This window comes from Candidatus Harpocratesius sp. (genome assembly GCF_054039255.1).
On record NZ_JBPLBG010000049.1, the window covers coordinates 1 to 57,671 of the forward strand.

At 32.2% G+C, this 57,671-nt stretch carries 53 protein-coding genes, 3 tRNA genes and 1 pseudogene (1 of these 57 running past the window's edge); 26 read left to right on the forward strand and 31 right to left on the reverse strand.

All coding sequences use genetic code 11. The features are described 5' to 3' along the window. Positions 1 to 395 precede the first annotated feature (395 nt). Positions 396 to 506, reverse strand: a tRNA-Ser gene (locus ACXLDF_RS11535). A gap of 118 nt (positions 507 to 624) precedes the next feature. Further along, the gene (locus tag ACXLDF_RS11540) at positions 625 to 4,329 is read right to left on the reverse strand and encodes a DNA polymerase II large subunit (RefSeq protein ID WP_457558684.1); all 3,705 of its coding nucleotides are present in this window, start codon (positions 4,327 to 4,329) and stop codon (positions 625 to 627) included. Between the two features lie 365 nt (positions 4,330 to 4,694). On the opposite strand from ACXLDF_RS11540, the gene ACXLDF_RS11545 reads away from it, so the two are divergent. Then, entirely contained in the window at positions 4,695 to 6,815 is a 2,121-nt protein-coding gene (locus tag ACXLDF_RS11545; RefSeq protein WP_457558685.1) for a metallophosphoesterase, read from the forward strand. A 7-nt stretch (positions 6,816 to 6,822) separates the two neighbouring features. Beyond that, the gene (locus tag ACXLDF_RS11550; RefSeq protein WP_457558686.1) at positions 6,823 to 7,548 is read left to right on the forward strand and encodes a hypothetical protein; all 726 of its coding nucleotides are present in this window, start codon (positions 6,823 to 6,825) and stop codon (positions 7,546 to 7,548) included. 56 nt (positions 7,549 to 7,604) lie between these two features. Here ACXLDF_RS11550 and ACXLDF_RS11555 read toward each other — a convergent pair whose 3' ends face one another. After that, positions 7,605 to 8,894: a Cdc6/Cdc18 family protein gene (locus ACXLDF_RS11555; protein ID WP_457558687.1), complete on the reverse strand. Its 1,290-nt coding sequence runs from the start codon at positions 8,892 to 8,894 to the stop codon at positions 7,605 to 7,607. A gap of 517 nt (positions 8,895 to 9,411) precedes the next feature. Between ACXLDF_RS11555 and ACXLDF_RS11560 the strand changes: the two genes are divergently transcribed. Next, positions 9,412 to 10,353 (forward strand): hypothetical protein, encoded by a 942-nt coding sequence (locus ACXLDF_RS11560; RefSeq protein WP_457558688.1) that lies wholly within the window; start codon positions 9,412 to 9,414, stop codon positions 10,351 to 10,353. Then, positions 10,350 to 11,474, forward strand: coding sequence for an SIS domain-containing protein (locus tag ACXLDF_RS11565; protein WP_457558689.1), 1,125 nt, complete (start codon positions 10,350 to 10,352; stop codon positions 11,472 to 11,474). Before ACXLDF_RS11560 ends, ACXLDF_RS11565 begins: the two co-directional genes overlap by 4 nt. 51 nt (positions 11,475 to 11,525) lie before the next feature. On the opposite strand, the gene ACXLDF_RS11570 is transcribed toward ACXLDF_RS11565, so the two are convergent. Both ACXLDF_RS11570 and ACXLDF_RS11575 read right to left on the reverse strand, forming a co-directional pair. After that, positions 11,526 to 12,482: a GTP-binding protein gene (locus tag ACXLDF_RS11570; RefSeq protein WP_457558690.1), complete on the reverse strand. Its 957-nt coding sequence runs from the start codon at positions 12,480 to 12,482 to the stop codon at positions 11,526 to 11,528. 171 nt (positions 12,483 to 12,653) lie between these two features. Continuing rightward, a complete protein-coding gene (locus ACXLDF_RS11575) occupies positions 12,654 to 14,120 on the reverse strand; it encodes an RtcB family protein (RefSeq protein ID WP_457558691.1) in 1,467 nt (488 codons plus the stop codon). A 325-nt stretch (positions 14,121 to 14,445) separates the two neighbouring features. Between ACXLDF_RS11575 and ACXLDF_RS11580 the strand changes: the two genes are divergently transcribed. After that, the gene (locus ACXLDF_RS11580) at positions 14,446 to 15,915 is read left to right on the forward strand and encodes an aminopeptidase (protein ID WP_457558692.1); all 1,470 of its coding nucleotides are present in this window, start codon (positions 14,446 to 14,448) and stop codon (positions 15,913 to 15,915) included. Between the two features lie 197 nt (positions 15,916 to 16,112). Here the strand turns inward: ACXLDF_RS11580 and ACXLDF_RS11585 are convergent. Together ACXLDF_RS11585 and ACXLDF_RS11590 are read right to left on the reverse strand one after the other, a co-directional pair. Next, a tRNA-Thr gene (locus ACXLDF_RS11585) sits at positions 16,113 to 16,211 on the reverse strand. A gap of 201 nt (positions 16,212 to 16,412) precedes the next feature. Then, the gene (locus tag ACXLDF_RS11590) at positions 16,413 to 16,727 is read right to left on the reverse strand and encodes an ArsR/SmtB family transcription factor (RefSeq protein WP_457558693.1); all 315 of its coding nucleotides are present in this window, start codon (positions 16,725 to 16,727) and stop codon (positions 16,413 to 16,415) included. 646 nt (positions 16,728 to 17,373) lie between these two features. On the opposite strand from ACXLDF_RS11590, the gene ACXLDF_RS11595 reads away from it, so the two are divergent. The 3 genes from ACXLDF_RS11595 (at position 17,374) to ACXLDF_RS11605 (ending at position 21,777) form a co-directional block, all read left to right on the forward strand. Then, complete coding sequence (locus ACXLDF_RS11595) at positions 17,374 to 19,440, forward strand: TIM-barrel domain-containing protein (RefSeq protein WP_457558694.1); 2,067 nt, start codon at positions 17,374 to 17,376, stop codon at positions 19,438 to 19,440. Between the two features lie 183 nt (positions 19,441 to 19,623). Further along, the gene (locus ACXLDF_RS11600) at positions 19,624 to 20,907 is read left to right on the forward strand and encodes a PAS domain S-box protein (RefSeq protein ID WP_457558695.1); all 1,284 of its coding nucleotides are present in this window, start codon (positions 19,624 to 19,626) and stop codon (positions 20,905 to 20,907) included. A gap of 69 nt (positions 20,908 to 20,976) precedes the next feature. Beyond that, positions 20,977 to 21,777 carry an RNA methyltransferase gene (locus tag ACXLDF_RS11605; protein WP_457558696.1) on the forward strand — a complete coding sequence of 267 codons (801 nt, stop codon included), beginning with the start codon at positions 20,977 to 20,979 and terminating at the stop codon, positions 21,775 to 21,777. Positions 21,778 to 21,861: 84 nt separating this feature from the next. On the opposite strand, the gene ACXLDF_RS11610 is transcribed toward ACXLDF_RS11605, so the two are convergent. The 3 genes from ACXLDF_RS11610 to ACXLDF_RS11620 form a co-directional block, all read right to left on the reverse strand. Beyond that, positions 21,862 to 22,299 (reverse strand): hypothetical protein, encoded by a 438-nt coding sequence (locus ACXLDF_RS11610; RefSeq protein ID WP_457558697.1) that lies wholly within the window; start codon positions 22,297 to 22,299, stop codon positions 21,862 to 21,864. Between the two features lie 228 nt (positions 22,300 to 22,527). Next, positions 22,528 to 22,785, reverse strand: coding sequence for a hypothetical protein (locus tag ACXLDF_RS11615; RefSeq protein WP_457558698.1), 258 nt, complete (start codon positions 22,783 to 22,785; stop codon positions 22,528 to 22,530). A 90-nt stretch (positions 22,786 to 22,875) separates the two neighbouring features. After that, positions 22,876 to 23,460: a Rab family GTPase gene (locus tag ACXLDF_RS11620; protein WP_457558814.1), complete on the reverse strand. Its 585-nt coding sequence runs from the start codon at positions 23,458 to 23,460 to the stop codon at positions 22,876 to 22,878. Positions 23,461 to 23,573: 113 nt separating this feature from the next. Between ACXLDF_RS11620 and ACXLDF_RS11625 the strand changes: the two genes are divergently transcribed. Then, positions 23,574 to 24,032, forward strand: coding sequence for a hypothetical protein (locus ACXLDF_RS11625; RefSeq protein ID WP_457558699.1), 459 nt, complete (start codon positions 23,574 to 23,576; stop codon positions 24,030 to 24,032). A gap of 59 nt (positions 24,033 to 24,091) precedes the next feature. On the opposite strand, the gene ACXLDF_RS11630 is transcribed toward ACXLDF_RS11625, so the two are convergent. Together ACXLDF_RS11630 and ACXLDF_RS11635 are read right to left on the reverse strand one after the other, a co-directional pair. After that, entirely contained in the window at positions 24,092 to 24,982 is an 891-nt protein-coding gene (locus ACXLDF_RS11630) for a hypothetical protein (protein ID WP_457558700.1), read from the reverse strand. 179 nt (positions 24,983 to 25,161) lie between these two features. Further along, complete coding sequence (locus tag ACXLDF_RS11635) at positions 25,162 to 25,962, reverse strand: hypothetical protein (protein ID WP_457558701.1); 801 nt, start codon at positions 25,960 to 25,962, stop codon at positions 25,162 to 25,164. A 531-nt stretch (positions 25,963 to 26,493) separates the two neighbouring features. On the opposite strand from ACXLDF_RS11635, the gene ACXLDF_RS11640 reads away from it, so the two are divergent. Together ACXLDF_RS11640 and ACXLDF_RS11645 are read left to right on the forward strand one after the other, a co-directional pair. Beyond that, positions 26,494 to 27,441, forward strand: a complete 948-nt coding sequence (locus ACXLDF_RS11640; protein ID WP_457558702.1) for an MBL fold metallo-hydrolase — start codon at positions 26,494 to 26,496, stop codon at positions 27,439 to 27,441. A 232-nt stretch (positions 27,442 to 27,673) separates the two neighbouring features. After that, positions 27,674 to 28,423 (forward strand): ArsR family transcriptional regulator, encoded by a 750-nt coding sequence (locus ACXLDF_RS11645; RefSeq protein WP_457558703.1) that lies wholly within the window; start codon positions 27,674 to 27,676, stop codon positions 28,421 to 28,423. Between the two features lie 81 nt (positions 28,424 to 28,504). On the opposite strand, the gene ACXLDF_RS11650 is transcribed toward ACXLDF_RS11645, so the two are convergent. Then, a complete protein-coding gene (locus ACXLDF_RS11650) occupies positions 28,505 to 28,651 on the reverse strand; it encodes a hypothetical protein (RefSeq protein WP_457558704.1) in 147 nt (48 codons plus the stop codon). Here ACXLDF_RS11650 and ACXLDF_RS11655 point away from each other — a divergent pair. The 5 genes and pseudogenes from ACXLDF_RS11655 to ACXLDF_RS11675 form a co-directional block, all read left to right on the forward strand. Then, a pseudogene (locus ACXLDF_RS11655) lies at positions 28,623 to 28,817 on the forward strand (transcription factor E); the annotation flags it as partial. The gene ACXLDF_RS11650 and the pseudogene ACXLDF_RS11655 sit on opposite strands and share 29 nt — an antisense overlap. A gap of 18 nt (positions 28,818 to 28,835) precedes the next feature. Then, positions 28,836 to 29,051 carry a hypothetical protein gene (locus tag ACXLDF_RS11660; RefSeq protein ID WP_457558705.1) on the forward strand — a complete coding sequence of 72 codons (216 nt, stop codon included), beginning with the start codon at positions 28,836 to 28,838 and terminating at the stop codon, positions 29,049 to 29,051. A 214-nt stretch (positions 29,052 to 29,265) separates the two neighbouring features. Continuing rightward, positions 29,266 to 29,580, forward strand: a complete 315-nt coding sequence (locus tag ACXLDF_RS11665; protein WP_457558706.1) for a hypothetical protein — start codon at positions 29,266 to 29,268, stop codon at positions 29,578 to 29,580. Positions 29,581 to 29,796: 216 nt separating this feature from the next. Continuing rightward, positions 29,797 to 30,237: a peptidylprolyl isomerase gene (locus ACXLDF_RS11670; RefSeq protein WP_457558707.1), complete on the forward strand. Its 441-nt coding sequence runs from the start codon at positions 29,797 to 29,799 to the stop codon at positions 30,235 to 30,237. Positions 30,238 to 30,300: 63 nt separating this feature from the next. Then, positions 30,301 to 31,194 carry an RIO1 family regulatory kinase/ATPase domain-containing protein gene (locus ACXLDF_RS11675; RefSeq protein WP_457558708.1) on the forward strand — a complete coding sequence of 298 codons (894 nt, stop codon included), beginning with the start codon at positions 30,301 to 30,303 and terminating at the stop codon, positions 31,192 to 31,194. 29 nt (positions 31,195 to 31,223) lie between these two features. On the opposite strand, the gene ACXLDF_RS11680 is transcribed toward ACXLDF_RS11675, so the two are convergent. Further along, the gene (locus tag ACXLDF_RS11680) at positions 31,224 to 31,898 is read right to left on the reverse strand and encodes a class I SAM-dependent methyltransferase (protein ID WP_457558709.1); all 675 of its coding nucleotides are present in this window, start codon (positions 31,896 to 31,898) and stop codon (positions 31,224 to 31,226) included. Positions 31,899 to 32,082: 184 nt separating this feature from the next. Between ACXLDF_RS11680 and ACXLDF_RS11685 the strand changes: the two genes are divergently transcribed. The 3 genes from ACXLDF_RS11685 (at position 32,083) to ACXLDF_RS11695 (ending at position 34,942) form a co-directional block, all read left to right on the forward strand. Beyond that, complete coding sequence (locus tag ACXLDF_RS11685; protein ID WP_457558710.1) at positions 32,083 to 32,325, forward strand: LSM domain-containing protein; 243 nt, start codon at positions 32,083 to 32,085, stop codon at positions 32,323 to 32,325. Positions 32,326 to 32,881: 556 nt separating this feature from the next. Continuing rightward, complete coding sequence (locus ACXLDF_RS11690; RefSeq protein ID WP_457558711.1) at positions 32,882 to 33,529, forward strand: class II aldolase/adducin family protein; 648 nt, start codon at positions 32,882 to 32,884, stop codon at positions 33,527 to 33,529. Between the two features lie 138 nt (positions 33,530 to 33,667). Next, positions 33,668 to 34,942 (forward strand): lactate racemase domain-containing protein, encoded by a 1,275-nt coding sequence (locus ACXLDF_RS11695; protein WP_457558712.1) that lies wholly within the window; start codon positions 33,668 to 33,670, stop codon positions 34,940 to 34,942. Positions 34,943 to 35,054: 112 nt separating this feature from the next. On the opposite strand, the gene ACXLDF_RS11700 is transcribed toward ACXLDF_RS11695, so the two are convergent. Then, complete coding sequence (locus ACXLDF_RS11700; RefSeq protein ID WP_457558713.1) at positions 35,055 to 35,573, reverse strand: P-loop NTPase family protein; 519 nt, start codon at positions 35,571 to 35,573, stop codon at positions 35,055 to 35,057. A 127-nt stretch (positions 35,574 to 35,700) separates the two neighbouring features. After that, positions 35,701 to 35,774 (reverse strand) — tRNA-Pro (locus ACXLDF_RS11705). A gap of 223 nt (positions 35,775 to 35,997) precedes the next feature. Here ACXLDF_RS11705 and ACXLDF_RS11710 point away from each other — a divergent pair. Both ACXLDF_RS11710 and ACXLDF_RS11715 read left to right on the forward strand, forming a co-directional pair. Then, the gene (locus tag ACXLDF_RS11710; RefSeq protein ID WP_457558714.1) at positions 35,998 to 36,321 is read left to right on the forward strand and encodes a hypothetical protein; all 324 of its coding nucleotides are present in this window, start codon (positions 35,998 to 36,000) and stop codon (positions 36,319 to 36,321) included. A gap of 57 nt (positions 36,322 to 36,378) precedes the next feature. After that, positions 36,379 to 36,891 (forward strand): transposase, encoded by a 513-nt coding sequence (locus ACXLDF_RS11715; protein ID WP_457558715.1) that lies wholly within the window; start codon positions 36,379 to 36,381, stop codon positions 36,889 to 36,891. Positions 36,892 to 37,346: 455 nt separating this feature from the next. Here ACXLDF_RS11715 and ACXLDF_RS11720 read toward each other — a convergent pair whose 3' ends face one another. The 7 genes from ACXLDF_RS11720 to ACXLDF_RS11750 all read right to left on the reverse strand — a co-directional run bounded on the left by ACXLDF_RS11720 (position 37,347) and on the right by ACXLDF_RS11750 (position 45,914). Further along, a complete protein-coding gene (locus ACXLDF_RS11720) occupies positions 37,347 to 40,736 on the reverse strand; it encodes a DNA-directed RNA polymerase subunit B (RefSeq protein ID WP_457558716.1) in 3,390 nt (1,129 codons plus the stop codon). A gap of 208 nt (positions 40,737 to 40,944) precedes the next feature. Further along, positions 40,945 to 41,202, reverse strand: a complete 258-nt coding sequence (locus ACXLDF_RS11725) for a DNA-directed RNA polymerase subunit H (RefSeq protein ID WP_457558717.1) — start codon at positions 41,200 to 41,202, stop codon at positions 40,945 to 40,947. 364 nt (positions 41,203 to 41,566) lie between these two features. Further along, positions 41,567 to 42,310, reverse strand: coding sequence for a class I SAM-dependent methyltransferase (locus ACXLDF_RS11730; protein ID WP_457558718.1), 744 nt, complete (start codon positions 42,308 to 42,310; stop codon positions 41,567 to 41,569). 115 nt (positions 42,311 to 42,425) lie between these two features. Then, positions 42,426 to 43,448 (reverse strand): RNA-guided pseudouridylation complex pseudouridine synthase subunit Cbf5, encoded by a 1,023-nt coding sequence (locus ACXLDF_RS11735; protein ID WP_457558719.1) that lies wholly within the window; start codon positions 43,446 to 43,448, stop codon positions 42,426 to 42,428. A 325-nt stretch (positions 43,449 to 43,773) separates the two neighbouring features. After that, positions 43,774 to 44,142, reverse strand: coding sequence for a hypothetical protein (locus ACXLDF_RS11740; protein ID WP_457558720.1), 369 nt, complete (start codon positions 44,140 to 44,142; stop codon positions 43,774 to 43,776). A gap of 33 nt (positions 44,143 to 44,175) precedes the next feature. Next, positions 44,176 to 45,171 carry a GTP-binding protein gene (locus ACXLDF_RS11745; protein ID WP_457558721.1) on the reverse strand — a complete coding sequence of 332 codons (996 nt, stop codon included), beginning with the start codon at positions 45,169 to 45,171 and terminating at the stop codon, positions 44,176 to 44,178. A gap of 152 nt (positions 45,172 to 45,323) precedes the next feature. Continuing rightward, on the reverse strand, positions 45,324 to 45,914 hold the full coding sequence (locus tag ACXLDF_RS11750; protein WP_457558722.1) for a hypothetical protein: 591 nt from the start codon (positions 45,912 to 45,914) through the stop codon (positions 45,324 to 45,326). A gap of 802 nt (positions 45,915 to 46,716) precedes the next feature. On the opposite strand from ACXLDF_RS11750, the gene ACXLDF_RS11755 reads away from it, so the two are divergent. The 4 genes from ACXLDF_RS11755 to ACXLDF_RS11770 are packed head-to-tail and all read left to right on the forward strand — an operon-like array spanning position 46,717 to position 50,332. Beyond that, entirely contained in the window at positions 46,717 to 47,301 is a 585-nt protein-coding gene (locus tag ACXLDF_RS11755) for a phosphoribosyltransferase (RefSeq protein WP_457558723.1), read from the forward strand. A 55-nt stretch (positions 47,302 to 47,356) separates the two neighbouring features. Further along, a complete protein-coding gene (cgi121, locus tag ACXLDF_RS11760) occupies positions 47,357 to 48,169 on the forward strand; it encodes a KEOPS complex subunit Cgi121 (RefSeq protein ID WP_457558724.1) in 813 nt (270 codons plus the stop codon). Positions 48,170 to 48,204: 35 nt separating this feature from the next. Continuing rightward, positions 48,205 to 49,287 (forward strand): mRNA surveillance protein pelota, encoded by a 1,083-nt coding sequence (locus tag ACXLDF_RS11765; protein ID WP_457558725.1) that lies wholly within the window; start codon positions 48,205 to 48,207, stop codon positions 49,285 to 49,287. Between the two features lie 19 nt (positions 49,288 to 49,306). Next, positions 49,307 to 50,332, forward strand: a complete 1,026-nt coding sequence (locus tag ACXLDF_RS11770; RefSeq protein WP_457558726.1) for a radical SAM protein — start codon at positions 49,307 to 49,309, stop codon at positions 50,330 to 50,332. 42 nt (positions 50,333 to 50,374) lie between these two features. Here ACXLDF_RS11770 and ACXLDF_RS11775 read toward each other — a convergent pair whose 3' ends face one another. The 6 genes from ACXLDF_RS11775 to ACXLDF_RS11800 all read right to left on the reverse strand — a co-directional run bounded on the left by ACXLDF_RS11775 (position 50,375) and on the right by ACXLDF_RS11800 (position 55,481). Continuing rightward, a complete protein-coding gene (locus ACXLDF_RS11775; RefSeq protein ID WP_457558727.1) occupies positions 50,375 to 51,574 on the reverse strand; it encodes a radical SAM protein in 1,200 nt (399 codons plus the stop codon). Positions 51,575 to 51,640: 66 nt separating this feature from the next. Then, positions 51,641 to 52,357 (reverse strand): nucleotidyltransferase domain-containing protein, encoded by a 717-nt coding sequence (locus ACXLDF_RS11780; RefSeq protein WP_457558728.1) that lies wholly within the window; start codon positions 52,355 to 52,357, stop codon positions 51,641 to 51,643. Positions 52,358 to 52,417: 60 nt separating this feature from the next. After that, positions 52,418 to 53,344, reverse strand: a complete 927-nt coding sequence (locus tag ACXLDF_RS11785; protein WP_457558729.1) for a hypothetical protein — start codon at positions 53,342 to 53,344, stop codon at positions 52,418 to 52,420. An 11-nt stretch (positions 53,345 to 53,355) separates the two neighbouring features. Continuing rightward, a complete protein-coding gene (locus tag ACXLDF_RS11790) occupies positions 53,356 to 53,865 on the reverse strand; it encodes a GNAT family N-acetyltransferase (protein ID WP_457558730.1) in 510 nt (169 codons plus the stop codon). A 150-nt stretch (positions 53,866 to 54,015) separates the two neighbouring features. After that, on the reverse strand, positions 54,016 to 54,948 hold the full coding sequence (locus ACXLDF_RS11795; RefSeq protein ID WP_457558731.1) for a transcription initiation factor IIB: 933 nt from the start codon (positions 54,946 to 54,948) through the stop codon (positions 54,016 to 54,018). A gap of 131 nt (positions 54,949 to 55,079) precedes the next feature. Beyond that, a complete protein-coding gene (locus tag ACXLDF_RS11800) occupies positions 55,080 to 55,481 on the reverse strand; it encodes a DsrE family protein (protein WP_457558732.1) in 402 nt (133 codons plus the stop codon). Positions 55,482 to 55,531: 50 nt separating this feature from the next. On the opposite strand from ACXLDF_RS11800, the gene ACXLDF_RS11805 reads away from it, so the two are divergent. Further along, positions 55,532 to 56,392: an ADP-ribosylglycohydrolase family protein gene (locus tag ACXLDF_RS11805; protein WP_457558733.1), complete on the forward strand. Its 861-nt coding sequence runs from the start codon at positions 55,532 to 55,534 to the stop codon at positions 56,390 to 56,392. Positions 56,393 to 56,460: 68 nt separating this feature from the next. Here ACXLDF_RS11805 and ACXLDF_RS11810 read toward each other — a convergent pair whose 3' ends face one another. Together ACXLDF_RS11810 and ACXLDF_RS11815 are read right to left on the reverse strand one after the other, a co-directional pair. Further along, the gene (locus ACXLDF_RS11810; protein WP_457558734.1) at positions 56,461 to 56,907 is read right to left on the reverse strand and encodes an FKBP-type peptidyl-prolyl cis-trans isomerase; all 447 of its coding nucleotides are present in this window, start codon (positions 56,905 to 56,907) and stop codon (positions 56,461 to 56,463) included. Between the two features lie 121 nt (positions 56,908 to 57,028). After that, on the reverse strand, positions 57,029 to 57,671 hold the 3' portion of the coding sequence (locus ACXLDF_RS11815; protein ID WP_457558735.1) for a transcription initiation factor IIB. Its footprint extends 272 nt past the window's final position; only the last 643 of its 915 coding nucleotides appear in the window; its start codon lies beyond the right edge, outside the window — the gene reads right to left on this strand; it ends in the stop codon at positions 57,029 to 57,031.

Sequence of the window (57,671 nt, forward strand, 5' to 3'; positions counted from 1 at the left end):
TCTCTGCAACCAAAAATGACGAGATTTTGCTTTAGGATTTGAGAAATCAAAAAACTTATTCGCACAATCAACTTTCTTTTGTTAATTGAGCATTTGTTAAATTATCTTTGGAAGGATTCGACATTTCAATCTATATTATCTTTTTCATCTGTATTACTATATTATCCAATTGAATCTTATGGAATAATATGGAAACAAATAGAAGAATAGGATTTTTTAGATACTTGATTAATGAATGAATTTGAATGAATAAAATATAGAATTACGTTGAAAATGATTTTCATACTCTTTTAAAAATAGTTTTACATCAAATAATATTAAATTACAAGATTGAACATACCTTAGATTATAATAAAACGAAAATTTGGGCCAAAATATTCAAGAAAAAACGAAATTGGCGCACGCGATGGTATTCGAAACCATGAAGGCGGATGCCTACTGGATCTCAAGTCCAGCGCCGTTTTGGTGGAAAGTATGTGTTTCCTCGACCACTTGGCTACGCGTGCTCGAAAATTTTGAAAAAATTATAAATCCTTAAAGTAAACTGCAAATTAATAAATATTGTACTTCTAAAAAATTTTTCGTATTTTATAAAAATAAAAAAGAGGAGATTTGATTGAAACATTACTTAAAAAAGGAAACTATTGATTTTTGTTTTACTCGTGGGTTATCGGTTAAATCTTTCACATTTCGTTCAATTAACTTCCATCTTTGCTCCGTATAATCACCTAATGCAAAATCTGTAATGAATGATTGAGCTTTAGAGAGATACTTTGTGATTCCTCCCGGATGAACCGTCATTAACAAATCATTGCCACATTTGGCACAACGACCAATAAGAGGAATACGTCGATATTTACTTCCACATTTTGGGCAACGAAATCCTTGAGTTGAAAATGCACGCAAATTACCAAGGATATCAGGTGCAAAATGGGATGATATTACTTTACGAGCAACATCTTGAACTTGAACAGCTTGAATTGTTTTAGCCAAGTATAGTTGTGAATCTATTTTTTCTTCCATTGTTCCTAATACGGAGTACATGGATTTTCGGGGACCGATGTTTATTGATTGAGTTGGGTGTGTGAACATGCTACCTTCAAATTGAGCTTCTGTGCCAAGATAATCTGCAAACAGTTTCATGTACTTCAATTTTGGTTTACAATAGGTTTGAGCATCAAGATAGAATTGAAGGGGATAACGTGCCATGTAATCAACATTATGACTTTCTCCATCAACTTCTCTAGGATCTAATAGCAATGAAATAACCAATGGAGCATCCATTTTTCCACCTAAAGAGGATGGGAGATAATAAAGCGAAAAATTAAGGAGGCATTCGAGTAAAAGCATAATTCCATCTTCATCACCGTCACAATTGCGCCGTTTTGCTGCATGCCAATAGGGATGTGCATATCCTGATTCAGCATGTGTGAATCCTATCAAGCGGCCAATGATACCGGCTGATGTATGTGGGGCTAATCCAACCATGTAGTGCCCGACCAAATCATATTTAGTTTGGATATTATAAAAACGGGGTTGATGATATAAGTATTCTAATTCATCATCAACAAAATTAGCGACATTGACGAAATAATCCCCTAAATGATGAGTGAGCAGAACGTCTTGAACCTTTATCTCAATAATCTGATTTTCATCTGTAATTGGTTTTCCGTATATATCAACATCATATCCTAATTCAAGGATTTTTTCAACTGGTGTATTAATTTCTCTACAAGTAAAATGGGTAAGTGGAATATCAGTAGCATCTGCCCGAATGGTACCATCTTTATACACATAAACATTGTTGATGGCGCGCAGTATCCCTTTCTCGATAGGTTCAGGTATTTTATATTCTGAAGACATTCCCTTGACACCTTTAATAGTAGGGATGGTTTTAGGTATTTTTGCTGCAGCCATTTCAAAATACTTTTTCAAGGAAAAGGTTTTTGTAGAAGTTGATGCAAGATGACTTCCACAAGATTGACATTCTCCCACAGATATATCGTACATTTTATTGCATCGTGGGCAAATTTTTTGCAGTACTGTTGGCACTTGACATTTTGGGCATAAGTTAAAAAAAGTGATAGAATGGCACTGGGGGCAAATTTTTTGGCAGATTTCAACTTCAATTTTGGGGGCTCCAATGGCATTTTGAAAGCTGCGTTGAAGTTTCGAATCATGTCCGATTGGAAATAGAGAATGGACTGGTGGTTTCATCTTTCGTTCTTTAGCTTTTTCTGGTCTTCCCATTCGGCTACCCATGTAGTATGGCGCTTTATCAGGAACTTTTAAAGTAGTTAAATGGGAGAAGAGTTCTAGTGCAGTTAATGAACGAGAGAGTCGTGTAAACTTGGGAATATTAGAAAGGTTGGAGTATTTATCTTTTTCTGAGATTTTACTTGATTGGCCAAACCCTAAGATTTCGTAGAAGATGAATGCACGATTTGGGTCTATCCAAATGCCTTGTGGATGAACTTTATGCACTACAAAGGCATGTTCTAATGCATTTTTTACCTCTGGAATGTTGGGGATATGTAACCCATTTTCAAAGATTTTTTCTAAATTATCATAAGAAATTTCAGATAATGGTTGATTTTTATTTTCTTTCAAAAGATTAATTAAACTTATTCTTAATGCTTCATGAATTTGCAGTAATTCAGTTCCGTTTACATTTCCCCAATGATCCAAGTATCGAGGATGGATTCCAACTTGATATTGTGCTGCAAATTCAACGGCTTGCCTACCAGTGGGGATTTTAGAGAAGGGATCTTTGATAAATTTAAGAAAATCAGTCGCAGAAACATCTTTTATACCAGTTTTTTTTGCTTTCGTTGATAATAGATCTATTTTAGCTTTTGCGTTTTCTTCTAATTCAACGGCCCACCATTCTTCTACGTAGCCAGATGGTAAAATAATATGGTTATTTTCTACAAATTCACCATATCCAAAAAGCATGTCTCCTAAAAACAGTATTTTTGCAGCTAGACGTTCTTTTTGAATTTTAGCTGCTTCACGTGGGTCCCAAAGTTGTTTTACTTCACCATCTTTCATTAATACTATAGGAGGTTCAATTGAAGTGACAGGCATAGTTGACCCGCTTTTTCCAGGTCGTTCTATTCGGATTTGTGTTCCAATTGCCATAAATTGATCGAGCAAGATCATTTGAGAAGGATGAGTTCCGCAAGCAGCTAATCCTGTATTACGAGAACGACCATACCTAATTCGGTGACCCCCAATTTGAGAAGGATATGCAAAAACTGGTCTACCCGCTATAATATCGGCAATATATTTATTTAATGGTGGATTCTTTTTTGTCAATTTTTGACGTCGTTTAATTACTGGTGTAATTTCATCTACATATTGATTTGAATTCTGTTTAGATGTATTAGTTTCTTCTTCATCACGCTGTTTTTTGCCTTTGTAAGTATCGCCGCCGTAATCTTTTGCCTTGTCTTTTCCTTCATCTTCAATTTTCGCTTTATTGTCCGCATGTGCTAATTTTTTTAGTTTTAAAAGCCATTCCCAACCTGGAATTTTACGTTTGTCGATAATTCGCAAAATTTTCTTGGATTTGAGCAATACTCCATCATTTAAAACTAAGCAAGGACCTCCACGTACAAAATTTGTCTCAATTCTTGGTAAGTTTCGATGGGCAGAAACTTCACGTTGTTCGGTTGGATCACCATTAAGTTCAACAGTCAGGTGTTTCACTGCAAAAGCCAATTCTTCATTGGTGGAAGGATATTGCAAATTCATAATACGGTCATATAATTTGACTTCTTCCACAAACCGACCTACTTCATCATCTGTTGCAATCCATTTGGCAATTCCCATTTTTTGTCGCACATGTTCAGCACATAAAACCGCAAATGCCTGTACTGTTCCACCTGCAGCGCGGATTGGTCCAGCAAAGTAAAGCGATAAATAAGGTTCTCCTCCAATATTATTATCTCGTATAACAACTTTGGCAATTCCCTCTAAAGGAGCGGAAACAACACCTTCAGTTTTTATGGCCAAAGCAAGACGGATGGATCGATCCACTTTTTCTTCTTGAGAAAAATCACCTAATTTTCCGTCGATAAGCCAATCCATAGAGCGAAAACAAAGTTCGTCTTGATCTGCGCCTTCTTCCTTCCATCGTCGGAGGAGATCGGCAATTCCTGGCGGGCCAACTAATTTTTCTACCCGACCTGCCATATCTCGAGCGCGTGGTGATTCTACTTTAGGAACAGGATCCACTCCAATTTTTCGGGCTTCTTGTGCTACATGATATATTTTTTCAACATCACGCTCAATTTGATCAAAATATTTGCGGTATTTATCACTCATTACGACAGGCATGGGTATCAAATCAGAAAATTATTTTTGCAGATGCAAAATATCAGCGTTATTATAAAAATAAATAGGCACCCGCATGATTTATGTAGTATTAATGAATGGTTAATATCAGCATAAAAAAGGAATCACAGTGAATATTAACTAAAGTAGTAAAGATCTATCACTTTATATGGATAGGTGATTAATCTTCTTTAATTAAGTGATTAATCTTTTTTTTAACTGGAAAATCTAGCGTGTATATGGAATACAGTGATTTGCAACCTAAAAAATCCGTAAAGTGCTTAATTTATAAAAAATAAATATTTCTGAATAATAGAAAGGATATCTTTAGCACCTTAAAATATAGGGGAAATAAAATGACACTATCAGAACAACCAATGGATCTCGCACTAATGCATGTATTAAATGTAGTTTTACATTCTGGAATGAATATTGATCCTCAAGCATTATGGTTTTTTGCTCAATTAGGTGTATCTGATAAGGAAATCGAAGAATTTTTATCAAAGATTGCTTTCTTGCCGAGTTTTAGTTCTTATTTATCTGAGGATGTTCTTCAAACCGAATGGAGGAAATTTAAAGGAATTATTGATAACAACGTTCCTAGAAATGCCAATAAAGATGTAGAAAAAAGTATTATCAAAACCAATATTAATACAAAAAAGGATAATACAATTATTGGAAAGGAAATTAATGAAGAAAAGGAAACAAAAAAAAAAAATATAAAAAAACAGGAAAAAGAAGAAAAAGAGAAAGAAAAACGAATAAAAAAAAAGGATCAAAATAGCTTTTCACCTAATGATAATTCTTCTTTAGATCTTGATCCAGAATTTGATTTTGATATTCCCGAAATGGATGATATTATCGGGGAAGCTTTCTCTTCAATTGAAGTTTCACTTGATAATAATAAAGAAAAACCTGTAAAACAAGCAATATTAGCGCCTAATCCTAAAGTTCCAGTTGAAGAAAATCCTATTTTGCATCCTCCTAATGATGATACTGATAAAACTAAAGAAATTTCAGAATCAATTTACTCAGTAAAAAACAATATAACTTCTATAAAAAATAATCAAGAAAATGCTTCGGAATCGTCCATCTCACCAAAAATTTCTTCAGATGATCTTGAACTGCAAAAAATACGGATTCAAAAGCGTAAAGAATGGGAAACTCTGGAATTTCATTCAGGGACTTCAACTTTCAAGCCAATAGCTTCAGAATATGATGCAGAAGTGAAAATTTTAAAAGATCCAACTGGAAAACTTCATACAGAAGGAAAAATCGCAGAATTTCTTAGTGTTCAGAGAGATAAATTTGAAAAACTTTCTCAAATTCTCCAACGTCGACCAGAATCAGGTGGACTTCTCCCAATTAATATGATTAATCGCTTGGAAAATTCAACAGAAGTTAAATTTATTGGAATGGTTATCGATAAGAGGCAAACAGGATCTCGAAATTATCTGATTGAAATGGAGGATACGACTGGACAGTGCATGACCTTGGTTCAACAAAAACATTCTGAAGTTTATCAGCTAGTAGATTATCTATTGCCTGATCATGTGGTTATTATCGATGGTTATCTCAGCGTAAATGAAAAAACTAACTCACGTATTATTTTAGTTAATGATATTATTTTTCCAGATTCTCCCAATACCCATAAAGTGCAGTGTCCTGAAGAAGATATTGCTATGTGCTTGATATCTGATACTCATTTTGGTAGTGTTGAGTGGTTGGAAAAGATTTGGTATCGCTTTGTTGATTATTTAAATTGCAAGGTAGGAAACGATCGTCAAAGAACACAAGCAGGAAAAATAAAATATTTATGCATTGCAGGAGACATTGTAGATGGGATTGGAGTTTATCCCAACCAAGAAAAACATCTGCGAATTAAAGATATTTATAAACAATACGAAGCGTGTGCTGAGTATTTAGCTGAAATACCTGAATATATCGAGATAATTCTAACACCAGGAGATCATGATGCTGTTCGGAAAGCGGTACCCGCACCGGCTCTGTCTAAAGATTTTGCCAAACCTTTATATGATAAAGAGTATAAACTTTTAGGAAATCCTGCTATGGTAAGTTTACACGGAATAAAAACGCAGCTTTTTCATGGTACTTCATTAATTGATTTGAATATGGCCATTCCGGGAATGACAAATGAAGATCCATATAATACTATGAAAGAATATATCCGGGCGCGCGATCTTGTTCCAACTTATGGGAAAAAGACTGAAATTGCTCCTGTAGAAAAAAATTGGTTTGTATTAGATGAATTACCTGATATTCTACATACTGGACATCTTCACAAAAACGGATTTGGTAAATATCACGGTATTTTATTAGTTAATTCTGGCTGTTTTCAAGATCAGACAGAATTTATGGATAGTCTTGGAATTCTACCAGATTACGGCAAACCTACAGTAATAAATATGAAAGATAAGTTACAAGCCAAGGTTATTGATTTGGCTGGTAATAGGTGAAAAGAAAATGGTGATGAAACCTCCCAGCGAATTGAATCAACTTTTATTGTATTGGTGGAAAATAATTGATCGAACTGAGATAAATAGAGATGAATTACAAAACTTTATCGCTTTTGAATTATTTACTTTTTCTTTGCAGAAAACAAAAGCAACTATTCAAGAAGCTATTGATAAGAAACTTTTAGTCTATGATCCAATCACAGATTTAGTTCGTTTAAATTCAACTTTACAAACTAAGTATAATGAATGGTTGAAAGGAGGAATTACAAAAACTAAAAAAATGCTTCAAGTTTTGCGTAAACGTTGGCGTAAACCTCTTCAATTTAGTAAGGAAGACATTTTTTCAGTTTATTATCAAGATTTGGTTGATCCATTAGTTCATAATAGAGCATCAAGAATCCTTAGTTCGAGAGTGAAAATTGATAAAAGTAATCTAGAAGATATTAGGAATTCGGGAGATTTGGATAATACAAATAATTCAGATGAGTTAAAACTGTTTATTTCTGGGAAAATTAAAGATTATCCCTTTCAGATTGATTCATCCAGCAAGATTATACAGCATGTATGTCCTGAATTTAAGCAATATCGAGCAAAAGAGAAATCTTTTTGTCCTCATCTGGCTCGTTTAATTTTGAAAATAAACCTCAAATATCCAGAAATTACACTTAGACTACTTAAAAGAATTGCTCAAACAAAGGAATCTTGGATATTTTCTGCAGAAATTAATATATAAAAAAGAAGCTATTTTTTCTACTTTAGCTTTACTTATTTTACTTATTCTACAAATATTTACATTAACTTTCTGAATTTTTTACCGCCAAATCGAGCAAATTTATTCCGAATGCATGATGGTGGTATATTCATCAAATCTGCAATTCTTGATTCATTTTGTAAGTAATCTTGTAAATCTCTTAAAGGTACATTAGATTTTATAAATTTTGTTCGTCCATATCTTCCTGTAGATTTTACCCTTGCATTAATCATACCAGAGAGATCTAACTCACGAATCAATTCTGAAACACGGCGCTGGGTCAATTTATTTAATCCTGGAATTAATTCAACCATTTCACAGTATGTATTGTAAATATCGCCGGTGATAATTGTTTCTTGATTTAAATGTTTTTCCAGTTGATAGATGCTGAGAAGGATCATTTTACTTTGTAGGGGAAGTGCTTCACAATATTCTTTCATTTTATCTTTTTCCATATTATCTTGAGCAAAATACACATGGTCGATAGTAACCTGCTTTGCATTTCGACGTTCTGCAAATTCACCTGCTTTTCGGAGTAAATCTAATGCTTTTCGTGCATCACCATGTTCTTTGGCGGCTAAAGCTGCACAAAGCGGAATTACACTTGGATCGAGTACATCAGGATAAAATGCTCTTTCAGCGCGCTGTTCCAAAATGTCTTTAATTTCCAAAGCATTGTATGCAGGAAAAACAATTTCTTCTTCACCCAAGCTGCTTAAAACTCGAGGATCTAAAGCGCTTTTAAAATTAAGGACATTTGAAATACCTATTATATTTACTTTAGTAGATTTCAAATGAGAGTTGATTCGAACCAGATTATATAATACATCTTGAGATTTTCGAGCCTTTTTAACAAGTACATCAATTTCATCAAGTATAATGAAGCAATTTCCTTGAAGGTTTGTATTGATTTTTTCAATAAGAGTATCAAAAACCACATCAATCGGCCAACCGGCTATTGGAACGGGATTATTAGGATCAATTTCATCGCAAATTTTAGCTAATACGCGATATCCTGTATTCACTTCTTGACAATTTAAAAAGATCCATTTACTTTCAGGAATATTTGCTTTACGACATTGCTGATTTAAATGCTTACTGACATAATTTATTACTGCTGTTTTCCCTGTTCCAGTCTTACCAAAAATAAAAATATTGGAGGGCATGGAATTTTTTAGACTGCATGCTACAATTTCAGCAATTTTCTGAATTTGATGATTGCGATGAGGTAATAATGATGGTACAAATTCAGGGCGTAACACATCACGTTCATGGAATATCTCTTCTTTCGACATAAAATCTTTGAAATAATTATCAATGTCAAACATTATCACACACATCTCTTTTATTTCATTCTTCCTTACCAAAAAGGAAAGAATTAAATCATACTTTCTTTTTTGTCGAGATGCTATTTAAGTGCGGTTGTTAATGGATAAGTTATTATCTGGAAAATAAAGAAGATATCACTGATTAATCGTTTAAAATTTTAATGTTCTCGTTAATATCTTTATGAATTTTATGGAAAAAACCTTAAAAGTGATGGGATCTTCTATGAAAAAAAACAAAAATGTTTGTTTAAGAATAATTTCATTTAGATAAGAGCATTATTAAAGATCTTTATTAACCAAATATTTTTAATTTTAGAAGAGATTACGTATAATATTTAAATGCCTTCAATATAATGGATAATTGATCAAAATTCTTTTCCATGACGCATTAGAATCATTTTTAAACATTCCGCCCACCCTACTACGATGTCTCCGCTATTATATTTCTCCCGAAGGGAAACAAATTTTAAAATCATTTCGAAATTTCTGCAATACTGATAATATTCACCGGTTGATTTTGATTGGACACAGTTATAATTATTTTGCTTCCTTAATACCCTATTATTATATTAATTCTTCTATTGAAGTTTCTATATTACAAGCAAAACAAGTGAAATCCAGAGAATGTATTCTTATTGAACCAGATGAATTTGTTACATATTGTCACCCTCATAAATATGCTAAAGATGCAGTTTTTATGTTTGTTACACGCACAGGTTCCACACAAGTATATCAAAGTATTGAAAAACTTCATAAATTTGAGATTGATCATCAAAAAATTGGGGTTGTGTCTAATAACCCTAAATTAAAATCCAATTGTAATTTTTATTTTCCTCTTCTCTGTGGTGATGAAAAAGTTATTGGTTCTAATTCTTTCCCTGCAGATATTTTGGTGTTGTATTTTCTCACAAGAGCTTTTATGAATCAAGATCCAATTCCAAAATCAATAGAAGATGAAATTCGACAAATGATATTTGAAATTAAATTTTATCAACAAGATTGGGAATATCATGTATCGAGTTTAAATGATTTTTTGGGGGTGGATTACAATTTTCTGTATTTCATCTCAAAAGGTACAAGTTTATCTGTTGCATATCAAGGGGCTTTGAATAGCAAGGCATATTTACGACTTTTTGGAGAAGGAATTTCTATTGGATTATTTCTTCATGGACCTTTTCAAATAATCAACAACTCCTTTCGTTGCATCTTATTGGTCAGTGATGAAACCAGTATTGAAGATACAGTAAATTTAATAAATATTGCAAGTAAAAAACTTGGATCAGGTCGAATTATTTTAATTAATAATAGTCGTGCTCTATCTTCATTAGGTCGGGCTAATCGAAATGTCTGGGTATTTGAACATACCACTCAAAATCCCTTTTTGGCTCCAATATTTGAAATGGTTGTTTTAAATTACCTATTCCTTGATCAAGCGCTTCGTCGGGGGGTGATTGAGTGACATCAAAAAAGAATGAATCATTTAATTGGCCATATTCATTTCAACAAATTCGAGACGATTTTTTTAATGAAATTGAAAGTTTACAGAACTGCGTAGATCATTATTTCAGTGGTAAATTTTCTTCACTTTTTAAAAAATTGAAGAAAATTCTCGTGGATTATGAAATTTCTAAAGTTTTTTTCATTGGGAATACATACAGTTATTTTGCCAGCCAAATCGCTTCTCAAATGATGATGGTTAATCAGAATGATATTTCATTTTCTCTTTACTGTGTAGAATTAAGTGAATTTTTCGATTATATGCTCCCTCAAGAGCCTGAAAAAGCTCTTTATATTTTTATATCTAAATCAGGAAAATCACGATTTCTACAAGAATGTGTAGATCATTTACGTTTATCAAAAATTTCACCAGAAACTGTTTGGCTAATTACAAATAACCCAAATACGCCTTTGGCTTCATTTATTTCAAATCGGTTTTCAATGTTTGTTTCCAGTGAGATAGTGTTAGGGACAAAATCCTTTATTAATACATTATTCATAGTTTATTTAATTACACGGATTTTATTAGGAAAAGAGGCTGTAAATTCATCCATCCAAAGAAAAATTCGCACATTCTTGTCTGATTTAATTACCTATCGTGAAAATTGGGAAAAGCCCACTGAATATATTGAATCATTTTTAGGTGATTTTGATGATTTATATATTATTTCGAGAGATCCTGCTTCTATGGCAGCAGCATCATTAAGCGCACTACATGCAAAGAGTTTTACTCGACTTCTTACTGAAGGTATTTATATTTCTCATTTTTTCCATGGACCATTTCAAATTTTAGAAAAAAAGATTTATCCAAGGGAAATTAGGATTCTTTTGTTTGTTGGTGATCGAACGACAAATGAAGCCACAATATATCGATTGGTCAAATTAATATTAGAACGAGCAGGGAAGGTGCTGGTTTTAAGTAACAACCCTGCTGTTTCTGAAACTCTTAGAAAAAATAAGAGAATTTCGTTGGTTGATTTCACTTCAAAAATTCCAGAATTATCGCCTATATTCGAGTTATTTATTTTACAGTTTGTACTATTGAAAATTGCAGAAAAAAAAGGATTACTTAAACAAAAATAATTGAATGATCACTAGTGCGAATAAGTTCATTAAAAAGTATGAATTTGATAGTTAAGAAAGATTCTCCTCTCGTTTATAGATTTCAATTGCCAACTCTTGTAATGCTTTTTCAACTTTTTCCCCAGTTTTTGCTGATACTTCAATAAATCCTGTTAAATCATGATCTTTGATATACTGTATGGCATCTTCTCGAGGTACTTTCCTTTCTAAATCTATTTTATTACCAACCAAAAGTGTAGGGATCTGACCAACATTTTCCTCTAATTCTTCTAACCATTTATCCAAATTTTGAAAAGAAACTGGATTATTCACATCATAACATAATAAAGCACCTTTAGCGTCTCGATAATATATTCCTCGAATTTTATCATAATGTGATTGACCTGCAGCATCCCACAGATTGATTTTAGCTCGAAATCGATAAGTTCCTGAATATAAGGTGTCATTTGGTGTATAAGTACAAATTATTTCTTTACTTCCAAAATCGACTCCTAATGTAGTTTTCAAATCTTGTTTAAAGTAATCATCAGTAAATCGCACTTTAATGGCGGTTTTTCCTGTAGCTGAATCTCCAATTTCAATAATTTTAAATGAATATTCATTTTTTAACAGCGATCTTACTTCATGATTTGCCCAAGTTTCAATATCTGCACCAGTAATCAAATCTTCTTGTACCTCTTCAATAGTTTCAAATTCAAGAATATATCCAAGAGAGTATGTATCACTTTCCATATCTTGAAGGGCGTTTCGATTTACATTTTTAATTTTTCCTGTGCAAGGAGAATTTAATGTAGTAATTCCATTTGCAGTTGTGATCACTGCAAAAGGTTCCCCTATTTTTACTGAATTTTCAGAGAGAATTGCTAATTCTGTTGGTTTTTTCAAGAATGCATAACCTATCTGATCCAATCCAACAATTTTTTTGACCCGATCGACATAAACATGTTGCGTTTTCGAGTACAAGAGATGTTCGGGAAGAGAATATCTTCCATCTGCAATTATAACCAATGTTGAGCGACTCCTAACAGTATATTGATCTTTGCATTGAAATCCCTTATAAATTTTTGCTCACTGCTTTTACAGATGCTGAGAATTTCTTTCCATCTGAAAAATCATTAAAAAAAGATAAGAAAAATCAAAAAACTATATTAAATTTAAAAATTGGATAAAATTGATAATTTATCCTTTTGTAACCCCGATCGGAACTAATCTAGCAACCTTTTTAATAATACCCAAATCATGACTCACGTTGACTACTTGATCGATATTTTTATAAGCCAAGGGTGCCTCTTCTGCTAATACTTTTAATGAAGCTGCTTTGACAGCAATTCCTTTTTGATTTAATTCCTGTTGAATATTTTTTCCATAGAATTTACGTTTGGCTTTAGAACGACTCATTTCACGTCCTCCGCCGTGGGCTGTGCTGGCAAAACTTAATTCCATTGCTTTTTCTTGACCGACACATAAATATGAAGCTGTTCCCATACTTCCTGGAATTAAAACTGGTTGTCCTATGGATCTGTATTTTTCTGGCAAATCAGGATGATTTGGAGGAAAGGCACGAGTGGCACCCTTTCGATGAACGTTAACCATCTCACGTTTTCCGCTGCCTACATCATGTTCTTCAATTTTTAAAATATTATGAGCAACATCATAAACCAATTCCATTTGTTCGGGTGATATATGTAAGACTTCGTTAAATGCTTCTCGTGTCCAATGCATTATTATATGTCTGTTTGTATAGGCAAAGTTTGCAGCAGCCCGCATTTGCGCCAAATACCGGGCCGCTTCTTTTGTTCCTGAAATAACATAACTCAGTTCTCTGTCCGGTGGAACTATATTTTCTCGATGCATCATATGATCAATTTCTTGAAGAGAATCTGTGCAAATTTGGTGACCCATTGCACGAGAACCAGTATGAATCATAACAGTTACTTGGTTTTCTACTATACCCATGACTTTTGCAGCTTCTTCATCAAATATTTTTTCGACTCTTTGAATTTCAATAAAATGATTTCCAGATCCTAATGACCCTAATTGTCGAAGACCTCGTGCTTTCGCCTTGTTTGAAACCAGACTAGAGTCGGCTCCCACAGTTCGACCTTGATCCTCGCAGAAATATCGATCTTTATCAAATCCATATCCATGCTTAATTGCCCAATCAATGCCTTCATCTAAAACATGATTTAAATCGCTTTCTGTAATATGCAGTTTTCCTTTTGATCCTAAACCACTAGGTATATGCCTGAATAAAGCTTCTGTTAATGCTGGAATTTGCGGTGCAATATCTGAATAATTCAATCCAGTTCGCAGCAAGCGCACTCCACAGTTGATGTCATAACCAACGCCTCCTGGACTTATGGCACCTCCATCAACACTTGTAGCTGCCACACCTCCAATACAAAAACCATATCCTTGATGGGCATCAGACATAGCGATTACATGTTTACGAATTCCTGGTAGGCAGGCAACATTTGTAATTTGATCGATACTTCGATCATTTTTAATATGTTGCATAAGATAGTCGTTAGCATACACTCGTGCTGGTACCTTCATTGTAAAATTGTATATTTTTTCATTATATTTTATTACCTTCATTTCTGGTTCTACTTGATAAATTCCTTCTGCTATTTTTTTTGGTATCATATAAATCACTATATTAATAAATTGATAGGATTGAATTTCTTCATATTCTTAACTGGAATTGCAAATTTACTACGGCTATTAAAGATCAGTTCTAATCTAAATTGTAATCTTGATCACTCCATTCATTCCCATCAATATTTCAATGATAATGATCAAAGGATTCCCTCAGCATAAAAAGTTAAGCTTTCAGAAATATAATGGTGTTTTAAATAATATCTTTGCATGTATTGAATCATTTTCTTTATATCAATCCCATATTTTTCCCCATTGGATTATTTGTTTAAATCACTAGATTAAAAAAAAACGTTTGCTTAATCTACCTATTATGCCATTCGATAGTGAAATTTCTTCAACTGAGAATGATTCAAAAAAATCACTTTTGGAAGAAAAACTAACCAAAAAATCTCCCTTTGCTTGGGAAAAATATAATGAAATCCAGAAAAAAGAAGTATATTCTCTGGCTACAGATTATCTTAAATTTATAAGAAATGCAAGAACTGAACGTGAACGAACTAAGTGGGCTGTTCAAGAAGCTGAAAAGAACGGATTTAAACATGTAGAATTGGGAAAAGAGATTACAACTCTTAAACCTGGTGATAAAATCTATTATGTAAATAAATACAAAAATGTTGCTTTAGTTGTGATTGGAAAACATCCAATGACAGAAAGAACTCATCTAATTGGTTCACACATCGATACACCTCGATTAGATTTGCGTGTGAATCCTTTAGTTGATGATAAACAAGCAGGGGTTGGTCTTTTTAAGACTCATTACTATGGTGGAATTAAGAAATATCAATGGACCACCGTTCCTCTTCATCTAACTGGAATTGTGATAACGAAAGAAGGAAAACGGATAGAAATTGACATCGGGCGCGATCCTGATGATCCAGTTTTTACTATTCCTGATTTATTAATTCATTTGTCTTCTACTGTACAAGCGAAACGTACCATGCGGGAAGTCATTAAAGCAGAAGAAATGACTGTCATTGCTGGTGGATTACCAGTTTCGGATGAAAAAGCCAAAGAAAAATTTAAATTGAATATTCTCAGCATTCTAAATGAAAAGTATGGATTGATTGAAGATGATTTTCAATCCGCAGAATTGAATTTAGTCTCAGGAATTCAACCACGTTATATTGGTTTTGATAAAAGCATGATTGGAGCTGCAGGACATGATGATGGTGTCTGTGCTTGGACAAGTGCTCGAGCACTCTTTGATATTAATGAGATTCCTCCATATACTTCAGTGGTTTGTTTCTTTGATAAAGAAGAAATAGGAAGTAACGGTGCAACAGGAGCAGAATCAAAATGGTTGTATTTCGTGATGAATGATATCATGGTTCGCACAGGTATTCCAGAAACAATTACAAATCTACATTTGGCATTAACTAATAGTTTTATGGTAAGTTCTGATGTTTCTGCTGCAGTTGATCCTGCTTTTAAGACAGTTCATGATATACAAAATGCCGCTGTTTTTGGTAAAGGTATAACCTTGGTAAAATACACTGGTTCTGGAGGAAAGTATTCTGCTAATGATGCAAATGCGGAAACAGTTGCATATATGCGGAAAGTATTTGAGGAAAAGAAAGTTCCATATCAAATGGGTCAGTTAGGTGAAGTTGATAAAGGCGGAGGGGGAACTATTGCAAAGTATATGGCTGAAACGTTTAATTGTGATGTAATTGATGTCGGCACGCCTGTATTGAACATGCATAGCCCCTTTGAAATTGTGCATATTGCGGATGTATATGCTACATATCTCGGTTATTTGGCTTTTATTTTGCATGATTAAGGGATCTACTCGATCAATCATTATATTTTTCTATTTTTTTATCCATTCTTTTAGTGCGAATAAGTTTATAGCGATAAAATTTAAAATGACAAAACTTACTCGCACTTGCATACAAATAAAATTTTTGATTAATATTAATATAAGTTGCAGATTTGGGAAGAAAATATTTAAGAACGCTCTTCTTTTTTTTAAAAATCAGCCAGTGAAGGGGATTGAACCCTTGAACCTCTTGATTTTTCAGAATGAATATGTATTCATATTACGAATCAAGTGCTATACCACTAAGCTACACTGGCGTAAAAATGCGCAAGGGTTTATTATGAGTTAAGTCAATAAACATTTCGTAACATTAAAAATTTTTGTTGATTGTTTTTTGAAAATCGTTAAATTTAGTGATGATCTAATAAATTGCATGAGAGAACAAGTAATTATGTAATAATTCTTTAGAGAGATAAACCAGGAAAAAATTATTTATTTTATTATAATAAATTCAATGCTTATTGAAACAAAATTTCAAGTTTTTCTAATGATAGACTACATACTTTTCGTACGCCATGACCACCAGGGCGATAATCGCAATTAATTAATTTGGCTTTTTGTAAAATGGCAATTTGGGCCGAGATATTGGCTTCAGTTTGCCCTAATTTGGCTGCAATTTCCGAAACATCCATTGCTGCCATTGTTAATTCTTTTAGTATTTTTTGTCGGGTAGCACTGGATAATGCTTTCGCAATTTTAACCAATTCTGGTGTTTCGAGTTGATATCCTGAGGAATCAATCTGATTATTTTGTATGTTTTGAATTATTTCCATTTTTCTCCTCTTTCCCTAATTATATTTAATTAAAAATCTTATTAATAAATTCATAATTTATTAATATAATCACATAATAATATAGAAAACTCTGTAATATAAGGCTATGGATTCATATTGGCCACTTATGACTTGAATAAGATAAATACATTTGAATAATTTGTATACAATAATTTCATTGAATTCTTAATGATCATTTCAAAAGTTAAAAAAAAATGATTAATTGCTATGCAATGATTCATACTTAAGAAGTGTAAAATGTATACATTGTCATATGATGAATGCAGAATCCGATTCTTAATAACCTAAACCAATAAATGGTATTTCTGGAGAAGGAAATTCTATCTGTACAACATCGTTTGAATTCCAATTTATAACTGCAAAAAAATAATTTTTTAAGCATGGATATTTGAAATATTCCCTATAATCTAAGTGTATTCGCACGAAATATAATTTTCGAATAGAGCTTAAGTAAAACGCATCTAAATTAAAATAAAAGATCTTCTAGATAATTATTCTGCTATATCTTCTAAATTTTCATTCAATCATTTGATCATCTCTTTTTTTTTTAATTTTCTAAATTTTTTAATACTAGTGAAGTGAAATCATATTATATTTAACCGATTTCAAGGGAGTTCCGACATAAATGATTCATTTGGCTAAATCTGGAAATCGTTTTGATCTCTATTTTCAAGATGTAAAATTCTTTTCTCATCGAAATGATGAGCCTGCAGTAATTTTAGGCATAGGAGATTATAAAATAAAGGTTCAAGATGGAAATTTTCAATTCAAGGAGAAATTACAGAGAAGGATACCCCTTAATCGCTTTAATATTGAAATCAACACAAAAAATAGGGTTGATGTTCAATTTTCAAATACAGAAACTTATGAGAGCGTTGTACTTTCATTTAAGGCCGGGGAAGAATTAGAAATTCAGATTAGTACTAAAAACCAAAAAATTAATCGAATTTGGGTTCATTTGCCCTGTCACGATTCTGAATTCATATATGGAAGTGGAGTACATGCTTCCAATTTTTGTTTGAATAAGAAAAAGGTTCAACTTTGGGTGCAAGGTATTCGATCTCGAAAGAAACAAAAAAAAGGCTCATCAATGCAGAGCAGTTTTCCACTTCCAATTTTTATTGGAATTGCTGAAAGTGTGAAATATTATTGTTATATTGAAACAAATAATTTTGGTGAACTCAGATTTCACCAAAAGGGAAAAAAGGGAAATTTTCATGAATTATATTTTTGGGGAATCCCATCTAAGATTTTCATTCGTAAAGGAGAAAATCCTATTCAAGTTTTGGAATATCTTACGGATAAACTTGGAAAACAACCCCATCTTCCAGAATGGATTTATGAAGGAATATGGATTGCTGATTCTGGTAAGAAGGGTAATGAAAAGATTGAAAGTCGATTAAAAAGAATTATTGAGGCTGGAGTGAAAGTAGGTGCAATTTGGCTTTTTGATTGGTCTGGTATTCAAAAAACTAAGGAAGGAACAGGTATTTTTTGGGATTGGAAATGGAATGGTTCCGGACGGCCAATTAGATTTTCAGAATTTCCTGAATTTGTCAAAAATTTAAAAAATATTGGGATTCATGTTATTGGTTATATTAATGGATTGCTTTCTCGCAAAGGAGATCTTTATCAGGACATCCCTGACAAATCTTTTTCGATACATACTCATTATGACACCGAATACATGGTATCTGTAGGCGATCAGCAAGCAGTAATGCTTAATTTATTCAATCATGCTTGTTTTAATTGGTTTAAGAAGATTATAAAAAATAACTTGATTAAAGAAGCTGGCTTAGATGCTTGGTTGGTTGATTACGGAGAACGACTTCCTATCGACATAGAGGTAGGGGATGAAAAAAAGGGATTGGAGATGCATAATAAATACCCGGTTTTACTTTCTCAAGTAAATTATGAAGCAATCTTTGATGTAACAAAAGATTTTGACACTACATTCATTAGTAACACTGGGTATTTAAATTCTATTAGATTTACTCCTATTTTTCAGATAGGATTTTTATTTCCTTCATGGGATCGGGATAAAGGAATTGGTGCTGTAGTATCATCTATGCTTTCTGCCGGAATGAGTGGAATTTGCCAAATTTTTTCAGATATTGGTGGTGGTATTCCAGCTGATGGTGATATCAAACGTTTTAAAGAGTTAATAATGAGATGGGCGGAATTATCATGCTTTTCTTTGCTAATGGTTTTAAATGATGGTTATTTTGGTTATAGTGTTAATAATGATAGTAAAGATGAAAGAGATAACCCTTCTTCGCAATTTAGTTCTGATGATGAAATTTTCAAACATTTAGCTCGAATGAGTCAAATTCATTCATTAATCAAGCCGTATTTACAGAAATGTGAAGAGGAGTACCAAAATAGAGGAATACCTATTATCAGAGCACCCATTTTATACTTTTTCGATGATCCTCGAGTTCGTACAATAGATGATCAATATTTATTAGGACCAGATGTTTGGGTGGCTCCAATAGTTAAGGAAAAAACCACCCAAAAATCTTTATACTTGCCAGATGATGGTTGGATTCATTTGTGGTCGGGTATAGAGTTTAATCAGGGGAATGTAAAAATTAATGTGCCTTTTGGCTATCCTGCAGTTTTTTATAAAAAAAATAGTGATTGGAAGGATTTGTTTGACTCAATTACCACGCAGTTCGGCACTCATGTATAGATTTTCAGAATTTTATGCTTTTTTTTATTATTCCTACTGTGATGAAATAGAAAAAATAATTCTTATAATGATCGAAATGTGGATATGATTGTTATTGATTTTTTTTTACATGATGTAATTTTGCATTGCAAATTTGCTAAAATTTTTTATCCACTTTCGACATACTTAAATAAGGGGATATGAATGAAACGGGTTCGGAATTACATCCTTTCTCAAAACAAAGATACAGTAGGACTTAATGAGATTTCAGCAGAATTATCTTTAACAAAAAAGGAAGTTTCTGCTGAATTACTTCAATTCCTTGAAGATACTCTTAAAAATAATCCCGATGGATTGACTATTACTGATTTAAAAGAGAAAACTAAATTGAATCGAAATTGGATTGCTAAACAACTAGAAATATTAGAATTATTAGGGCGTGTTGAATTAAAAACTATCGGACCTGCTAAGTTATATCGCTGGTCGGAAGAAGGATTGAATAAATGGGAGAAATATTACCGAGCGTTGATAGAGAATTCCCATGATGTGATTATTGTCATCCAAAAGCGCTCTCAGCAATCTATGCAGATCCAGTTTATTAGTGATAGTATTGAACAGATAACGGGAATAACTGCTGGTGAATTCGATGAAGAGAGAGTAACCAAGCATATCCATCCAGATGATCGCAGTATTATTGAAAGTTTAGACAGAATTTTTGCGAATGAGACTGTGCAAGATACTATAAACTTTCGCTTTTTAGATAAATGGGGAAAATATCACTATATTGAAGCAGCAATAACAGATCTACGAGATAAGCCAGAAATTGGAGGGCTTGTTTTGAATTGTCAAGATGTCACAGAAACTTTCATTTTACAACAACAAATTCAATATCGAATAGCTTTTGAACAAATATTGCTAAATATTTCGACAACTTTGATCACAACTCCAGAATTCGATCTAGTTCATAGACTATCTGAAAATTTTAATGCTATTGGAAAATTCATGCAGCCAAGCGATCATTTAGAAAACCTTAATTTTATCGCAGATTATTTGTTTCTTTCCGTATTTGATTCACATGAGCAAAAACTTCGTGCTGTAACATATTGGAATAATTTAGAAGAATTTTCAAATATACCTAAAAGTTTCTTAGTTATTTCGACTAAAGAACATGATTGGTTGATAAAAAAAATTGTCCAAAAAGAACCTGTGTTTTATTCACCGATTAAGGAAATGTGGTCGAAATTGGATGACAGTATGAAAAATGAGTTAAAATCAATAGATTCAGGATCATTTTTGGCAATTCCTTTTCAAAGTGCTGATAGTGAGATATTAGGTGCTATTATTATATTCTTCCATACTGCACTTAAAGCTTCAAGTAAAGATCAATTTTTAGATCTTTTTCAAAATTTAGCAGCAATTTTTGTGAGTCACTTAAAACGAATTGAGCAATCTTCTCAGCACTCTCTTGAAGACCTGTTTCATCATTGATCATTTCACTATCAGAAGGAAAGAAAGATACAGAAAAATAAGAAGGAAAGAACTGCAAGTTGAATTGTGATGCTAAATTTTATTTCGATAGTTTTAATTGGCACTGAAAATGCAGGAAATATTGGTGCAGTTGCTCGTGTCATGAAAAATTTTGGACTTTCTCATTTAATTCTTATCAATCCTTTGGCAAACCCCCAATCCAATACTGCATTTGGCTTTGCAATGCACGCTAAAGATGTATTACAAAAGGCAGAAATTCATTCTATACCTATTAGTTCTTCAAATGATATATATCATCAATATTTAGCTAAAAAATTGAAATCATTTAATGTAGTTATCGGAACTACAGCAAAGGGTATAACCTACAAGAACATAAATCGAATGCCTTTATTTTTAACTGAGTTTTCCATTAATCAATTTTCGCAACAAGATCGGATTGCATTAGTATTTGGACGGGAATCTACTGGATTAACCAATGAAGAACTACAACACATGGATTTCTTATTGCGTATTCCAACTGATGACATCTATCCTACACTAAATTTATCACATGCAGTGGGAATTATATTATCATATTTTTATTTTCAACAATCAAGAAATTTACAAGATCAAATTGGACGAAACGTTAATTTAGCTAAGAAATCTGATAAAGATTTGCTTTTAGAAAAAATTGCTCAAGTAATTAATGCTACACCTTTACCAGCTTTTCGGCAAAAACGAACACTTACAGCTTTCAAAAATATTTTAGGCAGAGCCATTGTTACGCAAAAAGAATTTGAATACTTACGTAATTTTTTTAGAAAAATTCTGCAAATTTATGAAAATCCTGATATATATGAAGATTTTCATGGAAATGAGTATTTTAAATAAAAATGAATAATTTAAAAGAATGAATAAATATCTCAAAGTAAATAAAGAATAAAAGTAAAAAATAGATATACTCGATACATCATATCATACCAAAGAACCCATGAAATCTAATTCAGGAACTAAGGAATATAAGCAGTACAATAAAAGTAAACTGATAAAGGAGATCCAAGTTGCATCTCGCCAATCCATTCCTGCAACAAACTTCAAAATCACCATAAACACAAAAAACACGAGAATTGGAACTAATTGAACTACGTAATTTCTTCCATAACCAGGTGTAATTAAGTTTCTAAGACTGGCAAATAAATCTCCTAATAGTCCTAAAATAAAACCTGCTCCACTTCCCACTAACGGAACTACAATTACTAAAATAATCGCTGCAATGAGAAGAATGAACTTTTTATCCACTGCATATGACTTTGATATTATTAATCGTGCAGAAAGCCACAACATTAACCATAATAATATACTCGCGATGAGAATATATACGACGGTAAGAAAGATATTGGTTTGAAGGATCATACAATCATATTTTATAATTATAGAACCTTTAAAAATCTATAATTCCAAATTAAGTGAATATTTTCATCACTCTTTACTTATATTTATTTTCATTATTTTGATTTTCTTTCTCTTTCACGAGATGAAAATTTAAGTGCGATAGAAATGAAGAAATGAAGGAAAAAAAGTAACAAAGAGTTTTGGATTGAATTTTAGCAATAAAGGTTATTGGCAACTAAGGTTCAAAAATCACCAAATTCCACGAGCGATTAAGATCATATCCAATCCAAACCCAACAAAGATTCCAGCTAAGATCAAAGTTATAGCTGTGAATTTAACTGAATCTCGCTCAGGTCGTTTATATTGTGTGAAGAGAATCAATAAGAAAAAGGTCAAAAATCCAAGGATTAACAAAATCCAGCCCCAGAATCCATTGTAATCCATATTTTGAAATGTTTCTTTGATACTTTGGCCCCATTCTTGGAGAACATTATTTTGAAATAGCATGAAATATCAAATCAAAACAAATTGCCGAGCTTTAAAAAAATTATGACTCGAATTATTGAGCATTACAGAAAAAAATTTCCCTTTAAATTATTAATTTTTATTCAAAGCTTGAGATAATTTTATAAAAACTTCTTCAACACCATCAAATGTTTTTGAAGAAATAAATAAATGGGCAAAATATTTATCTTTATTTGGAAATGTTTGCAGACGTGCTTCAAATTGGTTTCTAAATTGATCTATAATGTCTTTTGATGAAATTAAATCTTTTTTAGCACCTACTAATATTATTGGAATGTTCGGATTTTCATTTAGTAATAGTTGATTCCATTTTTCAATACTGTCAAAGGATTTATATCTGGTGAGATCGTACATGATAATCGCACCCTTTATACCTTTAATATAAGAATCATGAAGAAATTGAAAACGTTCTTGCCCGCCCAGATCGAATGCTAATAAAGATTCTGAACTTGATTGATCATAAGTCGAGATTTGAGGATCTTCATTTAATTTCATTTCCACGCATGCAAAGTCTACACCAACTGTCATTTTAGATGTTTCATTAAAATTATGATAGCATTTTGCTTCAAGTAGAGTTGATTTACCAACACCACCTTCACCTAGTATAGCAATTTTGATCAAACGAGGAGAACCCATTATGAAATATTTGTTCAGTATACTTAAAAAATAAGAGGATTTTCATGATTACTTTATAATATTGAATAAAATCGATCTTCCATTATAAGCTAATAAATTCATTTATATTGATCTATATCGAAGTGTATTTAGAAATGAGTTGTAATTCTGGAACTATTATTCTTATTGCAACAGATTTGAAATTTTATGAAATTTTAGATTCTCACCTTAAATTTTTATATAATATCATTCCTCTGGATAATTTTGATGATATAGATGTTCTCGATCCTTCTTGGAATATAAAGCTTTTCTTTTTAAATACAGATCGCCCATGGATTGGTTTAAAAGATATTTTAGAGAAAATTAAGGAGTCAGAGTATTATATGAATATTCCTGTTATCGGACTGTCTTTGAAGCAACATTATCATGAAATCGAAGAAAAAGTAAAGCATATGTTTGAGGATATTTTACTTATGCCTTGTGGATCTGAAGATTTACTTACCCGAGTAGATATTTGGATTAAAACTTACAATTTATTATGTTCTGATGAAATTGAGAGTAGAACTTTTCAAATAAATATACCTTCTGGAAATCTGGAGAATTTTGAAAGATAAATGCTCTTAATTATTCTTTTATCATTCTTAACCTAATTTTTAAGTATTCTATAAGAAAATTATATTTCTTCATTATTCTGAAAAAAGTGTAGTTGAGACACAAATTCCTTTTCCCATTGTTCCCATGCAGATTTAAGAGCTGCTTTTACAGGTATTAAAATTTTAGAGGTCAACTCTATTTTTTTTGAATTTTGTGTAAGTTCTGGAAAAAATTCTTTAGATTCATCAAGCAAATGCTCAATTAAAGTGGTAATAATAAATTGGTAATAATGATCTACTTCTTCATTAAGAAATGATTCTTTTTTGGTGAGTGAATATATTTTAAAGCCATCCTTGAAATGGGAAATAATTTTTCCTTGAACTTCCAGATGATTAAGTAAAATTTCAACTATTTCTAAGGGGATATCAAGAAATTCTTGAATCTGATATTTATCTGCATACTTTTCATTTAAATAATCTGATAATTGTGCTTGCCAATTTTCTAATTTAAACAAAATTTCATGGGGTGAAGTTTTCAAATCTAGTGAGTTTTCTAATTCATTATCAATGATAATACTATTTGAAAGATTTGTGATTTCATTTTGTTGAATGGTGGATTTATTTTTATCAATTTTTACCATATTCAATTTATCACTTAATTCAGTTAGAATAATTTGTTGCGCTTTCAATTGTTCAGTGAATTTACTCATACTTTCATTGAATTGATCTGCAAAATATCTAATATCTTCTGAATTTTGAGATTCTGGATGTAAAAATTGCTTTAATTTATTGTTCTTAATGTTTTGTTCTCTCTCATTTATAATTTGAGATCGTAATTCCAATAATTGATTGGGAGACATGCCTGAGCCGAAAATCCGCTTTAATTCATTTTGAACTTGTCTGATGGAGAGTTGTGTTTCCAGAAGGGTTTTTGCATAAGGATATTTATTTGGATTTTTTTTTCGTGGCATATTAAAATAAAATAACAAGTGTTATTTATTATTTTTGAATCTATGTTCTTTTCAGAAGGTATTTCAAATTAAATAGTATTTTTAAAATAACGTTATGTTATCTAGATATTAAAATGAACTAAAAAAAATTCAATGAAAGTAAAAAATTGTCACATAAATGAAAAAATATTAATCTACACTTATGCTTTGAAATTTACTTCATTTTTTAAAATTTCTTTATCAATCTCAATTATTCGATTTAAGACACCTTTTCTCAGAGTGTGAAGTCGAATTAATCTTGAATTTAACTTTTTATCTTTAGGAATTTCTAATTCATTAATTTCGTAGCTGTTTTGCATAATTATAGATTTCCAATGTGAAGGTATTTCATCCCTAAAATCCCCTGCAATTTCATCTAATAAGTCATTTAGCATTGATTGTGTATTTGGTAATTTCAGCGAAGCAAATTTTAATTTATTGGTTGCTGAAGAATCTTCTGGATTTTTTGAACTGGGACGTGGTGGCTTTTTTTTGATCTTTAAGACAACTGATTTATCTGAACTGGTGAAACTTAGTAAGATATAGACATATGGTGTTCCTTTTAACGCTAATTCCATTAATTTTTTTCGTTCAATCGATTTTGCAGTCTTAATTTCTGTAGTATAATTTTTAGTTTGACCTTTACTTTTTACAGGATGCCATTCTTTAGGAAAGCCAAGCTTATCTAATAGGGGTGCAAAATCAATTCCACCGATAATATTTCCAGTTACACTAATTTCATCGTCTGTACAACCTTTTAAAGCAAATCTTAATAGCAGATCTTCATATTCATGCGATGCCCAGAGTGAAATTTTTGCTTTTGTCTGTGATATCTTAATGACTGGACCTTCAAACATTCCTTTGGAATATCTGGTGAAATGCTTATGCACATCAGGTGCATTTTTCACAGGATCATCCACATTGGGATTATTAACAAGTTTCATAAGAAAGTGATCTGACATGATGTTTTCCTCTTGATGAATCAAATTATTCCAATTGTTCTAAATAATATGAATTGATTGTAATTAACCTAAATAATTTTGGAATACTTTAGAGAAAATTAAAATTTGTGGTTCAAATAGAACAAATGGAATAACTCAATGTCTATCAAATAGAAAAAAAAATAAAGAATTTAAAAATAAATTCAAAAAAAACATGACCTTTCACATTAATCTTCACCATCTAAATGAGTGATATTATGTCAGAGTGCTAGATGAGGGAGAAAGATTATCGTGAAACTTCATGAAAAAAATAAAAAATTGTCACTTATGAAAATTAACTACACCAAAAAGAGAAATCAGAATAAATCAAAAATAAAGTGAATATAAATCAAAAGGAAATTAAGCCAAAAATCAAATGCAAATCTTTATATATTATTCGATTATTACTAAAATTAATTTAACGTTTGAATTACCATAAATTTTAATAACGTTAAAATAAATGCGTTCTATTCAAAAATTTAAAAATCACTCAATATTTCAAAGGTTTTACAAATGAATATTCAATCTCCTATAAACACTCATTTATCATTACCTATCCCTGTTCAAGAATCTCCACCTTTTCATTCCTCATATTTCCACATATCAACAATACATTCCGTAATTCATCTTATCAAGCCAAAACATATGGGTTATGACGAATCAAATGTTGTATTAATAGAGCTGAAATCTGGGATAATTCTCATAGATTCATTTATCTCACCAAAAGCAAATATGCAACTTATTGCATTTATAGAAGAGCATCTTCATAAACCATTGCAATATTTAATTAATAGCCATTCTCATATTGATCATTTAATGGGATATCTCTCCTTTAACTCAAATATTCCAATCTTGGCTGGAATCCAATCTTTTAAGCAGATGTCAGAGAAAGGATTCTCTATACTAAGACAATGGGCAACGAATATGGAAGATTCTTTTCAAAACATCGTGATGGAATATATTAATGAAGAAAATCCTAATTCTATTGAATGCTTAGAAGAAGTAATTAAATTATTCCAATTGAGTAAAATGTCGAATTTTAACTTTCGATTACCAAATTTGCTAATTGAAGATCACATTTATTTATCTAGCGATAAAATTTCAGTTGACATTCAAAATGTAGGTCCCGCATTTACTGAAGAAGATTTAATTATTCGAATACCTGAGCTTAAAACTGCATTTATAGGGTCCATCTTATGTCAAGATTATCTCAATGCTTCAAAATTGGTTGAATTTGCTCAACAAGCTAATTCACTAAACAACATTATCAAAATTTTAACTAAAATCGTAAAAGATGACATAAACATCTTTTTAAGCAGTTCTGGAAAAGCATGGGAAAAATGTGAAGTTTTAGAATTTCGTGAAATGTTGTTGCATTTGCAAGAAACTAATTCAATAAGCAATAAATCTCCATCACATAATATATTCCCTCCTTTATCCAAATTTGTAATGAGAATATAGAACACTTAAATTTAGAAAAGCCAAAATTGAATTGTAAGCAATCATTCAATAAATTAAAATTCGCTCCATTTTTTTTCGATTAAAAAACTAATTTACACTTGATAAACAAGATATTTCACTAAGTAACAATAACTCAGATTCATAAAATATTAATTATATGTCATTTCAAGGATTTATTATTATATTTTCATTAAAAAAATAACACTAAAACAATAGTCATTTTCTCTAGGTGATGTCTATCTCTAATACTCAAAAATCTGATGAAACTAGTCGGTCTTCTTCTCATAAATCCAAGACCCACAAACATCACGAATGTAAATCAAAAAATAAATCAGAAGGCGTAATTTCTTTTAAAGATGTTATGCAAAGTAAACCTAAATTTCTGATTTTTTCTCTATTATCAATGTTTCCAGAACTTAGTTTAAAACAATTGAAGGAATTTACCAGTAAATCAAAATCTACCATTTCAATACATCTTTCGGACATGGAACGTATGGGATTAGTTCGAGTTGCAAGAGAAGAAAAAGCACGGGGTTCTATTCCGACAAAATACTTTCGATTAGTCGAAGATTATGAAGAAAAAATCGCAAGACGTAAATGTGAAAATCATGAAGATCGCGTAGCAGAATTTAAAGAATTCTTACAGATTCACCAATCTTTTGCACAAGTTCAATCTCAATTTTTAAGTAAATGGTTAAAATATCTATCTGCTCTCGAAAAACGCTTAGATTCTAATCAAGATCTTGCTACCATTGAAGAAATTGCCTCTTTAAAAGCTGAAAAAGGAAGACTTTCAGTTGTCTCCTTTTATACAGATAGCATTGCTGCAGAAATGCGTAAAGGTCTATGGCCAATTTATAAAAAAGCAGAACAAGATAATAAAGAAGCAGATAAACCTGATCCGGTTGTCCATCCATATTTTATTGGTGTTCAAATACTCCCAATAAAGCGTGCCTTTGATTATTTCTTTGAGCATGAATAAAATGGAAGTATAATGTAGTATATATATTGTAAATATTGAAACGCAAAATTTTTTTTATCATGATACGTTTATTTTCCTATTCTATACTGTTTTTCTAAGGTGACCTTCGATTCCTACAGAGAAAAAGAAAACGCTATCTGCAACATTAAAAGCTGTTTTAAAAGATTTTGGTGGTCCTGAAGCACTTAAAATCGCTAAAATCTTACTAGATGCTGGTGATGAAACCACTGATGAGAAAATTGCCGAATTAAGCAAAGTTAAACTTAATGTAGTTCGAAAAATCCTCTACATTTTAAATGAGAATAAATTAACTGAATTTAAACGAGTTCGGGATAAACGTTCAGGCTGGTTTGTTTATTTCTGGAATGAATCATTCGACAATTTGCCCTTGTTATTACAAGAACGGAGGGAAATGGTCATTGAAAAATTAGAATCTCGAATGAAGTATGAAGAACAGAATTATTTCTTCCAATGCAGTAATGGATGTGAAGGAAGATATATCTTTATTGAAGCAATGGATTATAATTTCATTTGTCCTATTTGTCAAAAAGGGCAATTAATCGCGGATGAGAATAAAAAGAAAGTTCAATTTCTCAAAGACTCAATAATAAAATTAAGAAATTTATAAAAAATCCACTTTTCATGTATTTTTACGATTATTTTAACTCATAATTTTTTCTATCTATATACTTATTCTTATTTTCTACTTTTTTAATATTAAATTCTTCATTAATAAGCGGTTGTTAACACTAAATTCGGAATTTATAATTCTAATTCCAAAAATAAATATAGATGGTATCTATTATTAGATCATATCACTATCAATGAGGGATAATAAAATTATGGATTCAAACACTTATATTGTTAAAATTAATTCGGCATTATCAAACAAGCCTTTTTTTATTAAAATTGATGATCCTTCGCTTAGTATTGATACAATTTTTAACGAAGCCATCAGTCAACTTAAAAATGCAGGAAAACCACTTGAAAGTCAGCAATTAGCTCAATTATATGAACGCCATCAAATCTTTAATTCAGGTAATATAGTTCAAAAGGGTGATCTATTCTCAGATCTTATCAAGAAAAAACAGGTAGTTGGGGAACAAGAAGTAAAAATTGCTGAGTTAGATTTGGTTACATCTCATTCTGGAGGATAGTTCTTTATATTCTTGATATTTTTTGTTTCTTTTTATTCCATTTATTCCAGATTCAATACGTTTTTCCATTTATTCTTTATCTACTAGTTAATTTTCTATTCTGTGATGAAAGAATAAACTTATTCGCACAGTGTAGATTAATTTTTTTCATTGTCAAATTCGATCAATTCCATAACTTTTCAAGTAATCGAGGATTTAATTGCTTAAGTGATTAGTATGAAATCAAATCCACGTGTAAAAATGGAAACGAATAAAGGAACTCTATTAATTGAATTATATCCAGAACATGCACCAGGAACTGTGGCTAATTTTCTTAAATTAGTTAATCAGAAATTTTATGATGGATTAACTTTCCATCGAGTTATCCCTGACTTTGTTGTACAAGGGGGTTGTCCTATTGGAGATGGCACTGGTGGTCCGGGATGGACTATTAAATGCGAAACTGAAGGTAATCCGTTAATTCACAAGCCCGGAGCTTTAAGCATGGCTCATCGTGGAAAAGATACTGGTGGTTCTCAATTTTTTATCGTACTAAATCGAGAAAATACCAAACATCTTGATGGAAAACATACAGTATTTGGCCAAGTTGTTAGTGGGATGGAATTTATATCAAAGATTGAACAAGGCGACCAAATGCTGAAAGTTGAAGAGATTTAATCCTTTTTTTATTCTTTTTTGGCTATTATTTATTAATTTTAAGAAATAGGCGTTGATATTAAAATGGCTCAAGTATTTAGGGCAGCACATATGGTGCGAGATTTAGAACCTGAAGATATTCGTGTGTTGACTGGAATCGAGTTGGGAATGCGCCGTTTCGAATTTGTCCCAATGGATCAAATAAGTTATTATGCTCGCATTCTAAAATCAGAAACTGAATATCGACTTAATAAACTCCATAAACTGGGCATTCTTCAGCGTAATTCACAGGTGGGTTATGTAGGATATCAACTTATTTCAGAATCATACGATGTTTTAGCCCTTCATACTTTAACTCAACAAGAGATTATTATAGCTGTTGGTGATTTAATTGGGCGTGGAAAGGAATCGGATGTATACATTGCAAAATTGCCAAATGGAGAAGAATGTGCTTTGAAAATTCACCGAATTGGCCAAACTAGTTTTCGACAAATCCGAAAATTGAGGAATTATATAAAGAATCGTAGACACATCTCTTGGTTATATGTAAGTCGTCTTTCAGCAGAATCAGAATTTGCTGCATTACAGAAAATTTCGCAATTAAAAATTAATACTCCAGTTCCATTTGGACAAAATCGACATATGGTAGTTATGAGTTTGGTCGAAGGAAAATTAATAAGTACTATTCCAGAACTGGAAAACCCTGAAGAGATTTTAAATCAAATTCTTCATCAAATTGAGATTCTTTATTTACAAGGAAAAATAATTCATTGTGATTTGGGTGAATTTAATATCATAATTACTCCAGATCAAAAAGTTCAGATTATCGATTGGCCACAGTGGGAGAGTAGCGAACACCCAAATGCAATCTCTTATTTAACCCGTGATTTATCAAATGTAAATATCTTTTTTCGGAAAAATTATCATGTTGATTTTGATTTAGATGATTTTTTGAAGCATTTAGTAGATAATAAATGAAAATATCACAATTCATCAATTCCTTTATTCTATTGAATTTTTGAATGAATATAAAATATCCAATCCTCAATATTGGAATCAGTTGAATTGTTAATTATTTCTAATGTAAAATTTGGTGATGAAAATATTTCACTCAACCATTTTTTCCATTGTCCTAAATGATACTTCTTTTTTAACACAGAAATCATGATTTTACTAATTAAATTAGCATCTTTTCGAGTAATTCTACTTATTTCTTTTATTCCTTTCATTGGATTAGGTAGATTTTGAAGAGTTGTTAGAGAAATTACATTAGATATTGCGCTATTTCGGAAGGGTAAATTCTCACCGTCTGCACAGATTAAATGTGGATAGTCATTTACTTTTTTATCTTTGAAATCATGTTCAATCCATTTAGATTTAAATTTTAATAACATCTCACTAGATAAGTCGCAACCAATATAACGAAAACGAAATGTGAGAAATTTTTCTAAGTCTTGAGAATTAATTATAAAATCCCAAGTCAATCCCGTTCCACATCCAAAATCAAGCCAAACATCTGAAAATTCCATTTCTTTTGCAGAAATAAGTGAAAACTTTTCTGATTGAAGCGTTCCATAGCGATTATCGTAGATTTCTACATAACTTTTCTCATTATAAAGCGCTTGGATTTCTTTCTTCTTTTTTTGTGAAAGAAAAAGAGACAAAGGATCTGATTCATTCATGCTTGATTCACACTGATATTTTGTATAATAAAAGATAATTGGGGATAATTTAATCATTTGATCAATTAATCATTTTGAGCTCATGATCTCTTGATCTCCTTTTAAATATTATTAAGTGAAAGATCTCATTGTTTTTTAAAGGATGCATCACTATTTATTCCATTGATTAAGTTACGTGTTCTTTATGGCATATAATAACAGTCGTAATCCATTACGAGCGCTTCAAAACCGAATTGGACAAGAAATTGTAGTTCGCTTGAAGGACTCAACTGAATATCGTGGTAATTTAAAGGAATATGATAATTTTATGAATTTAATAATTGAAAAGGTCACCGAGACCATTCCCCATGAGGAAAAAACAAATCATTATTCTGAGCTTTTTGTAAGGGGAAATAATATTCTTTTTATATTACCAGAAGCGGATTAAATTCCTCTTCATTTCTTTCTGTTCTGCCATAGAATCGAATTCATTAAATATTAAATTCTTCTGATTTCAGGTTTATAACACCTTAAGTGGGTATTTCGAAAAATAACAGAAAGAATTTTTTTTTACTAAAAATTTTAATTAGTAAAATCTTGATCAAAAAAATCCCATATCATATTGAGAGTTTGATACTTTAATTTGCCCTTATTATTTAAATAATACTTAATTTTTGTTGTTATTCACAAATTTGTCTTTTTTATAAAATCTTAAATGTTATTTTTTCTGTTATCTTAAATTCACTCCATTTTTTTTATTAACTTCTCTGAGTGTAAAAATTTTACTTTGAATTAGACATAAAAAAACAAATTTATTTTTTTCATTGTTATTTTTCTTTATTTAATCCAAAATATTTTAGTAAAAAGAATTATTTTGCAAAATATTCTAGAATATACTGCTCACTTTCTTGTATTTCTTCATTGCATGCTTTCTCATATCATTAAAATAATATTGTTTCACTATTACACTAGAAAATATAATGAAATTGCAAAAAAAATCTCAAATGACTGAAAATGATTATCGAATAGCAGTTGTTCAGGGGGCGCAAGATATTTTTAAGGGTCATTTAGTTGAATTTGGAGAAGGAAATGTTTCAATGCGTGTTGCTGATCAAGATGAACTCTTCATAACACCCACTCAAAACGATTATCTATCTTTAACTTCTAAAGATATCGTTCATATGAAATTTGATGGAACATTACTCTCAAAAGAACGTAAACCATCTTCTGAATACCGTCTTCATGTTGCAATCTATCAACAGCGCCCTAAAGCCACATGTGTGATTCACACTCATTCAATTTATGCCAGTATGTTTTCTATGGTTAAACAAAATATTCCAATTCTATTTGAAGAAGCCTTGGTCTTCTTAGGGGGTGAAATTCAAGTTGTAGATTATGTTGAAGCAGCAACAGAACAATTAGGGATTCAAGCAGAGCACTGCATGGGCGAAACTAATGGCGTTATAATGGAAAATCATGGCGTTGTTGTATGTGGGCGCACTATGGAATATACAGTCAAAAATGCTTTGTTGATTGAAAAAATGGCTAAAATCTATTGGGGTGCAAAGCAATTAGGCAATGTGCATTCTGTTGATAAGAAATACTGGGATAAATTCTTAAAGATACATAAAAGTTTTTTCAGCACATATTAAGAGATGAAGAATGCATTAAAAAATGCATTAAAGAATGCATTAAAAAATAATTAAGAATAAATTTATTCACATTTATTAACACTATATTTCATTTGATCATTTGTTCACTAAATTAACATTTCAATTTGAGGTATTTTTATGCGTATCCAATTAAAATCTTATTCTGAAAAATTTGAGATTTTTCTGCCTGATGATTTAGATATAGAAGTTCAACATCCAAAACACGAAAAATCTATCGAAAATCCCGCTGATTCACTCATAAATGCTTTGAATTCTCCTTATATGACTAAACCTTTAAAAAAACTCTTGGAAAATGCCCAAATTCAGAATGAGAACTCTGATGATTATATTTGTATTCTTATTTCTTTCAATATACCGCCAACAATTTGTCAATCGATTCTACAATCGCTGGAAAACTGTTTTAATAATGCAAAAATTCCTGATACAAAGATAAAAATCCTACTGGCAACTGGAATGCATCCTAAACCCTCTCCTAAATTCATGAAAAGATTATTAGGAGTTGAATTTCTATCCCGTTTTGATATTATTACTCACACTGCCCAAGATGAGAAAGATTTAACATACTGTGGTGATTCTCCTTCAGGAATGCCTGTTTATTTGAATCGATATTATTTTCAATCAAAATTTAAAATATTGGTTGCTGCTGTGGAACCACATCCAATAAGCGGTTTTACAGGGGGAAATACATTGATTGTTCCTGGTATTTCAGGAGTTATGACAACTCAAGCGATTTATTCTGAAGAAAATCTTCGATCTGCTGAGACCCGCTATGGTATCTTGAAATCGAATCCAATTTATAAGAATACTCAAGAAATACTAAAAATGACTCATATTAAGCCCAATTTTGTTATAGAATTCGCATCAAATGCTCAGAATGAAATTTTAAAAATAGGTGCAGGTGCATATCAAGTTCATGATCAAATATATCAATATGTAAAACGCAATTCATTTTTTCCCATTACCAAACAATTTGATGTATCTATTCTTCCTCTTCCTTCAGCTCATTCTAACTATCCTGAAATCTCAATTTCAAATTTCGTATCTCTTTGTGCAAATGGAGAAATATCTCTTAAATCCAATGGTGTTTTAATTATGATCACCAAAAGTGTAAATATTCCCATAAATATCAATTTTAAAGGTGATTCTCCAAAAAATTTACATCTTTTAACCAAATTATATCGTTCTCTTTTGACCAATATTTTGTCAAAAATTTCAGTTATTATTCTTTCACCTCAGACATCTTTTTCTGAAGAATGTGAGAATTTTATACCTCAGATCAAATGCTTGAGAGAATTATCTGAAGCATTAAATTACTGTAAAGCTCAATTTGGAGATAATTTTCGAGTCCTCGTAATACCTGAACCTTTACATTGTATTCCTCAGAAACTTTAGATACTTTTTTTGAGAATTGAATAAAGCTGAATAAAATTGAATAAACTGAACAAGGTTGAACTAAATGGAGTGATATTGAGGGAAATTGGTAATAATTTGTGATATTGTCTTGCTATCTGATTTTTGAAAGGTTTTGCAGCCATTTAGATAATTGACGAGGAGAAGTAAATCTATAAACCGATAATTGTCCAAGATTTGCAGTATTCAACAGTTTTAAAATATAGGGGCTTCTTTCCTTACGAAATCTCCAAATCCATTTAAGAAATTCAAAATCAATTCGTTCCTTGCAACCTGTCGTAATATCGTATCGTGGGTGATTACGATAAATTGTTTGGCGTTTTATGACTCGATATATGCAGATTCTTCTAGGAAAATCGAGATAAATAACTGTATCTGCATACATTAATCGCTTTTCTAATGTACTTGAGTAATTACCATCGATAATCCACCTTTTGTAATGGAGAATCTGGTCTAAAGTCGAGATCCATTCTTCTTTTGGAGTTTGTTTCCAATTTGGTTGCCAAAAATAACAATCTAAATGAAATACGGGAAGCTCAAGAAGCTTTCCTAATCGACGCGCAAAAACCGATTTTCCTGCTCCACCTGATCCAATTATTAAAATGCGATTCATATTAAGTATGTCCAGGTATTTTTGAAATTTTTTGCGATAAAAATTTTATTTCTATTAAAGAGGTAGAAGAAGATATTAGATAACTAATGATAATTAAAATAATTCTTAATCAATTTGATGAAAAGAATGGGAACGTTGAGGTTTGAACTCAAGACCTCTCGGTTCCGAACCGAGAATCATACCAAGCTAGACCACGTTCCCACTTATTACAGTCTCTAACTATCTGATTTAATATAAAGGTGGGATGGGATAAAAATTTTACATTTTACAGAGGATAGAAAGTGTTATATTATATACGAAAAAGAATACAGAAAAATTAAAATAAAACAGTTCTCAACGATTCGACAAAAAAAATCTTAGTCATATTCCTTTATTTAGTGAATGCATCAACTAGAATAAAAGGAAAGGATATTTGGGATATATTATGGACGATTTACCCCAAACCATGCATCAACCTTCTCGATTTGGTGCATGCTATCCAAAATTTAATAAGATTTCATTTTTCATAAATCTTGCGAAATCAGTCAGAAAAGCTTTGAAGGTTCCTCTTACTCGACAGGGGCAAAAATGGTATTTTGATGATATTTTAGCAGTATTATGTTATTGTTGGATTCGGGGGGTCTCAGTTCACCACGCATGTCAGAAATTAAATCGATGGGCCCAAAAATTCTTAGATTTTAAGCCTCAAGAATATAATGACAGGCAGAAATTCTGTGCATTCCAGCACCAAAATACCGTAAATGATTGATTGCACACTTAAAATATCTTGAATGTGGAGGATGTTTATCGCATCGTATTCGAAAAGATGATTCGGTTTGTTTTTCTTAAAGATCGGAGATTCCATCTTGTTGTTCTTGAATTTGATCTTACATATCTCGGATATTGGGGAAAACGCAGGGATTCACTGATTAAAGGCAGCAAAATGGTAAAAGGCACGCGAAGAATACGCCATTATCATGGAGCAATGATTTATGGCCTTCACAAATCTCTTTTTATCGGATGCCATCATGTAGCGTATCGAGAATCCAAAATCCCATTCATGATTAAAATTGCTGATTGGTTGATAAAATTAGGGTTAGAAATCAAGGTTTGTGTAATTGATCGTGAATATTATCGTCAAAATATCTTAAAATCATTTAAAATCAGAGGAATTCCTGTAATTACGCCTGTAAAAAACTACAAACAACTCAAAAAAGCAAAAAAAGAATACATTTTAGGATATAAAGGGAGAATTCAAATTTTTACGGTAAGAACTAAGAATAAAAAGAACCGAAACCGAAAATTGACACGTTGTTGGGTTCATTTAATTCCTCAATGAAAACAGAGATTAAATGATTTGAAATGCGCCTATCGACAAGGACTACTAAGTTTAGACAAAGTATGTGAACAATTATATGGGTTAATTACAACTATTGCACCACAATATCGCTCAAAATCTTTCGTATACTTAATAATGCAATATTGCAAAATGAGATAGCAAATTGAGACCGAGTTTCCTGATGTAGATATTCACAAAGGACTTTGGCGGTCAAACGACGATGAAACGCGGCTTTTTGCTGAAATGGGTAAAGATTTACTCTTTAACTTTTGACAAATTGAACGGGAACAAATCCTTCCAAATCATCAAATGACGTTCCAAGAATATTGCGATTGGCTTGTGGATGAATTTACTCAGACAATTAATATATAACGTGCTTTGATTTTATCAAAATCTGGTGGTAAATGAGGAAAATGTAAAAAAAGTTATTTCATTGAGAAATCAATAAAAAAAGATTAAGCCCGATCCTTTAAAATCAAGCGAGGTGCCAATCCGAGCGACATCATTTCTTGCAACAGCAATTTAAATGCATATGAACATGTAACGCTAGAAATCTGCGATTTCTCACCACAAACTGGACAGTAGGTTCGATCTCGATTTCGATCATAAACAGAAAGTAAACCACATTTCTCACAAACCAAAATCTGAGTGCGATCTGATTCATCTAATAAACGTTCCTTTAATAACACAGCAGACCCGTGTCCAACTAAACAATCGCGCTCCATTTCTCCAAAACGAAGACCTCCTTCACGTGCACGACCTTCAGTCGGTTGACGGGTTAAAATTTGCACTGGCCCTCGAGCTCGCGCATGAATCTTGTCCGATACAAGGTGGTGCAGCTTTTGATAATAGACGCAAGCAAAATAGATACCTACGTCATATCTTTCTCCAGTGACGCCGTTATAGAGTGTTTCCCTGCCGCCATAGTCAAACCCATGTTCCACAAGGTGCAATTGAAGTTGATCCATATCTTCCATTTCGAATGGAGTTGCATTACCAATGGTTCCTGTTGCGGCAGCGACTTTGCCCAAACATCCTTCGAACATCTGTCCTAAGGTCATACGTGAAGGCATGGCGTGGGGATTGATGATTAAGTCGGGTGAGATGCCTTGAGCTGAGAATGGCATATCTTCTTGAGGTGATATTAATCCTAAAACACCTTTTTGCCCGTGACGTGAGGCAAATTTATCACCTAATTCGGGGATACGCAAATCTCTGACTTTAATTTTAATCAATTTATTACCGTCCAGTGTTTCGGTTATGATAACAGTATCAACGGTTCCCGCTTCTGAATGTCGCATATTAATACTTGTTTCTCTGCGTTGTGGCTGAGATAAGTCATCAAAATCATCATATGGATGTGTAAATCGAGGAGGGGAAGTTCGCCCAATAAGAACATCGCCACCATCACATACAGTTTCAGGTTCAATAATTCCATCATCAGCAAGGTGGCGGTATGCATCAGATGCTCGATAGCCTCGCACTTCTTTTTCAGGTACTTCAAATTTATCGAGTTGGCCTCCTGGATATTTTCGTTCTTCGCCTTCGTAGGTTCGGAAGAATGTACTTCGAGCCAATCCCCGTTCGATCGAAGCCTTATTCATAATAAGTGCATCTTCAATATTGAAGGCTTGAAAGGACATAATTCCCAAAACGAAATTTTGTCCAGCTGGGCGTGTATCGAAACCAATAATCTCCATTGCCCTTGTACTGGTTAAAGGTTTTTGAGGATAATGAAGTAAATGCCCACGAGTATCTAATCTAAGGTGAAAATTAGCCGCAAATATTCCAAGTGCTTGTTTTGCCATACCTGCTTCATAAGTATTTCGAGGACTTTGGTTGTGATCAGGGAATGGAATTAAAGATGCGGTGATACCTAAAATTGCGGCGGGTGCGATTTCCAAATGAGTATGTTCAGGTGTTAAATCGCGCTCACGCATGCAAATTAAGGCGTTTTCTTCTTCTTCAGCATCAAAATATTCAATCAAGCCGCGGGCGATTAAATCATTCCATTGTAATTGTCCTGTGCGGACTTTATCAACAACATCTTGTGTGATTAAAACTTTTCCATTTTTTACAACTAATAATGGACGCCGTGCACGTCCTGCATCACAGTTAATTTGAACTTCATTAGATTCAGGATAGTAGGCAATATTCACGTTTGGGTTAAGATCTCCCCGTCTTCGTTTCATACGAATTGTTTCAATCAATGGACGATAATTTGTATGAATTCCCAAAAGTTTCCCATTTAGATATATCTTTGCTTTCCCGCTTACTTCTTCCACTTCTTCAAGTGGGATTACGCCCAAATCGTAGAGGTCTGTTTCAATTTTTTTTTCATTTGTTCCGACCGAGATCAAAGCAGTTAACGCCAAGTTTTTAACAAGCCCACAATTGGGACCTTCTGGTGTTTCTGCAGGACATATTTTGCCCCATTGGGTTGGATGCAAGTCTCGTGCTTCAAAATGCGGTTGACTGCGGGATAGGGGTGAAATTATACGGCGTAAATGACTTAAAGTAGAAATGAAATTAGTCCTATCTAGTAATTGAGAAACACCTGCTTTACCTCCAACCCAATTTCCCGTGGCGAGTGCATGACGGATTCGTTCGGTAATAACATCTGCACGGACAGCGGTTTTAATATTGGGTTTTCTTCCTCTGACAGCAGTACGTTCCAATTGATATTTAATATCACGTGTAAGGTTTAAGAATGAAACACGAAAGAGAGATGTAAACAAGTCTCCTGCTAATTTCAACCGTTTATTCGCATAATGGTCTTTATCATCTGGGCGTCGAATATCTAGAGCAAGTTCTAATACTTTTTGTGTCATTTGACCTAAGAAATAGGCTTTACGAATACGATCTTCTTGTTCATATCCAATATGTGGTAATAAGTATCGATCAAGAATTTGCTGTGCTCTTTTAATACGGTATTCTCGTGTCTGACCAACTGCAACCCGTTTTCCTACGTAATCTAGCGCGTTCATCATAGATTTTTCTGGATCAGATACCACTTCGATTGCAGATGCAACGTCAATTATTGGAATTAATTCTTTCTGAATTTCGGGGTTATCACTGATAGCTTCAAAGATTTTTCGATCAGAATTTAACCCTAATGCCCGCATTAAAATTGCAATTGGGATTTTACCTGGAACTGAAGGTAAAGAAACGCGTATATTTCCATCTTTTCGTCTTTCAATGGTCACTGGGGCACGGAATCCATGTGTTGTGGAAAATACTTTGGCAATATGAGTGGCTGATGAACTACGGCTGGCTTCTTCAATTAATATTCGATTTGGAGCCAGATCTTCTTGAGTAACAAGTACCCGTTCCGTTCCGTTAATAATGAAATAACCACCAGGATCTAAAGGATCTTCCCCTATTTGAATAAGTTCTTCTTTAGTTGTCATTTTTGACAAAGGACATTTGGAAGATTTCAACATAATTGGCAGTTTACCTATATAAGTATTAATTGTTTCATTGTAATGGGGTCGTTGGGTTCGTTCATCAATAGTAACTGGAGTCATTTCCAAATATATTTTAGATGCATAGGTTAATTCACGAATACGGGCTTCCAAAGGAGTAATGGATTTGGTTGCACCATCTGCTTCGCGAACTTGTGGTTCTTCGACGGTTATTTTCCCAAAGATTATGTAAAAATCTGGAATATCGGGAATGATTTTTTTGGTTTCGTCACAGATTTGCTGTAAGGTTTCTTCTAAAAAGACATTAAAGGAGTCTAAATGCTGACGGACCAAACCGATTTCATTAAAGTAGGATTGGAGTAAATCCCACATATTTTCTGGAGTGGAAACAAAAGATTTGGAAAGAATGCTGCTATTCATTTTTGAGCCTCAGAGTAAATATTTCTTTTTTTTAAGAATTGTTTAATTTATGGTATTATTTTTTTAATGGAGAATAAATGACTTTTTTCTTTGAATCAGAACTGTAATTTTTATTTTAAGTTGATTTTGTTCAAATTAACTTTAATTTATTTTATAAGGTTCCTTTTTTAGTGTTTAAAACGGGGTTTTTTATGGTCTTTTACCATTTTTACCGACGTATTACCACAAAACGATAAGTATCGACAGTGTCGACAATCGTATCTGAATTTCGTATAATTTTAATCACATCGCCTTCTCGAGCACCTAAAGCAATGGCGGCAGGATCATCTTGAAAAATTCTGGGAAGATCCACAAGCCGAATGGCATAATCCTTCAATAATTGTGTCGTTTCATCTTTTGTTAAGATTGAATGAAACGGAACAAGAGAATGGGCTAAAACATCTAATTTTTTACTTTTTTTGGCCAAGGATAAATTCAACTCTCTCAAAGAAAATCATTGATAAAATGGGAAATAAAATAATTTCGGAGTTTCCAGTAGAAAATTTTGATCACTCCGTTGTGCACAAGATAGAAAAATCGCCATATTAAAAAAATTTTTCGACTTTTGAGGTCAAAAATATAGATATGATTAATGTGTTTTAGTTTGCTGCGAGAAATTATAAAAGGTGCATCTCCATAAGATTTGGCATGTTTTGGGCTCATTATTTGATTAATTTATTAAAATCAAAATTGACGAAAAAGATTTAAAAAAAAGAAACTTATTCGCACTTATATGCATCTTCCTGATCATGGTTGTAATGTATAAAATGTTATTTTTCAATAAATTAATTCTAAAAATAACCTGAAATTGATGATTTTCGGTGGGGAATATCTAGTGGTTTGGGGGAAAAAAGAATTACATGATAACCTGATTGCTTTTTAATTGTTTCGATATTCCAAGATGGTTTAATATCTAGTAATTTGGCTTGAAAAGCTTCAGCACCTAATTTTTTTTTATGTACATATTGAATAAATCCATTTTTTGTTAAAAGATCAGCCGCAGCTTCGAATAATTCAAGCATATTTTTATGTCCTGTTTTTAATGGAGGATTAGTATATACCGCATTAAATCTTATATTTGACAATTTTAATTTATCTACAGAATCTTGAAATGGACCGGGTAAGATCTCGATGTTTCTACATTTGTTTGAAACGATATTTCTTTTCAATAACCATAAAGCCCGTTCATTTACTTCAGATGCATAAATTTTATAAATGAGCGGAGTTATAGGTGTCGATTGGACTGTTTGCTTAGTAAGTTCATAAAATGCTAAATATTTTGACAACCAAATAGAAATTGGCCCGTATCCTGCACCTAAATCAAGGAAATATGCATTTTCTATGGGTGCTGGCAAAAAAATCGCGTTAATTAAGATTTCTGTTCCTTTATCTATGTTTTCTGGAGAAAATACTTCTCTTGCTGTCTGTAACACCATGTTTTGGTTACGTATTGAAACAAAGAGTTTTTTAATCCGATCAGCTGAAGCATGAGTGGGAGAAAAATAATGAGACATTTTTTTTTTTGAAGGAATCAAAATCACCTGAGTATTAGAATCGGTAAATTATGTAATATATCAAATATTAAAGTGAAATAATCCAGATTCGTATGGTTAAGTTAAATCAAATAGCGTATTAATTTGAAACAAAATTTTAACTGTTTAATTCTTGCTTGTTTTTTACTTCTTGCCAATTGGGATACCAACCACGAGGCATAAAAACCTTTTGAGTCTTTGCGCAAATTCCATGATTTGATTTCAAAATTTGGTGAGTTGTCATTAAGCTAATTGCAAAAGCTACTAATTCTCCTTTTTGGGTCATAATTGCGACCTGGTCTCCTTTTTCAATTGTTTTTTCTAAATAAAGCACACCTGCGATAGCTAGGCTCGCACCGTGTGCAATCGCATCAACAGCAGAATCACGAATAAATATTTTTTTCCAATGCTTTACCGCTTTTTCCATGGGAGTGATTAATACTCGTAGGTAGCGTTCATCTTTTTCTTCGCGATAAATTGTTAAGGCATCATGCAAATCTTGAAGAGTACAGAGTGTATCTTCACGAAAATCTCCAGTCCGCGTTCGACGTAATTCTACCATATGCGCACCACATAAGAGCGTTTCTCCTATATCAAAACATAGTTTCCGAATATAAGTTCCTGCTTCACATCCTACACGAAAAAGAACGAATTTATCTCTCACTTCCAGCAGTTGTGTGTAATAAATTTTCCGAATTCTAAGCCTTCTTGCAACTGAAGATTTTAATGGTGGGCGCTGATATAAGGAAGTAGTGTATAGGTTTAAAACGGCTTCAATTTTTTCTTTAGGTACCTCTTCATGAAGGTACATTACACAAATATATTCTTTACCAGCAGTAAGTAAAGCACGAATTACTTTAGTTGCCCTTCCTAAAGCAATAGGTAAAACTCCCGTAACTTGTGGATCTAAAGTTCCTCCATGGCCTGTTTTTGAAAGATCAAAGAGTTTCTTCACCCATGATGCTACTTCATGTGAAGTTGGTCCTTGAGGTTTATCTAAATTGACAATACCCATATTTACATGGTGCTCAATGGGACGGTTATCTGGTTCAAAGCCGTATTGTGGATCTGTTGCTTCTTCGGCTTTGATAACATAGACATGAGGTTTTGCTTCATATGGAAGAAGGTATTCGAAACTCACATGTATTAAAATCAAGGATAACCTTTGAAAATTTCTTTTTTAGCTAAGATAGGAGATCGGGGAGTATCCGACATAATTTCCTTTTTTTTATGAACCTTTAAAATAAAGAATCAAATTTTTTTTAGATTATTGAATAGATCGGCATATTATGACGCTTATTTTTCAGAAGATTGCCAAGAAATAATAATTAATGGAATTGTTTGATTCAAAGAATGATTAAAGGATGCTGCAATTTTGTCGAATTTACAACCAATCTTTCGTGTATTGTTATTTTTACTTATTATAAAGAAAAGTTGCGAAGTGCAAATAAGTGCGAATAAGTTTTTTAGTAAGGTTCTTCAAATCTTCCGTTTTTCACTTCTAATCGGGGTGGTTTTGAATAAGGATTAAGATCTAATAAGATTTGTTCAGGTACACTGAATTCTCGTAAAGCTTGATGTTCTACCCATATTGAAAACTCATAATTTCGTGATTTTGGAGGAAATAGTTCTACTAAATGCAAGTCTTCTTTAGTTTTTTCTCTTTTCTGGATTTCAACGGTAAATGTTCCACCGCAGCAGTGTGTATCAACAAGAACAACTGCAATTTGTTCTAAAGTGGATTTGTTGACACTTGATGAAATATAATCAATTGCTGATGGGGTAATTTGAATAGTAAATTCTTCATTATTTGGAAGGTTTTCATTTTTATCCATAAATATTAACACCATATCTTTTTTAGCGCTTTTTTAAGCGAGTTTTTCTGTTATTTTCGTTTTTTCTAAAAACAAAAATGCAAGTGTTCGAAAAGCTTCTTCTACTACGTCTCGATTCAAAGCACTGGTTTCAATATAGGGTAATCCGAGCTTTTGTCCCAATGCTTTTCCTTGCTCTTTAGTTATTTTTCTTTCATTTTTCATGTCAATTTTGTTTCCGACTAATATTAACATTATGTCAGGTTCAATTCGTGTTGCTTCATTATACCACTTTTCGATATTTTCAAACGTTTCTGGGCGCGTTACATCGAAAACGAGTAAACCTGCTTTAGCTCCCTGAAAATAAGTTTGTCGTACTCTTGTAAATTGCTGCTGTCCTGCCAAATCAAAGAGAGTTAACCGTACTTCTACTCCCCATTGATCAAAAATCACGGCCTTTTTCATGATACTTACGCCTATAGTAGCTTTATAATCCTTATCAAACGAAGCGTCGACAAAATTATTAACTAATGTTGTTTTTCCAACAGAACCATCTCCACCAAGAATGGTTTTCAATACATAGGCACCTTCCTTAATAAGAATTCGAACAATATCCTCATTACGGATAGAATCTTGTTTGTGAGCATGAAAACTTGGAATAACAGGGCTAACAGGTCTACCGTCTAAGATTCTGGTTACTTTTTCTGCACAAAGGTAGGTATATGGAAATAACTCATCAATAGAAGACATAGCATCGGCGACTACTACTAAAATTGCTTCAGGACCCGCTTCACAGAAAATTAGTCGGTGATCTGCTGTATCAAATGAACCTGTTCCAAAATTTCCACTTTGAAATTCTGAAGAAATTCTTTTTAAAACAGGTTCTACTAAGGCAGCGATTCCCCCTAATAGTTCTTCATCAAGACCTTCTTTAATTAAACTCGCCAACACTAAACCTTCTCGATCTACGATAACCACAGCGAGCAGTTCATCTCCCACAGATTGGAACATCCATTTAAGCAGATCATCGAGAATTTTGTGATAGGCCATGATCTATTATATCATGAATAGTGAGACCTATTAATTTTTTGGGGAGAAAAGAAGTTTAATGGATATTAATGTCTCAATGATAACAAATATGTGAACTTTATGAATAAAACTAATTCGCACTAATCTACAGCAAATTTATTATTTAAAAATGTTTAGTTGGTTATTTGTTGTGGTGTTTTCTCTGCTATTTTTCTTTCTGGTATCTTTTTAAAAATTCCGGCGAGAAATGATGCTAATAATACCAAATAGAGCGAAAAATCGTAGAAATTGTGAAAATGAAGAATAAGATCTCCTGGTTTATTGCTGTTTATAGATACTCGGTCACCAAATAACGATTTAAAATGATTTTTTCCTATAGATATAATTTTTTCTTTCGGTTCTGAGATTGTGTGAAAGAAAATTTTTATTCCAGCCTTAGGAAATGATTTTTCACTAAGATAAAATGGAAAAATTGATTTTATATCATCGAATTTTTTAGATTGTTTAGAAAATCGTAGGACTTGACGAGAAGAAAAAGGTTGATTAAGCATTTTAAATACAGAAAAATCATTGTAAATATACAGCAACCCTTTTTCGACGATTTCTAAATAGAATTGTGAGCCTATTTGTTTTTCCAACAAATGATTAATATAATCTGCATTTTTTTGAATCTTTTGAAAAATTTCGGGGTGATCAGAGGTAATTGAAACGTAAATTTGATTAGAGTGATCAATCTCTTCTTTATATTGCTGTGAATAAGTCATCGCTTAGCTCCCATTTTTAAGTTGGAATAATCAAATTTCCAACTTTCCTTTTTTAATTTTTAACTAATTCGATATGAAAAAAGTTGATTATTTAAAATTTCTGATTGGAATAATTATTAATATTTTATCAATGCTCTGTAATATTAAGTTGTATGATCAACCATTATGAATCTTTTTTTTCAGTTTTTAGCAATAATTTTAGCACAGAAGTTTGAATATTCATATGAATTTTTTTGGATATGTTTTAAGGGTAAATGCTGCGAATAAGTTTGATTTATTGTTCCATAATCTGACGAATTCAGCTAATTTATAAATTTATACTAATTAAGTAAATATCGTAATTCATGTTAGGACGACCAAAAGAGAATTACCAAATAATTCATTAATCAATTCTGAATAAAATCTGACAATAAATTATAGAAATATCAATCGTTATTCTTATAATTTGTCTAAATTGCCATTTTACAATAGTAAGATCATATACCACAAATAAACGAACAAATACAAATCCTGAGATACCTTGAATGCATGAATCTTGATTGTTTTCACTTAAAGGAACATCTATCTACATGATCTTTTCTCAAGGCGCTCTATGTGCTTATATTAATTCACATAAAAGTTTTCAACTTTAATCTTATTTTTTTCAATTAATGTCTCCCTTATTTTTCTAATTTTTTGGAATCGTAGTTATTATTTAAATAAAATTGCTGAAAAAACATTAGTAGATTTTGATCATCCATATTTCTTCAATTTTTTATTTATAAATCGGAAAAAATAAATCAAAATCAACGTTTTTACCTATATGGATGCCTCAAAAATTCCTAAACTAGAACCTATCGATGGAGAATATTACTTCACTTACACCCAAATGCACCGATTGGTTCAAAAATTGGCGAATAAAATTAAAGATTCTGGATTTAATCCCGATTTTATGATTGCCATAGGAACTGGAGGATTTATCCCTGCTCGAATCCTTAAAATTTATATAAATCGTAAAATCTTAACTGTTGGTTTAAGTTATTACGATGAAAATGATATTCGGATGGATAAATTGCACCGAATTCAGTGGTTGGATGATGATCAAGAAAAACTAAAAGGAAAAAATGTTTTACTGGTTGATGAAGTTAACGATACTGGGAGAACACTGGAATATACTTTAAAAGAATTGTTAAAATGCAACCCAAAAGAAATTGCAGTTGTAGTATTGCATGATAAGAAAAAAGAAAAAAAAGGGCACATTCCCTCTGAAATTAAACGTTACTTTGTGGGAGAATACACTTTAGATAGTTGGATACATTATCCATGGGAAGCTACAGATATTGATTTTCATAATTATATGTCTGTAAAATTCGTCCAAAAAAATGGGCGCTATATTTTTGAGTGCTAAATAATGAATGAAATGAAATTGAATTAATAATTAAAATAATTAATACTAGGTGATAATGATTACATTTCAAGTAAATTCGATTTATGATGATGTTACCAAGAATTTTCAATCTTGCCCTCAATCCCAGTATAAAAAGAAGATAGGATTTATCTTGTTTCGTTATTATGGAAATGTCAATAAATTATATTCTTTTATTTTAGAAAAAGATACCATTGATAATTACCTGGCCCTTAAGGATGAAATCAAGGGAAAATTCTCTGTTTCTTATCAAGTTCTCCGATCACCTTTGGTATTTTCATTACATCAACTTAAAATCATTTTGCACCGAATTAACTATGCCTTTCAACAAAAATATAACATTTCTAATCATCCTGAAATGGAACTGCTCCTATATTTATCTTTACAGCGTCAAATAAGTGTAGCAGTGACATTTGCAGGAGGATTAACACCAAAATTGAAAAATAAACTAAACCCAAAAAATGAAAAAGAGACCAAAATTCAATGTGATCACATTCTTTTTGGCGATTTGAAGCAAGTTCAAAGAGCATTTGAGTATCTCCTTCATTATATTCCAGAAAACAATATTGATTCATGGTCTCCCCCTTCTGAAGAAGAATTGATGCAAATTATCCAAGATTACGGATTTTCTTATCAGAAATTGCTTCATTCAAGAGGAGAATACCAGTCTTTTAAGGTACCTTCTTCTTTTCTATCTAATCAACTAATTTCATCACAAAAAGAAACCGAAATGAAGGAAAAATTTTTCAAGTTAAGTCACTCTCATCAAATTGCAGCAATAGAAGATCTTTTCAATATATCAAATCTTAAACAATTCTTGGAAAATATCCGTCCTACCAAACTATATTAATCCAACCTAAAAATAATTAAGGAGTAGATATTATCGTGCAAATACTAAAAAATAATACCCGAAATGGAGAACTGCTGGTACAAATTGATTCATTGGATGATCTATGGATTTTATATAACATTATTCTTCCAGGGGATCAAATTAAGGGGCGAACTGTTCGGCGTGTTGTCTTGCGTGAAGGTGATCCTGGTCAAAGAAAACCAATGACGCTTTTGATAACTGTCGAAAAAATTGAATTTCATGAATTTACTAATCGACTTCGTGTTACTGGTGTGATTTTGGAAGGTCCTGAAGACTATGTATCTCATGGTCAACATCATACATTCAACTTAGAACCTGGGCACCAAATTCGCATTTTCAAGGAGAAATGGTTTAGAAACGATATAGAACGTATCAGGCGGAGTATGACTAAAAAAGATACAAATCAAATTCTTGTAGTGGCGATAGAAAATGGGCTTGCAAATATTGCTATTCTTTCGAATTATTCTTTGACACCAATTGTTGAAATTAATGAAAATATACCTGGGAAACGTTATAAAAAACAGATGCATAAAGCAGCAGTTGAATCTTTTTATCGTCAAGTCTATAATGTCTTGAGGGAGAACTGTGAAAAATTAGGAATAGGATTTATTGCTATCTGTGGACCTGGATTTGAAAAAGAGCATTTTTCTGAGTATTTTCACACTCATCACGATCAACATGATTATTCGGTAGAAATTCGAGTTATTAATGCAAGTTCAGGTGAATTAAGCGCAGTTTATGAAATTCTTCGTAATGGAAGTTTGGCTGCATTAAAAACAGATTTTAAACTGGCTCAAGATGAAATGATTATGGCAAAATTCATTGAACATTTAGGAAAAGATAATGGAACGGCGGTATATGGTCTGAAGCAAACCGCTCTTTGTTCTCAAATGGGTGCTGTTGAAGATCTTCTTATTTGTGATGTGTTATTACGATCGGCAAATAAAGAAAAACGTCAGCAAATTGAAGATGCATTAAATAATACCGAAGCTGCACGGGGAACAGTCCATATTCTAAGTACCATGAACCCTGCTGGTGAACAATTACAAGCATATGGTCAAATTGCTGCTGTACTACGTTATAAAGTTGATTTATAAAGTAAAGTGATTTTTATTCATGCGAAAAACTGCCACACCTTTAATTGAAATTGGGGATCAGCTTCATGTTCCCCTATTTGGTTTAGATTTTTTAGGAATTTTAGATAGAGGAACCAATGTTCTAGAAGTAAAGCCAATTACCATCTGTAATTTATACTGCAAATATTGTTTTGTTTCTGCAGGGGATTACCGCCGTAATTTTCTTGCCGAACCAGAGTATTTACTAAAGTGGATTAAGAAAGCAGTCGAGATTAAGCAAGATGATGCGATTGAAGTCCATTTAGCTCCCTACGGTGAGATCTTTTTATATTCAGGGCTTGAAAAACTAATTAAAGGACTTCGCAATATTCCAAAAATTGCCACAATCAGCATGCAAACAAATGGGCTCCTTCTAAATTCAACTTTGATTCAAAAACTTGAATCATGGGGGTTAAATCGATTAAATATTTCATTAAATAGTATGGATGAACAAGCATGTGCTAATTATTGTGGAGTGAAATCTTATAATTTATCAAGATTGCTTCAAACTTTCGAAGATATCCTTTCTACAAATATGGATCTATTAATTGCTCCTGTATGGTTTAAAGGTGTTAATGATCAAGGAATTGAGGATATTATTTCATATGCTGTGAAAAAACGCTCTGAAGGATATGAATGGCCCAAATTCCGGCTTGGAATCCAAAATTACTTAGTTTATAAAACTGGAAGAAAGATTCATCGTGCAAAAATGAGGGAATTTTCGTATTTTTACAGTGTTTTACATAAAATGGAGCAAAAAACGGGATTAAAGCTCAAATTGGGTCCAGATGATTTTGATATACATAAAACTTTTCCTGTAATGCCCTCGGTGAGGAGAAATCAAAAAGCAAAAGTTAAAATTTTAATGCAGGGGCGCTGGAAAAATGAATATATTGCTCAACTGGATGAAAATTGGGCTGTAAAGGTTCTAAGCAAGGTTCCTCTTCAATCTCAGCAACATATTCAAGTAAAATTCATAAAAAGCTTGTTGCATGGAAATTTATTAACTGCAATTCCCTCTGATTAGATCCATTTTTAGTAATTGTGCGAATAAGTTTTAGAAAAAAGGTTATTTACTGTGTAAATGGCTGGGCAAATTGTTAAATATAGGGGTATATTCTCTAATTTCTGCCAATTTTGGATCTCTAAAAGGAAGAATCTCATAAATTCCACATTTAACCTGATAATCTTCAAGAATCTCCAGAAAATTCTTTTCATTCGCTAAGAACGGAGGTAAATCTAATGTACCTCTAGTTTTATTTAATTTCATCATCTTTTCTGGTATTTTTGCTTGCTTTAGTAAGAATTTTTCAAGCTTCAGAATTTCAGACAATGGACCTTGAATCTGCATGAATAGCAGACACCCATCTTCGGATATTTCTTCAAAGGGTAGATGTATATTGTCCGCTCTCCGAAGATAGCGCTCTCTAATCTGTACTTGGTCTTTTACTGCGACTGAACAGAAATGAACGGTAAAGTTTTCATTATTGGAAAAATCTTCAGCTACACGTTCAGCAAATTTACGTGAACCCTCAACAGTTGCCAAAGTTCCTTGTTGAAGATGAAATCCCCTTTTTATTAGTTCTTCTTGATTTGGTGCACACATTTCAAATTCATTTAAATTAATATAGTTCGCACCGATTGCTTGAAGGTATTGAACCAATTTTAGAATATATTGATGATTCTCTTCAGTAGGAATAACGGGAACTTCAGCACCGACTGAATAAGAATGTCCAAGTGCAAATTCGATTTTTGAAAAATCTTCAAAGGCAGGATGGAATCTAATACTGTCGAGACCCGCTTTTTCTAAACGATTAGCAATTATGGGGTCAAATGTAACACCTGAAGTATAAAGATGGATGTGAAAATTCTTTCCATATTTTAATTTCATTTCTTGAATAATTGCACAAACTAAATCTTTCTTGCGCGAAGATGATAGGGGATCTCCTCCTGTAAAGCTCATTCCCTTTGCATCAACAGCTGATATTTCTTCTTCTAATGTGGATAGGATGTTTTTAATGTCATCTGGGTTATTTATTGAAATTTCATCCACAAAATGGGATAAAGAGCTTTTTCGGTGCTCAGAAATGGGACAGTACCAGCGACAATGATTGGGTAAATTACAATCTCCCCCCATGAAATACACTACTTTCATACCTTTCATGCATAATTGACATCCATAAGGTAAATTCCCTATTACCCAAGAGTTTCCAGGAAGTCGCTTTATCTTTTTTTGATTTTGATTTGTATCATTATCCTTAATTCTCATATTAACTAAAATCTCTCCAAATAATCAATCCAATGTTCTTCATTTACTACCCATTCTTTTTCTTTTCTATCCATTTTCTAATCGTCTTCGCACTAATCGATTACCTCGGGCAATTTGATGGAGTCGCGTTTCTGCATTTTCGTCTAATTCAAGTTCTTGATGAAGAAAAACTCCTGTTCTGCCTTTCTTTTTTCGTCTTTGCAAAACACGAATTCGTTGTCTTACCATTTGGTCTGAAATACCCAAAATTTTGGCAATTTCATCTTGTCGATCAATAATTGGTGATGAGATGTGTCCATCTGGAGTAGGTTCAATCAGTAAAAGATCTTTATTTACTCCTGGCTTTCGAATATTTTGCGATAATTCATTTGAAGTTAAAGCACCACCAAAATTATAAAAATCATATCCCAAAGATGATAGTTTTGTCATTAAGATAATTAAGTGAATATTTTCAGGTAATTCGTACACAAGTTTGATTAAATCATTTGGTGTGGATTGAACTAAGTACTTACGTACAATCTTGTAAGAAGATGTATCAAGGGCTAATTCTAATTGATAACTATGTAAATGGGTTAAAAGCAAGATATCAATATCACTTTGAACTGAAATATCACCGCGAGCTATTGAGCCATAAGTCAAGGTAGAAAATCCCATTTTTTCTAAGTAAGAAACAATCTTAAATGCTCGAGATCGAAAATTTTGTAAAAGATTCCAATGTGCCTGGTTGTAGTGATAAGATTGATAGGCAAAAATCCTAAAATTGCTTTCTTTTTTACGATCCATTTGAATTCATTTATTTTTCTTTGATTTTTATCGAATTAGAATGAAGAATGTTGCAATTAATTACAATCTATTTTTCAAAAAACGCGCGATTAAACCAATAATTACTGTTTCGTTTCTGAAAAACCACCAATCTCCTTTTGAAAATCTATATTCATTTATTGGAATACTTTCTCTATTTTCATTTCTTTCAGAAATCGAGCTAACTAATTCTGAAAAAATGTCTTTTTCTTTTATATTTACCCAATTTTTAGCAGGAAAAATGCATAAAAGATCTTTAATATAGGATTTTAATGAAGTAATCTCTATTTTTTTGCTTGTGTATTTTTTATAGATTTTTCTAAAAGGAATAAGATATAGATAATAAATTGCCTGTAAAGGTGCCCAAATTAATGAAAAAAAAGATTTAATATCTGACCATAACCAAGTAGGGCGAATAAAAATATATTTTAATTTAGGAAAGGTGTGTTCTTTGTAATTATAAATTGTTGAAAAATAAGGAAATATAGAATGATCAAATAATATTATAGTGTCTATTTCATTCTTAATTAAAAATTTCTGTAAAAATTCAATGGGTGATGAATTTCGTTCTAAAAGTTTGTAGAAATTTGAAGGAGACATTGTCCACACTTTAGCATTCAATAAAGCAAGGGTAGAACCAATTAAGCTTTCTACATTTTTTCCACCTTGAAGGGGAGCAATCATAAAAAAGTGATATAGTTGGCGATCAACAGGTTTATTTTGTAATTGTGAAAGTGAAATCTTTTCAATCTCTAATTCAAGAAATTTATCATTCAGACCATATTGATAAAGATTTCCCGAATAATTCTCCATCTTCCACTCCTTTTGCACGACATGGCTTAATATGACTTTGTTCCATCTACGATATCGCCGCAATAACCGAATAAAGATAATAAGGATAAATAAAACACCAACTTCGACAGGCATCCACTTTATCCAATCTATATGCTCCCATTGAAAGAATAACATATTATTTCCTCTTATTTAATGCTAAGCTGCTTATGCATATATATATGCTCATCTACATAGAAAGGTTCCATAATACCTTTATCCATGGTTATTATTTCATTTTTATTACAGCTAATAACAGTAAATCCTTGCTTTTTATAAAATTTTAATGCCCATTTTGCTTGCTTATGAACAAATAGGCGAATTTCGGATAGAGAGTCTCGCATTGTTTGAAATTCTAAAAAACTCATCAAAGATTGGCCATAATTTTTCCGATGTTGATCGTATCTAACAAAAAAATATCCAATATAACTAAAAAATTCCATTTTTTGATAAGTTGCGAATGCCTGGTATGCTCCATTATCCCTTAATATGAAAAATTCCCTAAATTGAAAATTTTTTTCTGCCCAAGCTTGATCTACATCGATTTCATCAGAACAACTTGCATCATGAATTATATTGCGATAAAGGGGTGCATTAGAATTCAAAATTTCAACAATTTCTGGGATAAGTTCAGTTCCCGCACGAACAATTAGATGCATTCTTAATCAACTAAAGATTTCTCATTTAATAATAATTGAGTTACTACTTTTTTCATTTTTTTGATATTTCTGTTAATATCTTAATATTTCTATAAAAATAGAAAAAAAGCACCTAATTTACAGCGAGTTATTAAAGTAAATAATTCTTAACTAATAGGTGGTATTCATAATTAAATGCCCACGAATTTGTTTTGCTCTCGTTCTTAACGTAACTTCTGTAATTCGTGCAACATTTGCAATTTGAGTCTGTGTCTTTCGTTCGCCGCGGTGTTTTGCTGCTAAATATAGGACTGCTGCAGCAATCCCTTTTGGATCTTTACCCATTTTCCGTAATCCTCTCTTTGAAGCGGATTTTAATAAATCAAAAGCAAATTTCTGTGTAGCAATTGAGAGTTCTAATTCTGCTCCAAAGCGATATATAAGAGGATTTGGGGATATAGGATGATAATGTAAATTCATTTTAGGTAAAACCTTGCGAACAATTAATCCTAGAGATCTATGAACAGAACGAAGTGGGATCATTGCAATTTCCACAATTTCTTCCAATAAACGTGGAAAATCATGAATACGTATTGCTGCATATAAAGATGCGGTTACAAATGATTCAATTGATCTCCCCATAGTCAATTTCTGTTTTGCAACTTCAGAATAAATTTTCCAAGCAGATTCTTGAATAAAATCAGGTATTTGCAGTTTTTGACAGAGAGACGCTAACTTTGGACGAGATTCCCAGAAATTCCGTTCAATTGAATTTATAAGTGAACCTTGGATTTTACTTAAGCGGTTAAACAGTTGCGCCCTGCGAGATGCTAATTGTCGACCTTTTGAATCGGTACTGGTAAGTCCAATTACTGTTCTTGGTCCGTAAGACCTCCATCTTGGTTCAGTACGTCGTCGGGCACGTACTTCATCAGCGGTATATGCCCTTCGTTCAGTTGAAACATATTCTGTTCCAAAAACCATTCCACAATTTCGACAAACGCGAAAACCATCATCTGTAATAAATATCTCTGGTAATCCGCAGCAATCTTGAATTTGCTCATCAAGATCTTCAAAACAAGAGCCGTAAGGAGGTGGTGTCATAGCGATACACTTAGGTCACTTGGGATGATGAAAAAAATCACCAGCCCGATGTGGACGTTTAAACTTTGTAACGAACTAGTATAAAAGATTTTTGTCGAAAAATTCCCCCGTTCTTCCCACAGAAAGTCAGATTAAAACGTTAGCTGATGCCATCCTTCCTTTAACATAGTGGAAATTTTTTCACCGACAAACTGCACAGTGACACCTAGTTCTATCAGTTTTTCTGAAACTTGGTAATCATCACTGCATTGTTTACAAGCCCAAACAGAAATTTTATCAGCTTCCACAAGATCCATAACTTCGGCTTTTAATTCCAAAGCACCAACAACTGTTCTTTGAATGGGACCCCATAGGATAAGTATAATTTCTTCCATCCAATTTTCCCGAATGGCATTACGGGCATACGGAAAGACAACATCTGTTAAAATACGTGGATCTGCATTGCTAACCAAAATAAAAACTTTATCCATGCATTGATTTTGTCGTTCGTTAATAAAAAAATGATCATTCTTAAATTTAAGGCCTAATATCAAATTTCACTATATCCTTTTATTTTCGCTCTTAATTATATATAGATATAAGAATGCTTGGAGCTATTTTTGGAGATATAGTAGGAAGTATATATGAATTTAAAGAGATCCCCAAGGAGAAATTTCTTTTACTCAACCCTAAAGCATATTTTACTGATGATACTGTTTTAACAATCGCTGTTGCTGAATTTCTTCTAACTAATGAAAATCTTACTAATGAAAATCTAATTGATAAAAATTTGTCAGATCTCCTTCAGAGATACGGTCGTAGATATAAAAATTGTGGATTCGGAGCAAATTTTCGAAAGTGGATGATGAGTTCGACTCCACAACCATATAATAGTTGGGGAAATGGTTCTGCTATGCGTGTTAGTCCAGTTGGCTTCTTTTATTCAACAGAAGAAGAAGTTATTCAAGTGGCTGAAAAAACCGCAAAAATTACACATAATCATATTGAAGGAATAAAAGGTGCTCAAGCTACTGCTTTAGCTATTTTCTTAGCAAGAAATAAAAGGAATTCAAAAGAGAAAATTCTTCAATATCTTGAATATCGTTTTAATTACGATCTTCACACCCCTTTACAAATAGAGAAAAATAGATCTAAAATCAAATCAAAACAAGAAAAAAAGGTCAGTACTGCAAAGAATTTTGAAGTTAGTTGTCAAAAGACTGTACCTTTAGCAATTCGAGCCTTTCTTGAAAGTCGGAACTTTCCAGATACTATTCGTAAAGCGATATCTTTAGGAGGTGATACAGATACCATTGCTTGTATTGCAGGTGGTATCGCTGAATCTTTTTATGGTATTCCAAAACCTATCATTAATTATACTAAACAGAAATTACCAAGCGAATTCATTGCAGTTATTGATAAATTTCAACAAAAAATTCAAATAAAAAACAGAAAAAAAAACTAATTTACACTAAAATCTTCACAAATAGTTAGGAAATAAGTAATAGTGGCGTAAATGTATCAAAATCATGATTAATGTCGTGCGATTTCTTTAACCGTAATTTTAAAATTTAATGTTTTACCCGCCATTGGATGATTAAAATCTAAAGTCACTTCTTCATTTTCAACTTTCTTAATCCAGACAGGAATTGTATGTTCATGATCTTCATGTTTTTGCTGTACTTGCAACACCATTCCAACTTTTGGTTCAATTTCAGGGGGAAACTCCTTTGTGTTGACTATTTGAACTGCTTCAGGATGATATTCCCCATATGCTTCTTTTGGTTCTAAACGAATTTCAAATTCTTGATCAATTTCTTTTCCGATAACTGAATTTTCAAATCCTGGAATTACTTGGTGGCTTCCTACTGTAAATTCTAAGGGCATTCCGCCATTACGTTCGGTGGAATCAAAAACTTCACCATCATCAAAAAATCCTTTATATTCTACCTTTACGGTATCTCCATTTTCAACTGGCATAATAATTCCTCAAATAGAGTTGTCTTTTAAAAGAATACAATGTTGATTAAGTTGATGGAAATGAAAAGTAAAATAAAAATGCAATAGTAGTTAATTTAAATAATAAAAAAAAGGAAAAAGATTAGAGATAACTTTTTATTTGCTTAACTCGTGTACGGAGAGTAACCTCAGTAATTCGCGCTACAGCTGCTATGTCCGCTTGAGTCCGTTTTTCATTTTCAGATTTTGATGCCATATATAATGCTGCAGCGGCTAATCCTTTTGGATCTTTACCCATTGAACGTAAACCTGCTTTTCGAGACAGTTGAAGAAGCTCTGCTGCCTTCGTTTGTGTTGCCATTGATAATTTTAACTCATTACCGAATCGAAATACTAAAGATCGAGTTGTAACGGGTTTATACTTCATTTTCAAGACTGGAAATACTTTTCTGACAATTAATCCAAGAGATCGATGAACACTTCGAAGTGGTATCATAGCAACTTCAACAATTTCTTCTAATAAACGGGGAAATTCATGAATCCGAATGGCTGCATATAATGATGCTGTAACAAAACCATCTATCGATCGCCCCATTGTGAGCTTTTGTCTGGCTACTTCGCTGTAAATTTTCCATGAAGTTTCCACAATTTGATTTGGAATGGATAATTTAAGTGCTAATGCATTTAATTTGGGTTTTGCTTCCCAAAAATTACGTTCTAAAGATGATACTAAAGAACCTTGAATTTTACTTAAACGACTGAACAAAGCTTGCTGTTTTGCGCCT

What these genes read in the sequence shown, in the direction of transcription:
- ACXLDF_RS11700 (WP_457558713.1), bottom strand. Translation starts at nt 35,573, where the DNA reads ATGAATCGCATTTTAATAATTGGATCAGGTGGAGCAGGAAAATCGGTT.
- ACXLDF_RS11680 (WP_457558709.1), bottom strand. Translation starts at nt 31,898, where the DNA reads ATGAATGAATCAGATCCTTTGTCTCTTTTTCTTTCACAAAAAAAGAAG.
- ACXLDF_RS11635 (WP_457558701.1), bottom strand. Translation starts at nt 25,962, where the DNA reads ATGTCAGATCACTTTCTTATGAAACTTGTTAATAATCCCAATGTGGAT.
- ACXLDF_RS11810 (WP_457558734.1), bottom strand. Translation starts at nt 56,907, where the DNA reads ATGCCAGTTGAAAATGGAGATACCGTAAAGGTAGAATATAAAGGATTT.
- ACXLDF_RS11775 (WP_457558727.1), bottom strand. Translation starts at nt 51,574, where the DNA reads ATGAGAATTAAGGATAATGATACAAATCAAAATCAAAAAAAGATAAAG.
- ACXLDF_RS11690 (WP_457558711.1), top strand. Translation starts at nt 32,882, where the DNA reads ATGACTGAAAATGATTATCGAATAGCAGTTGTTCAGGGGGCGCAAGAT.
- ACXLDF_RS11740 (WP_457558720.1), bottom strand. Translation starts at nt 44,142, where the DNA reads ATGGATAAAAATGAAAACCTTCCAAATAATGAAGAATTTACTATTCAA.
- ACXLDF_RS11770 (WP_457558726.1), top strand. Translation starts at nt 49,307, where the DNA reads ATGCGAAAAACTGCCACACCTTTAATTGAAATTGGGGATCAGCTTCAT.
- ACXLDF_RS11715 (WP_457558715.1), top strand. Translation starts at nt 36,379, where the DNA reads ATGATTCGGTTTGTTTTTCTTAAAGATCGGAGATTCCATCTTGTTGTT.
- ACXLDF_RS11550 (WP_457558686.1), top strand. Translation starts at nt 6,823, where the DNA reads ATGGTGATGAAACCTCCCAGCGAATTGAATCAACTTTTATTGTATTGG.
- ACXLDF_RS11645 (WP_457558703.1), top strand. Translation starts at nt 27,674, where the DNA reads ATGTCTATCTCTAATACTCAAAAATCTGATGAAACTAGTCGGTCTTCT.
- ACXLDF_RS11640 (WP_457558702.1), top strand. Translation starts at nt 26,494, where the DNA reads ATGAATATTCAATCTCCTATAAACACTCATTTATCATTACCTATCCCT.
- ACXLDF_RS11605 (WP_457558696.1), top strand. Translation starts at nt 20,977, where the DNA reads ATGCTAAATTTTATTTCGATAGTTTTAATTGGCACTGAAAATGCAGGA.
- ACXLDF_RS11600 (WP_457558695.1), top strand. Translation starts at nt 19,624, where the DNA reads ATGAAACGGGTTCGGAATTACATCCTTTCTCAAAACAAAGATACAGTA.
- ACXLDF_RS11750 (WP_457558722.1), bottom strand. Translation starts at nt 45,914, where the DNA reads ATGACTTATTCACAGCAATATAAAGAAGAGATTGATCACTCTAATCAA.
- ACXLDF_RS11805 (WP_457558733.1), top strand. Translation starts at nt 55,532, where the DNA reads ATGCTTGGAGCTATTTTTGGAGATATAGTAGGAAGTATATATGAATTT.
- ACXLDF_RS11660 (WP_457558705.1), top strand. Translation starts at nt 28,836, where the DNA reads ATGGTCATTGAAAAATTAGAATCTCGAATGAAGTATGAAGAACAGAAT.
- ACXLDF_RS11630 (WP_457558700.1), bottom strand. Translation starts at nt 24,982, where the DNA reads ATGCCACGAAAAAAAAATCCAAATAAATATCCTTATGCAAAAACCCTT.
- ACXLDF_RS11755 (WP_457558723.1), top strand. Translation starts at nt 46,717, where the DNA reads ATGGATGCCTCAAAAATTCCTAAACTAGAACCTATCGATGGAGAATAT.
- ACXLDF_RS11590 (WP_457558693.1), bottom strand. Translation starts at nt 16,727, where the DNA reads ATGGAAATAATTCAAAACATACAAAATAATCAGATTGATTCCTCAGGA.
- ACXLDF_RS11610 (WP_457558697.1), bottom strand. Translation starts at nt 22,299, where the DNA reads ATGATCCTTCAAACCAATATCTTTCTTACCGTCGTATATATTCTCATC.
- ACXLDF_RS11580 (WP_457558692.1), top strand. Translation starts at nt 14,446, where the DNA reads ATGCCATTCGATAGTGAAATTTCTTCAACTGAGAATGATTCAAAAAAA.
- ACXLDF_RS11720 (WP_457558716.1), bottom strand. Translation starts at nt 40,736, where the DNA reads ATGAATAGCAGCATTCTTTCCAAATCTTTTGTTTCCACTCCAGAAAAT.
- ACXLDF_RS11545 (WP_457558685.1), top strand. Translation starts at nt 4,695, where the DNA reads ATGACACTATCAGAACAACCAATGGATCTCGCACTAATGCATGTATTA.
- ACXLDF_RS11785 (WP_457558729.1), bottom strand. Translation starts at nt 53,344, where the DNA reads ATGTTATTCTTTCAATGGGAGCATATAGATTGGATAAAGTGGATGCCT.
- ACXLDF_RS11780 (WP_457558728.1), bottom strand. Translation starts at nt 52,357, where the DNA reads ATGGATCGTAAAAAAGAAAGCAATTTTAGGATTTTTGCCTATCAATCT.
- ACXLDF_RS11670 (WP_457558707.1), top strand. Translation starts at nt 29,797, where the DNA reads ATGAAATCAAATCCACGTGTAAAAATGGAAACGAATAAAGGAACTCTA.
- ACXLDF_RS11595 (WP_457558694.1), top strand. Translation starts at nt 17,374, where the DNA reads ATGATTCATTTGGCTAAATCTGGAAATCGTTTTGATCTCTATTTTCAA.
- ACXLDF_RS11790 (WP_457558730.1), bottom strand. Translation starts at nt 53,865, where the DNA reads ATGCATCTAATTGTTCGTGCGGGAACTGAACTTATCCCAGAAATTGTT.
- ACXLDF_RS11795 (WP_457558731.1), bottom strand. Translation starts at nt 54,948, where the DNA reads ATGACACCACCTCCTTACGGCTCTTGTTTTGAAGATCTTGATGAGCAA.
- ACXLDF_RS11665 (WP_457558706.1), top strand. Translation starts at nt 29,266, where the DNA reads ATGGATTCAAACACTTATATTGTTAAAATTAATTCGGCATTATCAAAC.
- ACXLDF_RS11555 (WP_457558687.1), bottom strand. Translation starts at nt 8,894, where the DNA reads ATGTTTGACATTGATAATTATTTCAAAGATTTTATGTCGAAAGAAGAG.
- ACXLDF_RS11615 (WP_457558698.1), bottom strand. Translation starts at nt 22,785, where the DNA reads ATGCTATTTCAAAATAATGTTCTCCAAGAATGGGGCCAAAGTATCAAA.
- ACXLDF_RS11695 (WP_457558712.1), top strand. Translation starts at nt 33,668, where the DNA reads ATGCGTATCCAATTAAAATCTTATTCTGAAAAATTTGAGATTTTTCTG.
- cgi121 (WP_457558724.1), top strand. Translation starts at nt 47,357, where the DNA reads ATGATTACATTTCAAGTAAATTCGATTTATGATGATGTTACCAAGAAT.
- ACXLDF_RS11540 (WP_457558684.1), bottom strand. Translation starts at nt 4,329, where the DNA reads ATGAGTGATAAATACCGCAAATATTTTGATCAAATTGAGCGTGATGTT.
- ACXLDF_RS11745 (WP_457558721.1), bottom strand. Translation starts at nt 45,171, where the DNA reads ATGGCCTATCACAAAATTCTCGATGATCTGCTTAAATGGATGTTCCAA.
- ACXLDF_RS11625 (WP_457558699.1), top strand. Translation starts at nt 23,574, where the DNA reads ATGAGTTGTAATTCTGGAACTATTATTCTTATTGCAACAGATTTGAAA.
- ACXLDF_RS11675 (WP_457558708.1), top strand. Translation starts at nt 30,301, where the DNA reads ATGGCTCAAGTATTTAGGGCAGCACATATGGTGCGAGATTTAGAACCT.
- ACXLDF_RS11575 (WP_457558691.1), bottom strand. Translation starts at nt 14,120, where the DNA reads ATGATACCAAAAAAAATAGCAGAAGGAATTTATCAAGTAGAACCAGAA.
- ACXLDF_RS11710 (WP_457558714.1), top strand. Translation starts at nt 35,998, where the DNA reads ATGGACGATTTACCCCAAACCATGCATCAACCTTCTCGATTTGGTGCA.
- ACXLDF_RS11685 (WP_457558710.1), top strand. Translation starts at nt 32,083, where the DNA reads ATGGCATATAATAACAGTCGTAATCCATTACGAGCGCTTCAAAACCGA.